Source organism: Streptomyces sp. NPDC052016 (genome assembly GCF_044548445.1).
In the GTDB taxonomy this organism is placed as follows: domain Bacteria; phylum Actinomycetota; class Actinomycetes; order Streptomycetales; family Streptomycetaceae; genus Streptomyces.
This window is the reverse complement of the sequence record NZ_JBIUBX010000020.1, coordinates 129,023-171,013: the sequence shown is the minus strand read 5'-3', so window position 1 is coordinate 171,013 and position 41,991 is coordinate 129,023. Positions and strand designations below refer to the sequence as shown.

The 41,991-nt window shown below is 72.3% G+C and carries 35 protein-coding genes and 1 tRNA gene; 24 read left to right on the top strand and 12 right to left on the bottom strand.

What is annotated here, in order from left to right:
- From ACIHAR_RS25080 to ACIHAR_RS25070, 3 genes are all read left to right on the top strand, one after another.
- Positions 1–1,461, top strand: a 1,461-nt coding sequence (locus ACIHAR_RS25080; RefSeq protein WP_400021959.1) for a PP2C family protein-serine/threonine phosphatase, incomplete at its 5' end; no start/stop codon positions are given.
- Between the two features lie 114 nt (positions 1,462–1,575).
- Entirely contained in the window at positions 1,576–2,922 is a 1,347-nt protein-coding gene (locus ACIHAR_RS25075; RefSeq protein WP_365462329.1) for a VWA domain-containing protein, read from the top strand.
- Positions 2,923–2,976: 54 nt separating this feature from the next.
- Positions 2,977–4,557, top strand: coding sequence for an FHA domain-containing protein (locus tag ACIHAR_RS25070; protein WP_400021956.1), 1,581 nt, complete (start codon positions 2,977–2,979; stop codon positions 4,555–4,557).
- A 39-nt stretch (positions 4,558–4,596) separates the two neighbouring features.
- Here ACIHAR_RS25070 and ACIHAR_RS25065 read toward each other — a convergent pair whose 3' ends face one another.
- The gene (locus ACIHAR_RS25065; protein ID WP_400021954.1) at positions 4,597–5,577 is read right to left on the bottom strand and encodes a methyltransferase domain-containing protein; all 981 of its coding nucleotides are present in this window, start codon (positions 5,575–5,577) and stop codon (positions 4,597–4,599) included.
- 146 nt (positions 5,578–5,723) lie between these two features.
- On the opposite strand from ACIHAR_RS25065, the gene ACIHAR_RS25060 reads away from it, so the two are divergent.
- Positions 5,724–6,137, top strand: a complete 414-nt coding sequence (locus ACIHAR_RS25060) for a globin (protein WP_365462323.1) — start codon at positions 5,724–5,726, stop codon at positions 6,135–6,137.
- A gap of 96 nt (positions 6,138–6,233) precedes the next feature.
- On the opposite strand, the gene ACIHAR_RS25055 is transcribed toward ACIHAR_RS25060, so the two are convergent.
- From ACIHAR_RS25055 to ettA, 3 genes are read right to left on the bottom strand one after another with little or no spacing between them, the layout of a single operon-like run.
- Positions 6,234–6,914 (bottom strand): hypothetical protein, encoded by a 681-nt coding sequence (locus ACIHAR_RS25055; protein ID WP_400021951.1) that lies wholly within the window; start codon positions 6,912–6,914, stop codon positions 6,234–6,236.
- Positions 6,911–7,321 carry a thioesterase family protein gene (locus ACIHAR_RS25050; RefSeq protein ID WP_365462319.1) on the bottom strand — a complete coding sequence of 137 codons (411 nt, stop codon included), beginning with the start codon at positions 7,319–7,321 and terminating at the stop codon, positions 6,911–6,913. The genes ACIHAR_RS25055 and ACIHAR_RS25050 overlap by 4 nt, the downstream gene beginning before the upstream one ends.
- A 2-nt stretch (positions 7,322–7,323) precedes the next feature.
- On the bottom strand, positions 7,324–8,988 hold the full coding sequence (gene ettA / locus ACIHAR_RS25045) for an energy-dependent translational throttle protein EttA (RefSeq protein ID WP_365462317.1): 1,665 nt from the start codon (positions 8,986–8,988) through the stop codon (positions 7,324–7,326).
- A gap of 714 nt (positions 8,989–9,702) precedes the next feature.
- Here ettA and ACIHAR_RS25040 point away from each other — a divergent pair.
- Positions 9,703–10,146, top strand: coding sequence for a DUF3566 domain-containing protein (locus ACIHAR_RS25040; protein ID WP_365462315.1), 444 nt, complete (start codon positions 9,703–9,705; stop codon positions 10,144–10,146).
- Between the two features lie 49 nt (positions 10,147–10,195).
- On the opposite strand, the gene ACIHAR_RS25035 is transcribed toward ACIHAR_RS25040, so the two are convergent.
- The 3 genes from ACIHAR_RS25035 to ACIHAR_RS25025 all read right to left on the bottom strand — a co-directional run bounded on the left by ACIHAR_RS25035 (position 10,196) and on the right by ACIHAR_RS25025 (position 14,319).
- Positions 10,196–11,602 carry a Cys-Gln thioester bond-forming surface protein gene (locus ACIHAR_RS25035; protein ID WP_400021948.1) on the bottom strand — a complete coding sequence of 469 codons (1,407 nt, stop codon included), beginning with the start codon at positions 11,600–11,602 and terminating at the stop codon, positions 10,196–10,198.
- Between the two features lie 260 nt (positions 11,603–11,862).
- Complete coding sequence (locus ACIHAR_RS25030; RefSeq protein WP_400021946.1) at positions 11,863–12,336, bottom strand: single-stranded DNA-binding protein; 474 nt, start codon at positions 12,334–12,336, stop codon at positions 11,863–11,865.
- A 318-nt stretch (positions 12,337–12,654) separates the two neighbouring features.
- Positions 12,655–14,319 carry a GTPase gene (locus ACIHAR_RS25025; RefSeq protein WP_400021943.1) on the bottom strand — a complete coding sequence of 555 codons (1,665 nt, stop codon included), beginning with the start codon at positions 14,317–14,319 and terminating at the stop codon, positions 12,655–12,657.
- A 60-nt stretch (positions 14,320–14,379) separates the two neighbouring features.
- Here ACIHAR_RS25025 and ACIHAR_RS25020 point away from each other — a divergent pair, with 60 nt between their 5' ends.
- Positions 14,380–15,216, top strand: coding sequence for a hypothetical protein (locus tag ACIHAR_RS25020; protein WP_400021941.1), 837 nt, complete (start codon positions 14,380–14,382; stop codon positions 15,214–15,216).
- Positions 15,217–15,756: 540 nt separating this feature from the next.
- On the opposite strand, the gene ACIHAR_RS25015 is transcribed toward ACIHAR_RS25020, so the two are convergent.
- Entirely contained in the window at positions 15,757–17,364 is a 1,608-nt protein-coding gene (locus tag ACIHAR_RS25015) for a dynamin family protein (protein ID WP_400021939.1), read from the bottom strand.
- Between the two features lie 321 nt (positions 17,365–17,685).
- Between ACIHAR_RS25015 and ACIHAR_RS25010 the strand changes: the two genes are divergently transcribed.
- A tRNA-Arg gene (locus ACIHAR_RS25010) sits at positions 17,686–17,758 on the top strand.
- Positions 17,759–17,840: 82 nt separating this feature from the next.
- Here the strand turns inward: ACIHAR_RS25010 and ACIHAR_RS25005 are convergent.
- A complete protein-coding gene (locus ACIHAR_RS25005; RefSeq protein WP_400021937.1) occupies positions 17,841–18,722 on the bottom strand; it encodes a BTAD domain-containing putative transcriptional regulator in 882 nt (293 codons plus the stop codon).
- A gap of 207 nt (positions 18,723–18,929) precedes the next feature.
- Between ACIHAR_RS25005 and ACIHAR_RS25000 the strand changes: the two genes are divergently transcribed.
- From ACIHAR_RS25000 to ACIHAR_RS24925, 16 genes are all read left to right on the top strand, one after another.
- Positions 18,930–19,055 (top strand): hypothetical protein, encoded by a 126-nt coding sequence (locus tag ACIHAR_RS25000; RefSeq protein WP_365462301.1) that lies wholly within the window; start codon positions 18,930–18,932, stop codon positions 19,053–19,055.
- 2 nt (positions 19,056–19,057) lie between these two features.
- Positions 19,058–21,268 (top strand): TOMM precursor leader peptide-binding protein, encoded by a 2,211-nt coding sequence (locus tag ACIHAR_RS24995; RefSeq protein ID WP_400021935.1) that lies wholly within the window; start codon positions 19,058–19,060, stop codon positions 21,266–21,268.
- A gap of 170 nt (positions 21,269–21,438) precedes the next feature.
- On the top strand, positions 21,439–23,466 hold the full coding sequence (locus tag ACIHAR_RS24990; RefSeq protein ID WP_400021933.1) for a histidine kinase: 2,028 nt from the start codon (positions 21,439–21,441) through the stop codon (positions 23,464–23,466).
- Positions 23,467–23,534: 68 nt separating this feature from the next.
- Entirely contained in the window at positions 23,535–24,149 is a 615-nt protein-coding gene (locus tag ACIHAR_RS24985) for a response regulator transcription factor (protein ID WP_365462359.1), read from the top strand.
- 109 nt (positions 24,150–24,258) lie between these two features.
- Positions 24,259–25,035, top strand: coding sequence for an alpha/beta hydrolase (locus ACIHAR_RS24980; RefSeq protein ID WP_365462295.1), 777 nt, complete (start codon positions 24,259–24,261; stop codon positions 25,033–25,035).
- A 220-nt stretch (positions 25,036–25,255) separates the two neighbouring features.
- Entirely contained in the window at positions 25,256–25,855 is a 600-nt protein-coding gene (gene cysC / locus ACIHAR_RS24975) for an adenylyl-sulfate kinase (RefSeq protein ID WP_400021930.1), read from the top strand.
- Positions 25,852–26,790 (top strand): sulfate adenylyltransferase subunit CysD, encoded by a 939-nt coding sequence (gene cysD / locus ACIHAR_RS24970; RefSeq protein WP_400021928.1) that lies wholly within the window; start codon positions 25,852–25,854, stop codon positions 26,788–26,790. The genes cysC and cysD overlap by 4 nt, the downstream gene beginning before the upstream one ends.
- 2 nt (positions 26,791–26,792) lie before the next feature.
- Positions 26,793–28,115 (top strand): GTP-binding protein, encoded by a 1,323-nt coding sequence (locus tag ACIHAR_RS24965; protein WP_365462289.1) that lies wholly within the window; start codon positions 26,793–26,795, stop codon positions 28,113–28,115.
- Positions 28,116–28,225: 110 nt separating this feature from the next.
- Positions 28,226–29,299, top strand: coding sequence for an ABC transporter substrate-binding protein (locus ACIHAR_RS24960; RefSeq protein WP_400021978.1), 1,074 nt, complete (start codon positions 28,226–28,228; stop codon positions 29,297–29,299).
- Positions 29,300–29,344: 45 nt separating this feature from the next.
- Complete coding sequence (locus ACIHAR_RS24955; protein WP_400021926.1) at positions 29,345–30,148, top strand: ABC transporter ATP-binding protein; 804 nt, start codon at positions 29,345–29,347, stop codon at positions 30,146–30,148.
- Entirely contained in the window at positions 30,135–31,031 is an 897-nt protein-coding gene (locus ACIHAR_RS24950) for an ABC transporter permease (protein WP_400021924.1), read from the top strand. Before ACIHAR_RS24955 ends, ACIHAR_RS24950 begins: the two co-directional genes overlap by 14 nt.
- A 432-nt stretch (positions 31,032–31,463) precedes the next feature.
- Entirely contained in the window at positions 31,464–31,790 is a 327-nt protein-coding gene (locus ACIHAR_RS24945; protein WP_400021922.1) for a TcmI family type II polyketide cyclase, read from the top strand.
- Entirely contained in the window at positions 31,787–33,061 is a 1,275-nt protein-coding gene (locus tag ACIHAR_RS24940) for a beta-ketoacyl-[acyl-carrier-protein] synthase family protein (protein ID WP_365462283.1), read from the top strand. The genes ACIHAR_RS24945 and ACIHAR_RS24940 overlap by 4 nt, the downstream gene beginning before the upstream one ends.
- A complete protein-coding gene (locus ACIHAR_RS24935) occupies positions 33,058–34,278 on the top strand; it encodes a ketosynthase chain-length factor (RefSeq protein ID WP_365462281.1) in 1,221 nt (406 codons plus the stop codon). Before ACIHAR_RS24940 ends, ACIHAR_RS24935 begins: the two co-directional genes overlap by 4 nt.
- A 21-nt stretch (positions 34,279–34,299) precedes the next feature.
- Positions 34,300–36,078, top strand: coding sequence for an ABC transporter ATP-binding protein (locus ACIHAR_RS24930; RefSeq protein WP_365462279.1), 1,779 nt, complete (start codon positions 34,300–34,302; stop codon positions 36,076–36,078).
- 75 nt (positions 36,079–36,153) lie between these two features.
- Complete coding sequence (locus ACIHAR_RS24925; protein ID WP_400021919.1) at positions 36,154–38,091, top strand: multicopper oxidase family protein; 1,938 nt, start codon at positions 36,154–36,156, stop codon at positions 38,089–38,091.
- Between the two features lie 54 nt (positions 38,092–38,145).
- On the opposite strand, the gene ACIHAR_RS24920 is transcribed toward ACIHAR_RS24925, so the two are convergent.
- The 3 genes from ACIHAR_RS24920 to ACIHAR_RS24910 all read right to left on the bottom strand — a co-directional run bounded on the left by ACIHAR_RS24920 (position 38,146) and on the right by ACIHAR_RS24910 (position 40,131).
- On the bottom strand, positions 38,146–38,547 hold the full coding sequence (locus tag ACIHAR_RS24920) for a GNAT family N-acetyltransferase (protein WP_400021917.1): 402 nt from the start codon (positions 38,545–38,547) through the stop codon (positions 38,146–38,148).
- Positions 38,531–39,802 carry an adenylosuccinate lyase gene (purB, locus tag ACIHAR_RS24915; RefSeq protein WP_365462273.1) on the bottom strand — a complete coding sequence of 424 codons (1,272 nt, stop codon included), beginning with the start codon at positions 39,800–39,802 and terminating at the stop codon, positions 38,531–38,533. The genes ACIHAR_RS24920 and purB overlap by 17 nt, the downstream gene beginning before the upstream one ends.
- A 65-nt stretch (positions 39,803–39,867) precedes the next feature.
- Entirely contained in the window at positions 39,868–40,131 is a 264-nt protein-coding gene (locus ACIHAR_RS24910) for a hypothetical protein (protein ID WP_365462271.1), read from the bottom strand.
- Positions 40,132–40,377: 246 nt separating this feature from the next.
- Between ACIHAR_RS24910 and ACIHAR_RS24905 the strand changes: the two genes are divergently transcribed.
- Entirely contained in the window at positions 40,378–41,559 is a 1,182-nt protein-coding gene (locus ACIHAR_RS24905; RefSeq protein WP_365462269.1) for a nucleotide disphospho-sugar-binding domain-containing protein, read from the top strand.
- Positions 41,560–41,991: the final 432 nt, after the last annotated feature.

Below are 41,991 nucleotides of genomic sequence, written 5' to 3'. Positions count from 1 at the left end.
CCGGGCACCGACTTCGGTGGAACGCCCGGTCCGCGCACGGACAGGAGCGGCACACCCGCGCCGGGTCCCGACTTCGGCGGGACGTCGTTCCCCGGCCCGGACACGAGCGGCGCACCCGCCCACGCACCGGGCACCGACTTCGGTGGAACGCCCGGTCCGCGCACGGACAGGAGCGGCACACCCGCGCCGGGTCCCGACTTCGGCGGGACGTCGTTCCCCGGCGCGGACACGAGCGGCGTACCCGCGCCGGGCTCCGGCTTCGGTGGGGCGCCGTTCTCCGGTGGTGGGGGGAGTGGTGTGCCCGTCGCGCCGGTCCCGCCGCCCGCGGTGGCGCACGTGCCGCCGGGCGGTCCCGTGCCTTCGGGCGGTGGCCCTGTGCCTCCCGATGGCACCGCCCCCGTGCCTCCCGGGAGTCCTGCCGCTCCCCCGGACCCCGGCGCCCCGGCCTCCGGTGTCCGTTTCGACCGGCCGGCGGAGCCCGAGGAGTACCCCTTGCAGGCGCCCGACCCCCGGGTGGCCGCCGAGGCCGCGGTGGTGGCCGGGAGCGGCAAGGTGTGCGTGGCCTGCCGTGCGGGCCGGGTCGACGACGACGGCTACTGCGAGAACTGCGGGCACGCCCAGCCACGCGAACGCGACCACATGGAACAGGAGTCGGGCCCCGTCGCCGCCGTCAGCGACCGCGGCCTGCGCCACCACCGCAACGAGGACGCCTTCGGCGTCGGCCACACCGCGCTGCCCGACGGGTCACCCGCGCTGGTGGCGATCGTCTGCGACGGCGTGTCCTCCGCGACCCGGCCGGACGACGCCTCGCTCGCCGCGTCCCGGGCGGCGAGCCGGTCGCTGCTGACGGCCCTGCCGCAGGGCACGCACCCGCAGCAGGCGATGCACGAGGCGATCCTCGCCGCCTCGCACGCGGTGAACGCCCTCGCCGAGGAACCCGCGACGGCCCGCGAGCACGCCCCGCACCAGAACGCCCCCGCCTGCACCCTCGTCGGCGCGGTCGTCACCGCCGGCCTTCTGGTCGTCGGCTGGGTCGGCGACAGCCGCGTCTACTGGGTCCCGGCGGACCGGGGTTCGTCCCCGGCCCGGCTCACCGAGGACGACTCCTGGGCAGCCCAGATGGTCGCCGCGGGCCTGATGAACGAGGCGGAGGCCTACGCCGACGACCGCGCCCACGCGATCACCGGCTGGCTCGGCGCCGACGCCTACGAACTGGAGCCGCACACCGCGTCCTTCAAGCCGGACCGCCCCGGTGTGCTGGTCGTGTGCACCGACGGCCTGTGGAACTACGCCGAGGCGGCCGAGGAGATGGCCGAGGCACTCCCCCTCGACGCCGCCGCCCGCCCGCTGCACGCCGCGCGGGTGCTCGTCGGTCACGCCCTGGACGGCGGCGGGCACGACAACGTAACAGTGGCGGTCCTGCCGTTCCCCGCCCCCGCGCAGGGGGCAGGATCGGCCTGAGGCCGCAGCACCAGCACGTCGCACACGGGGAAGCAGCGGCGGACCGGAGGGGACCGGTCCGCCCATCGTCATCGCCCCACGAGCGTGGGGTGTTCTAGGGGGATGTGATCAGGCATGGCCAATTTCTCGAAGTCGAACGTGCCGCAGTTCTCGGTGGACGTCTACCAGAACGAGTACCTGCCGGAAGGCGGCCGCGAGGTCAACGCGATCGTGACGGTCACCGCCACCGGCGGCGGCACGGTCGGCAGCGCCGTCGCGGCACCGCACCTGTACGCCCCGGGCCAGGGCCCGTCCGCCGCCGTGGCGATCATGGTCGACTGCTCGGGCTCGATGGACTACCCGCCCACCAAGATGCGCAACGCCCGCGACGCCACGGCCGCCGCCGTCGACACCCTGCGCGACGGCGTGCACTTCGCGGTGATCGGCGGCACGCACGTGGCCAAGGAGGTCTACCCGGGTGGCGGGCGCCTCGCGGTCGCCGACGCGAGCACCCGCGAGCAGGCCAAGCAGGCCCTGCGCCGGCTCAGCGCGGGCGGCGGCACGGCGATCGGCACGTGGCTGCGGCTGGCGGACCGGCTGCTGTCCACCGCCGACGTCGCCATCCGCCACGGCATCCTGCTCACCGACGGCCGCAACGAGCACGAGTCGCCGCAGGACCTGAAGGCCGCCCTGGACTCCTGCGCCGGCCGTTTCACCTGTGACGCCCGCGGTGTGGGCACCGACTGGGAAGTGAAAGAAGTCACAGGGATCGCCTCGGCCCTGCTCGGCACCGCCGACATCGTCGCCGACCCGGCCGGCCTCGCCGCCGACTTCACGCAGATGATGGAGACGGCGATGGGCAAGGAGGTCGCGGACGTCGCCCTGCGGCTGTGGACCCCGGTGGGCACCGGCATCAAGTTCGTCAAGCAAGTCGCTCCGACGGTCGAGGAGTTGACCGACCGGCGCACCGAGTCCGGCCCGCGTTCGGGGGACTACCCGACCGGCTCCTGGGGTGACGAGTCCCGCGACTACCACGTGTGTGTCGAGGTCCCGGCGGCGAACATCGGCCAGGAGATGCTGGCCGCCCGGGTCTCCCTGGTGGTCCCGCAGCCCGGGGGGACCGCGCAGAACCTGGGCGCTCAGGGCCTCGTACGGGCCGTGTGGACCGACGACATGGCCGCCTCCACCTCGATCAATCCGCAGGTCGCGCACTACACCGGGCAGGCCGAACTCGCCCAGGCGATCCAGCAGGGACTCGACCTTCGCAAAGCGGGCGATATGGATGGAGCAACGGCCAAACTGGGCCGGGCCGTTCAGCTCGCCAGCGCCTCGGGGAACGCCGATACTGCGAAACTGCTTGCGAAGGTGGTGGACGTGGTCGATGCCACGACAGGTACTGTGCGACTGAAGGCGAAGGTCGCCGAGGCCGACGAGATGACTCTCGAGACCCGGTCCACAAAGACTGTTCGTGTAAAGAAGTGACCCAGCAGGACACCGAAGTACTAGTAGGACCGAAGGAAAGGGGGACGCGCCGACATGCCGACCTGCCCGAACGGACACCAGTCGGGTTCCGACGACTGGTGCGAGGTCTGCGGTCACCGCATGGTCGGTGCCGTACCACCGCCCCCTCCCCCGCCGCCCCCGACGGCCGGCGGGGGGTACGGCTTCCCGCCGGCCCCGCCCGGCCCCGGCGGTCGTCCCGACGGCCGTCACTCGTCCGCGGTACCGAACGCCGAGCCGGAGCTGTGCCCGCAGTGCCGTACGCCTCGTGAAGGCGGTGCGCCGTTCTGCGAGGAGTGCCGGTGGAACTTCCTGACCAACACGGCGACCTCGTACACGCCGGCCGCCCCGCGCCCGCCGGCGCCCACGGGTCCCGGCGCGGGCCCGGGTGGTCCGGGTCCGGGCGGTCCGGGGGCGGGTCCGGGCAGCCCGGGTGGACCCGGTGCGCGGTACCAGCCGCCGCCCCCGTCCTTCGGCGGCAGCGACTCCTTCGAGTACCAGAGCTCCCGTCCGTCCCAGGTGAACCGTCCCGCCGAGCCCATCCCGCCCGGCCCGCCGTTCGGCGGCGAGCCGTCGCGGCCCTCGGGTCCCGGCGGTGGCCGGCCGCCGTTCGGGCAGGAGCCGGGCGGTCCGGGCGGCGGGCAGCCGTTCGGGCAGGAGCCGGGCGGTCCGGGCGGCGGGCAGCCGTTCGGGCGTGAGCCCTCGGGTCCGGGCGGCCCCGCCGGAACTCCGCCGGGTGCGCCCGGCGACCCCTTCGGGCGTGGTCCGTCCGCGGACCCCTTCGGACGCGAGCCGTCCCGTCCCGGTGGCCGTCCTCCCGGCCCGCACGGTGCCGGCCCTTCGGGCCCCGGCGGCCCGAGCGGTCCCGGCGGCCCCTCGGGTCCGTCCGGCTTCGGTCCCGACCCCTCCCGGCCGGGTCCGCCGCCGCACGGCGGTCCCGGTGCCACGGCCCCCGGCGCTCCGCAGGCCTTCCAGCCGTCGGGTCCGCAGGCCCCGCCCGGCTTCCCGCAGGAGACCGGTCGGCCGCAGCCGGGCGGTCCCACCGGTGGCGGCTTCGGCGGTGACGACGACTGGGTGATCTCCCCGCCGTCCCACAACGCTCCGGGCGGCCCGGGTGCACCCGGCGGCGCCCGGGCCGGCGGTTACGGCTATCCGCAGCCCGGCGCCACGCAGGCGCCGCCCCCGCCCGGCCCGGCGTTCCCGCAGCAGCCGGCGACGTGGACGGCGACGATAGGGCCGGACCGCGAGTACTTCATGGCGATGATGCAGCGCTCCGGCCCCGAGGCCGCGGGCCTGAACCTGCCCGCGTACTCCCCGGAGCAGCAGCGCACGCTCACCGGCAACCAGATCACCATCGGGCGCCGCCGCCACTCCACCGGCGAGACCCCCGACATCGACCTGTCGGTGCCGCCGGAGGACCCGGGCGTCTCGCACCAGCACGCGGTGCTGGTGCAGCAGCCCGACGGAAGCTGGGCGGTCGTCGACCAGAACTCGACGAACGGCACCACGGTCAACGGCTCGGACGAACCGATCCAGCCCTTCGTGCCGGTACCGCTGCAGGACGGCGACCGGGTCCACGTCGGCGCGTGGACGACGATCACGATCCGGCGAGGCTGACCGGCTCCGTCGCCGGCGACTCGGGCGGGGTGGACGGGGTCACGGGAGGGGCCAGGCGTACGGCCCCTCCGGCTCGTCCAGCCACGCCCAGGCCTGCTCTCCGCCGACGGTGACGCCGTACCGCTCCCGTCCGGGCCTGCCCTCGCGTTCCCAGAGCGCGTAGGCCTCCTGCGGGTCGAGGGTCCTGCGGGTCAGGGCCAGCAGGAACCGGAACAGATCGCTGGTCCTGGCGCGTTGCGGCACTCCGCCGAGGGGCACCGGTTCCGACCCGGGCCGGTCCGCGCCGCGCAGGGGCACGAAGAAGGCCGGGGTCTGCAGGAAGTTCCCCTCCGCGTGCGCGGCGTCCCGTACCGTCAGCACGACCAGGCCGGTGGCCAGCGGGGTCAGGATGCGGGCGCCCGGGCGGCACTGGGCGAGCCAGGCGCGCGGGACGGACGCCAGCTGGCAGGTCGCGATGATCCGGTCGAAGGGCGCCCGCTCGGGCACTCCCCGCGCCCCGTCTCCGGTCACGACGGCGGGGTGGTACCCGGCGGCCGCGAGATGCCGCCGGGCCGCTTCGGTGATCTCCGGATCGAGGTCCACGGTGGTCACCCGCTCGTCCCCGAGCCGGTACGACAGCAGCGCCGCGTTGTATCCCGTCCCGGCGCCGATCTCCAGCACCCGGTCGCCCTCGGACACCCGCAGCGCTGCCAGCATCAGGGCCATCAGCGAGGGCTGGCTGCTGGAGGAGAGCAGCTCGCCGTCGCGCAGCCGGGTCGCCAGCGGGACGTCCTCGTAGGCGCCGGTCACCCAGCTCTCCCGGACGCGCGGGTCGGGGCTCTCCCCCCAGCGCCGCTCGTAGCCGCCGGGACCGGCCACGTAGTAGTACGGCACGAAGAGGTGGCGCGGGACCGCGGCGAAGGCCTCCTTCCACGCCGGATCGTCGGCGAGGGCCCCGCTCTCCTCGATCTCCCGCACCAGCGCGGCCCGCGCCGAGGCGGCGAGTTCCTCGATGTCCTTGTCGAGCGGGTGCGTAGCCATGCCTCCACTGTGCTGCGGGACGCGGCACGAGGCGAGCGCCGCGGCTCACCCGCGTCAGCTCGTAGGCGGCGGCCGCCGACGCGCCGCGGTCGCGGGCCGGCCCCGAGGTCCTAAGCCTGGAGTCCTCGGTCTCCGCGTCTGAGAGCATGGGGAGCGTGAAAGAGATTCGGCGCGGCACGCTTCAGGAGCAGACCTTCTACGAGCAGGTCGGCGGGGAGGAGACCTTCCGCCGGCTGGTCCACCGTTTCTACCAGGGAGTAGCCCAGGACCCGATCCTGCGGCCCATGTACCCCGAGGAGGACCTGGGCCCGGCGGAGGAGCGCATGAGGCTCTTCCTGATCCAGTACTGGGGTGGTCCGACGACGTACAGCGAGAACCGCGGCCACCCCCGGCTGCGGATGCGGCACGCCCCCTTCGTCGTGGACCGGGCGGCGCACGACGCCTGGCTGAGGCACATGCGGGACGCGGTGGACGAGCTCGGCCTCTCGGAGGAGCACGAGCAGACGCTGTGGAGCTACCTGACGTACGCGGCGGCCTCGATGGTGAACACCCCCGACTGACCCCGACGGGCCCCTGGCCGGACTCCGGCCGACCCCTTGCCGCTCCCGGCCCGGCCACGGGCCGGGCCTCGGCGGCGGTCCTGTGACGCGGGGTTCTCAGCGCACGCTGAGGTCCAGCCCCCCGAGCCCGGTCCGCCGCACGGCGATCGACCCGTACGGCGTCCGCAGCCGCAGCCACGCCCCCGAGGAGAACAGCCCGGCGTCCCCGGGCGCGGCGGCGGCCGGGCGCAGGAAGCCCAGGGACTGGGCCGCGTGCACGGCCCGGACGGGCAGCCCGGTGTCCCCGACGGTCCGGGACCAGATCTCCCGCCCGATCCGGTCGAGTTCGGCCCGCGTACGCCGCTCGGGCGCCAGTTCCTCGGTACGGCCGCGGAACTCGGCGACCGCCGCGCCGACCAGCGAGCGCAGCGCGTCCGGCGCGGGCAGTCCCGCCTCCGGGCGCCAGCCGCCGCGCGGCGGAAGCACACCGGCCCACGGCGGCCCGGTCACCGCGGCGGGCACGGCGGCCGTCGCCGCCGCCTCGTCCACGCTCTCCAGCAGCTCACCGGCGGACACGGTCACGTCCAGCGTGACGTCCAGCCCGTTCTCGTACGGCTTGGCCAGCCGGACCGCACGGATCGCCAGCACCTCGAAGGACGGCGGCCGTCCGAAGACGGCCAGCGCGGTGCCGGCCGCCTGCAGCCGGACCGCGGCCCCACGGTCGTAGTGGAGCAGCCGGGAGAGGAAGGCCGCGAGATCCGCGGCCTCCCCCTCGTCGGCGAGGTGGAGCACCGTCATGCGGCGACGGCCTCCTTGTCGTCGTCCCGGTACTCCTCGAGGAACGCGCGCTCCTCGTCCGTGATCCGACGGGGCCGCTGCGCCTGGAAGTCGAACGGCACTATCACCGTCGAGGCGCGGACGTACACCTGGTCGCCGTCCTTCACCTCGTAGGCGAGGGTGAAGGACGCGGCCCGTATCTCGGTGACCCACAGCTCGATGTCCACGGGCCTGTGGCGGTGGACGAGCTGCCGCTTGTAGTCGATCTCGTGGCGCGCCACCACGGACCCCTGCTTGAAGTCCTTCTCCGGGCGGAACAGGAAGTCGATACGGGCCTCCTCCAGGTAGCGGAGGAACACCACGTTGTTGACGTGGCCGTACGCGTCCATGTCCGCCCAGCGCAGCGGGCAGCGGTAGATGTGCCGCAAGATCAGCCCCGGGTCAGCTTCTTGTAGGTGGCGCGGTGCGGACGGGCCGCGTCCGGGCCGAGCCGCTCGATCTTGTTCTTCTCGTACGACTCGAAGTTGCCCTCGAACCAGAACCACTTGGAGTCACCCTCGTAGGCGAGGATGTGCGTGGCGACACGGTCGAGGAACCACCGGTCGTGGGAGACGACCACAGCGCAGCCCGGGAACTCCAGCAGCGCGTTCTCCAGGCTGCTGAGGGTCTCGACGTCGAGGTCGTTGGTCGGCTCGTCGAGGAGCAGCAGGTTGCCGCCCTGCTTGAGGGTGAGCGCGAGGTTCAGGCGGTTGCGCTCGCCGCCGGAGAGGATGCCGGCCGGCTTCTGCTGGTCGGGGCCCTTGAAGCCGAAGGCGGAGACGTACGCCCGCGAGGGCATCTCGACCTGGCCGACGTTGATGTAGTCGAGCTCGTCGGAGACCACGGCCCAGAGGGTCTTCTTGGGGTCGATGTTCTCGCGGCTCTGGTCGACGTACGAGATCTTGACGGTGTCGCCGACCTTGATGTCGCCGGAGTCCGGGGTCTCCAGACCCTGGATCATCTTGAAGAGTGTCGTCTTGCCGGCGCCGTTGGGGCCGATGACGCCGACGATGCCGTTGCGCGGCAGGGTGAAGGACAGGTCGTCGATCAGGACCTTCTCGCCGAAGGCCTTGTTGAGGTTGCTGACCTCGACGACGACGTTGCCCAGGCGCGGGCCCGGCGGGATCTGGATCTCCTCGAAGTCCAGCTTCCGCATCTTCTCCGCCTCGGCGGCCATCTCCTCGTAGCGGGCGAGACGCGCCTTGGACTTGGCCTGACGCCCCTTGGCGTTGGACCGCACCCACTCGAGCTCTTCCTTGAGGCGCTTCTGCCGCTTGGCGTCCTTCTGGCCCTCGACCTTGAGACGGGTGGCCTTGGTCTCCAGGTACGTGGAGTAGTTGCCCTCGTACGGGTAGGCGCGGCCGCGGTCGAGTTCGAGGATCCACTCGGCGACGTTGTCGAGGAAGTACCGGTCGTGGGTGATCGCCACGACGGTGCCCGGGTACTTGGCCAGGTGCTGCTCCAGCCAGTTCACGGACTCGGCGTCGAGGTGGTTGGTGGGCTCGTCGAGGAGGAGCAGGTCGGGCTGCTCCAGCAGGAGCTTGCACAGCGCGACGCGGCGCTTCTCACCACCGGAGAGGTTGGTGACGGGCCAGTCGCCGGGCGGGCAGCCCAGGGCGTCCATGGCCTGCTCCAGCTGCGCGTCGAGGTCCCACGCGTTGGCGTGGTCGAGCTCCTCCTGGAGCTTGCCCATCTCGTCGAGCAGCGCGTCGGAGTAGTCGGTGGCCATCAGCTCGGCGATCTCGTTGAACCGGTCGAGCTTGCCCTTGACCTCGGCGACACCCTCCTGGACGTTCTCCAGGACGGTCTTCTCCTCGTTGAGCGGGGGCTCCTGGAGCAGGATGCCCACGCTGTAACCGGGGGACAGGAACGCGTCACCGTTCGACGGCTGCTCGATCCCGGCCATGATCTTCAGAACGGTCGACTTACCGGCACCGTTCGGGCCGACCACACCGATCTTCGCGCCGGGCAGGAAGTTCAGCGAGACGTCGTCAAGGATCACCTTGTCGCCGTGTGCCTTGCGCGTCTTGCGCATGGTGTAGATGTACTCAGCCAAGAGAAACCGTCCGGCAGCTTGAAATCTGGCAGTGGGCAGATACACCCCATCTTGCCGGACGGCTACCCCTGGGGGGAAACCCGAATGGTCGGGCGGCCCTGACCTGGGGGTTTCGCAGCCGGCGGCTATGGCCGACTGTCACTGCCGGTCGTCGAGCGGCGGCCTCGGGGGCGTCGGCCGGCCCAGGTGCGGCCCTGGAGGACTGCCCCTCGTCCTCACGTTCCGCCCGCCGGGGCGGGGGTGCCAAGCAGGTGGGCGCGGCGGGCCCGAGCCGCGTCGGGTGTGAGCCGCCGGCGCCGGCGAGCCGCAGCGGGGCGCGAGGGCCTTCCGGGGCACCGCTTCGGCCGACCCGGGATGCATGACCAGGGGTGCGCCCCTACCGTCGAATCTGCCGCCGATGACGCATCGGTGTCAGGTGAGGAGATCAGCATGGGCCGCTCCAGAGGCGCTCGTGATGTGAGTTCCCGTAGGCAGCGGAGTGCCTCCGGAGGGTCGGGCCCACAGCCGGGCAAGCCGACGGTCCGCACGGTCGATTCGCCGGAGACGACGGCTTCCGACGCTCCCGGCCCGGTCGATCCGCCGCCCCGGCGGAGCCCGCCGGGGTCCTCCCACCCGGTGTCCCCCGCCGGATCCGCTCACGTCGCGGCCGGGCCCCGCGGTTCCGGCCGGGCATCACCGGCGTCCGATGTGCTGCCGTCGGCGGGCAGGATCCGGTTGCGCCTTGCGCAGGTCGACCTGTGGTCCGTGGCGCTGACCAGCGCGCTGGTGTCCCTCGGGCTGGGCCTGTGCGTGGTGGTGGCCGTGGCCACCATGTGGATCGTGGACGATGTGATGAGCCCGACGCCCGAGGTCAATCCGTCGCTGCTGTGGGGGCTGATCCTCATGGCCGTCACCGTGATGGTGGAAGTGGTGCTGGGGACGGCGCTGGCGACCCTCGCCGCCTTCTTCTACAACCTGGCGGCCCAGCACACCGGCGGTGTCCAGGTGACGCTGGACACCGACCTGGCGACTCCGGGGCGGTCGCGGCTCGCGGCCCTGCTCGAGCACGAGCGCCTGCGCTCCCGGCTCCCCGGGCGGCTCGGCACCAGGCTCGGTGTGACGGCCTCCGACCGCATCCGTGGGCCCGAGGCGGCCGGCCTGCGGAGCGGTACCCGATAGGCGCGCCCGGACCGGTGCGCGGCGGGACGGTCCGGTCTTCCGGGGCCCCTTAGTGCCGCACTCCGTTCTCCTTGCGTCCCACCAGCAGCAGCACCGCGCCGCCGATCACCACCAGGCCGATCGCCGTGCCGGCGATGAGGGGGGTGGCGTGGGAGCTGCCGGTCTGGGCGAGGTTGGTGTCCGTGGGGGTGGTGCCGCCGACCGTGGCGGGGCTGGGCTCGGCGAGGGTCTGGGTGGTCAGGCCGGTCTCGTTGGCCTGGGTGGTGCAGTCGAGGACGCCGGTGAAGCGGGTCGCGGTGCCCTGGGGGTCGTTGATCGTGAAGTCGTAGGCCTGGTCTTCCTGGAGGGGGATCGTCACCGTCCGGGACGTGCCGGCCGGGATGGTGTGCTGGATCCCCATCAGGTCGAAGGTGAAGGCCTCGTCGCCCTGGTTGGCCGCGGTGATGTCCACGCCGTTCCTGGCGCAGTTCTTCGCCGCGGACAGTGCCGGTATGGCGCCCGCCGCCGCCCAGGTCGCGGTCGCCGTCGCGGAGACGGCCGACTCGCTGGAGCCGGCGAGGATCTGCGTCTGGCTACGGCTCTCGGAGGTGAACGCGCGGCCGACGGGGACGGTGGTCGAGGCCTGGACGGTCAGCTGGGCCGATCCGGCGGCGGCGTCGGCGGGCACGTCGAAGTACAGCCGGCTGCCGTCCGTCGCGGAGGTGACGTCCTTGCCGTCCTCGCCGACGATCCGCACGCCGCTGCTGGCGGCGTCCAGCGGGGGTGCGACCGTGACCGCGCTCGCGTCGGTGCGTACCGTCACCGGGCCGAGCAGTTCGCCGGGGCGGCCGGAGACCGCGGAGCCGTCGAGGATCAGTGAGGCCTGGGGCTCCGCCACGGTGCGGGCGGCCTTATGGAGGTAGTCCGCGAGCTGTTCGGCCTGCGGGTCGACGGCGTCGACGTCCGCGCCGTCGGAGTAGCGCCAGATGGCCACCTGGGTGCCGGCCGCGGCGTCCTGCTCGGTGAGGCCGCCGCCGATGCCGGCCTTCTGGGCGAGCGCGGCGAGGTTGTCGACCTGCGGGTAGGAGTTCTGGAGGATCCAGTGGATCCGGCCCGCGTCCTTGTTGACGCCGAGCGAGGTACCGCTCCAGGGCGTCTCGTGGTACTGGGCGTCCTTCTGCGTGGGGTTGTACAGGTCGACGCAGTAGGTCTGCAGGGTGCCGCCGCCCTCGACGGACATCTCGAACAGGCCCGCCGACACCTCCTGGTCCCCGCTGTCCCCGTGGATGACGGCGGCGCCGTACGTCTTGAGGCCGCCCACGGTGGCCGTCGCTCCGCTCCGGTTCTGTGTCGTCCCGTCGGCGACGGCCGTGCCCGCGGTGGCGACGGCAGCGGCGAGTCCGGACACCAGCGCCCCGGCGGCGAGGCGGGCAGCCCCTCGCCCGCGCGTGAACGGCGCGGAGAACCAAGAAATCACGTAATTCCCCTCCGAGCAGGACCCGTTGATGTGGGGGGTACGGTCCCACCAGCAGAATCAGAAGCCCCAAGAGCCACGTCCGGCATCCTAGAGACGCGGCGCACCACGCTTCTCGGTAGTGCCGTCGGACGGACGATCCGAATCGGAATCGTTATCCCCAAGATCGTCCGCGAGCCGGGCTTATCGACAAATCCACCGGGGCGTTCGCCATGGACCGGTGGATAAGCCGTCATTCGTTCAGACCGGAGCGTTCCCTGACATCACGTCACCGTCACCGGCCGACGCAGCACTTGGGTCTCCTGGTCCGCGGCATCCCCGGGCGGTGTCTCCCAGTTGGGCTCGGGCCGTGGGGGCGAGCCGGCCGCCGTCGGCTCGGGGCGGCCCGTGCGACGGAAGGCGGACGTACCCCGCGCGAGGTCGTGGCCGATGGCGACGGCCTCGATGTCGGCCGACGTCCAGTTCTGTCCCTCCCGCACTTCGGTGCGCACCTTCAGCCGGCCCTGCACCATCACCGGGTCGCCCACGTTCAGGGACGCCGCCGTGTTCGTCGCGAGCTGACGGTTGGCCCACACCGTGAAGAAGTTGGTGTGCCCGTCGGTCCAGGTGCTCTTCTCGCGGTCCCAGTAGCGCGAGGTCACCGCCAGCCGGAACCTGGCCGACGCGCCCGCCGGCAGTTCCCGGTACACCGGTTGCGTCGCCACGTTCCCCACCGCGCACACCATCGTCTCGTTCATCGTCGTGAACCCCTCCCTCGCCCGGATCCGCTCGCGGGCGGAACGCGTACGGGCCCGTCCCGTACGGCTGCGTCTGGTTCGGCGGCCGCCGCGTCGCCGCGATCGCCGTGGCGTCAGACTGCCGCCGCCCGTCCAGGCCCGCCGAGCGCTGTGGACCACCCCCAGCCTGTGGACAACTCCGCCGCCCGCACGAGGGACGTGCGTCGCACCGGGCCGGGCTCACCTCTCCCGCGGCGGATCCGCCAATACCCTCGGGCACGCCGCCCCGCCGTCGCACCCCTACGCCGCTCCACCTGCAGGCGCCCCCACCCCGCCGACTCACCTCACGGCAGCCTCCACCCCCGTGACCCGCCCGTACTGCTCCCGTACCTCCCGGTACCGCAGCAGCTCCGCGGCCACCGGATCCAGCACCCTGGCCCGGCCGCACCCGGCGGCCGCCTCCCGCAGGCGCCGCTCCGCGTCCTGGCCGTATCTGCGCGCCGGGCCGCGGGCCGCCATCCGGCAGCCCCACTCGACGAGCGGACCGCCGACGATGCCGGCCATCATCAGCAGCACCGGCACCCCCAGGTTCGGTGCCATGAACCCGACGATCTGACCGACCAGCCACAGGCCGCCGACCACCTGGAGGATCGTCATCGCGGCCTGCGTCAGCACGGCCACCGGCCACCAGCCCGGCCGCGGCGGGCGTCCCGGCGGCAGCCCGGCCCGCGCGGCCAGTTCGTCCAGTGCCTCGGGCAGCCCCTGGGAACCCCGAACGGCCGCTTCCCGCACGGCCTGGGCCCACGGCGCCGGCAGCCCTGCCGAGGCCCGTTCGGACACCGTCCGCACCGCCTGCTCGACGCGCTGGCGTGCGGTGGCCTCCTCGTCGGCCTGCGCCGGGACCATGACCGGGCCGGTGGGAGGGTCGCGCCGGTCCAGGCACCAGCGCCACAGCCGCAGCCACGGCGTCCCGCACGCGCGGTTGGCGTTGCGCAGCCAGGCGCGTTCGGCGGCCTCGCCCGCGGCGGTGGCGCCGACCGCGTCCGCGAGCCGGGCGGCGAACTCGTCGCGCGCCTCCTCGCTCAGCCCGGGACGCCGTCCGGTGGCGTAGACGGGCCGCAGCCGCCAGGCGGCGGCGTCCACGTCGGCCGAGATGCGCCGCGCCGGAGCGCCGCGCTCCGCGACGAACTGGCCGAGCAGCTCGCGCAGTTCGGCGACGCCGTCCCCGGTGAGCGCGGACAGGGCGAGCACGGTCGCGCCCGGTTCGCCGTGCTCGCCGAGGGCGATGCCGTCCTCGTCGAGCAGCCGTCGCAGGTCGTCGAGGACCATCTCGGCGGCCTCGCCGGGCAGTCGGTCGACCTGGTTGAGGACGATGAACATGACCTCCGCGTGGCCCGCCATGGGCCGCAGATAGCGCTCGTGGAGGACGGCGTCGGCGTACTTCTCGGGGTCGACGACCCAGATGACGGCGTCGACCAGGGCCAGGATGCGGTCGACCTGCTCGCGGTGCTGCACCGCCGCCGAGTCGTGGTCGGGCAGGTCGAGCAGGACGAGCCCGCGCAACTGGGCCTCCGCCTCCGGGCTTTGCACCGGGCGCCGGCGCAGACGTCCCGGGATGCCGAGCCGGTCGACGAGGCCGGCCGCGCCGTCGCTCCAACTGCACGCGATGGGCGCGGCGGTCGTCGGTCGGCGTACGCCCGTGTCCGAGATGGTCACCCCGGCAAGCGCGTTGAACAGCTGCGACTTGCCGCTGCCGGTGGCGCCCGCGATGGCGACGACGGTGTGCTGACCGGAGAGCCGGCGCCGTGCCGCGGCCTCGTCCAGGACCCGGCCGGCCTCCGCGAGCGTCTTGCTGTCGACCCGTGTGCGGGACAGCCCCACGAGCTCGCGCAGCGCGTCGAGACGGGAGCGCAGGAAGCCGTCGTAGGCGAGCGGGGTCACGTTCTGGGAGCCGCCGCTGCGGATCTCCACGGCGACGGCCTGCTCGCCGGAGGTCTCGTTCACCCGACGTGCGATGAGACCGTCGTCCCAGGCCTCGGCGGAGTCGCCGGTGTCGGTGGGAGGGTGGCCGCCGCCGTCCCGGCCGCGTGGATGGCGGTCCTCGGCACGCCCGCGGACGTGGCCGTCCGGCTCGGCCGTACGCGCGCGGGGCCTGCCGTCCTGCCCACGCGCAGGGCCCTCGCCACTGCGCTCGCGCGCCGCGACCTCGCCACTCCGCACGCGGGCGCGGTCGTCCCCTTGCTGCGGGCGCGGACGGTCGCTCTGCTGCGGACGCGAACGCTCATCCTGCTGCGGACGCGAACGCTCATCCTGCTGCGGGCGCGGACGGTCGCTCTGCTGCGGACGCGGACGCTCATCCTGCTGCGGGCGCGAACGCTCATCCTGCTGCGGGCGCGGACGGTCGCTCTGCTGCGGACGCGGACGCTCATCCTTCAGCGGGCGCGAACGCTCATCCTGCTGCGGGTGCGGACGGTCGCTCTGCTGCGGGCGCGGACGCTCATCCTGCTGCGGGCGCGGACGGTCACTTTGCTGCGGGCACGGACGGTCACGTTGCTGCGGACGCGAACGCTCATCCTGCTGCGGGCGCGGGCGGTCGTCGCCGTTCCGCAGCCGCGCGAGCCTGTCGCCCTGATGCGCACGGGCGTGTTCCTCGCGCTGCGGCACGCGCGCGGGGCTGTCTTCCTCCCCTACTCGCGCGGGTGCCGCGCCCTGCCGTGCCCCCGCACGACCGCCGGCGTCCGTCTCGGGCGCGGGGCTGTCTTCCTCCCCTACTCGCGCGCGTGCCGCGCCCTGCCGTGCCCCCGCACGACCGCCGGCGTCCGTCTCGGGCGCGGGCCCGCCCTCCCCGCGTTCCGCGCTCTGCTCGCCGACTGCGCCACCCTCGGTCGGCGCACCGTGTGAGGCCTCGCTCTCAGCCCTCGCCTGCTTCCTCTCCAGGCCCTGCCGACTCTCGGGACCGGTCGGTCCCTGGGAGCTCTTGGGTCCCTGGTGTTCTGCCAGGCTCGTAAGTCCCTGCTGCTTCTGAAGGCTTGGCGGTACCTGTTGCTTCTGAAGGCTCGTGGATCCCTGCTGTTCCTGCTGTCCCTGCAGGCTCGCGGGTCCCTGCTGCTTCCGAAGGCTGAGGTGTCTCTGCTGTCCCTGCAGGCTCTTAGGCCCCTCAGGTTTCTGGAGGCTCTTGGGACCCTCCTGCTTCTGAAGGCTGTTCGGCCGGTGAAGACTCTTCTTCCCCTCGGGTCCCTGATGGCTCTCTGAGCCCTCCTGACCCGCCCCCGGGACCTCGGTGCCCATGCCGCTCTCCTCCGGGAGCCGGATCTCAGCGGTGTCGTCCTCGGCGATGCCGTTCCCCTCCTTGCCTGCCTCGGGTGTTGCCTCGTCGGTGGCCGGCGCGTCGATGTGATCGGTGTGTTCCGTGTGTTTCTGGTTCGTGACGGCGGTCACCGGTCACCTCTCCTTCTGCAGTACGGACAGCGCGGCGATGAGCTCGGCCTGGGGCTCTGCATGGACGTCGAGTCCGTCGAGCGGGGCGAGACGGCGCTCGCGTTCGTTGTGCATCACCCGGTCCAGGTGCTCGGCGAGCAGCCGTCCGCCCCGGTCGCGCAGCCGCAGCGCGCCGTGGGCGCCGATCCGTTCGGCCAGTCCCTCGCCCGCCGAACGCCCTCTGCGGCCGCCGAGCATGGTGGTGGCGACGAGGGCGGCGACGAGTTCGGGGTCGGGCGCGGGCCCGCGTTCCAGCTCGCGCACCTCCTCCTCGGCGTACTCCTCCAGTTCGCGCCGCCAGCGTCGTACGGCCATGCCGATGCGGTGTTCGGCGGTCTGCGGGGAGGCGTCGCGGTCCAGGAGGGCCTGGGCGCCCGCGGCCGGTTCGCGGCGCCAGGCCTCGTCGATGCGCTCGTCGGCCGCGGTGACCGCGCACAGCAGGAGGGCGGCCAGGCTCTCCGCGAGGGCGTCGAGGAGTTCGCTCGCGGTGCAGTCCAGCGGAAAGGCCCGCCAGCGCTTCAGGGCGTCCCCGGCGAGCACGGAGCCGCTCTGCAACCGCGCCCGCACGCGCGCGTACTCGCTGTCGTACGCCCCGTCGACGGCGGAGGTGAGCCGCAGGGCGGCCGCGTACTGCGCGGCGGCGGCGCCGGCCAGTTCGGGCATGCGGGACTTGAGGGAGTCGAGGACGCCGTGGGCCGTACGGGCCATCGCCTGGTGGCGGGCGGCGGGGTCCTGGGCGTGGTGGACGAGCCAGTCCCGCAGCGGCGCCACGGCGGTCGCCGGAAGCAGTCCCCCACCCCAGGCGGACTCGGGCAGTTCGGGCACGGTGAAGCGCGGTACGTCCCCCAGCCCGGCCTTGGTGAGCAGGGCGCCGTACTGGCGGGACACCTCGGAGACGACCTGGTGGGGTACGCGGTCGAGGACGGTGACGAGGGTGGCCCGGTACTCCTTGGCGGTGCGCAGCAAGTGCCAGGGGACGGCGTCGGCGTAGCGCGCGGCCGTGGTGACCATCACCCAGATGTCCGCGGCGCAGATGAGTTCGGCGGCGAGGACGCGGTTGTCGGCGACGAGGCAGTCGATGTCGGGGGCGTCGAGGAGGGCGAGGCCGGGCGGGAGGGTCTCGGCGGTCTCGATGCGCAGCACGCGTCTGCCGTCCTCGCCGGGGAGCAACAGCTCGTCCGTCGCCTCCTGATGGAGCGCCCACACGCGGGTGAGGTCGGGCAGCACGCGCATGCCGCTGAACCAGTGATGGTCCTCCGGATGGCAGACCAGCACCGGGGTCCGTGTCGTCGGCCGCAGCACGCCCGCCTCGCTGACGCGCCGCCCCACGAGGGAGTTGACGAGCGTCGACTTGCCGGCACCCGTGGACCCGCCCACGACGGCCAGCAGCGGCGCTTCGGGCTGCCTCAGCCGGGGCACCAAGTAGTCGTCGAGCTGGGCGAGTAGTTCGTCGCGGTTGGCACGCGCGCGTGGAGCCCCCGCCAGGGGCAGCGGGAAGCGTGCGGCGGCGACACGGTCGCGCAGGGCGGAAAGTGCGTCGAGCAGCTGAGGCCGTACGTCCAAGGTCACCACATGCGAAGAATGCCCAATTTCAGGGGATTTATGAAGCATATAGGCATGCCTGCGCGCCGATAGGACACAAGGGACGGAAGGTATGACTGGGACAGAGGCACAGGCCAGGCATAACGAGTGCACAACACCCGGGGCTCGAGACGCCAAAAGCGATGCACGATTCGCACCTGCCTGCGATTATCAGGACCGCTTCACTGAACCTCCACATTGAGCCACGGAGGCGAAGCACTCGGGACAAGGAACCGGGAGCCCTATCCTTGTCCCCGGCAACGTCACGGATCGGCCCGCACCCGGGCACCAGGTACGAGGCCACCACACCCGGCCCCCGTAGCTCAGTGGATAGAGCAGGCGCCTTCTAAGCGCTTGGCCGCAGGTTCGAGTCCTGCCGGGGGCGCTCTTCCCACACGGCGTTCCCACCCTCCCCCTCCGGGAGGGTTTTCTGTCGGACAACGCTGGTGACCGTCCGGATGTCGCCACTAGGCCCGTGCGAGACGGCCCGCGGTGAACTCCTCGGTGGACCACGACACGGACCACACGTCCAGCGCCGGGTCCCCCGACAGGATCGCCGCCTGCAGGCTCTGCAGCCGCGGACAGGGCTCGACGCCCAGCTCCTTGTTGAGCACGGCCCTGAGCTGGTGGAACGCCTCCAGCGAGCGTCCGACGCGGCCGGCCCGGTACAGGGCGATCATCAGATACGCGCAGAGGTTCTCGTTCATCGGGTTGCGCGCCACCACCCGCGTCAGCTCGCCCAGCAGATCGGCGTGGCGCCCCAGGGCCAGGTCCGACTCGATGCGCCGTTCCAGCGCGCCGAGCCGGCTCTCCTCCAGCGACACCGCCTCGATCTCCAGGACGCTGCCCTTGCGGACGTCCACCAGCGCCGGGCCCCGCCACAGCTGCAACGCCTGGCGCAGTTCCTCCGAGGCGCGGCGGTGGTCGCCCCTCTCGGAGGCCGCACGGCCGGCGCGCACCCGGCTCTCGAACATCTCGACGTCGGTCCGGCAGGCCCCGCCTTCGAGGAGGTAACCGCTGTGGCGGGTGCTGAGTATCTGCCGTACGCCCGGGCGGTCGGAGTCGGCGGCCGCCAGCGCGTTGCGCAGCTGCAGGACGTAGGTCTGCAGGGTGGTGGCGTGGCTGCGCGGGGGACGGTCCCCCCACAGCTCCTCGATCAGCGCCGGCACCGTGACGACACGGCCCGCGTTCAGGGCGAGCAGGGCCAGCACCTGCCGCTGCTTGGGCGCGCTGGCCGTCACCGGCGTGTGGTTGAGATGCAGGGACAGCGAGCCGAGCAGCCCGATGCTCAGCGGTCCGGGCTGCTGCCCGTCATTGAGGGCGTCGTACCTTCCAGGGCCTTCGGACATTCCGTTCCTCCAGGCTTCGCACCTATCGATCTCGCGAACCAGCATCCCCAGAGGGCCCGGAGTTGCCCACTGAACCGCACATCGATCCCACATGAAGAATTCACACGGCGAACATGAATCGGCGCATGGCGTCCCGCGGGGCGGCGGTTGAAGACTTCGATCCGCCGCAGCGACGACCCGGCTGCGGAACCAGAGAGAGGTGACTTCATGCAGATCAGCCCGAGCTCCGACGACCTGATCATTGAGAACCTCGACGGCTCGACCCCCGGTGTGGACGACTCCTCCGGGTGGTGCTTCATCCAGATCACGGACGCGGCGTCGAGAGCGGAATAGCAATGCGCGTCGACGAACGGCCGATCGGATTCCGGCGACACCTCCGGGCGGAGATCGTCCCGGGCGAGGCGGTCTACCTCGTCTCGCCCGGGGGCACGACCGCCCTCTCCGGAACCGCCATCCAGAAGGTGGCCCCGCTGCTCGACGGCTCCCTGACCCTCGCCGAGCTGCGGGCCGCCGCGGAGACCCCCGCGGAGCAGCTGGACCGCATGCTCGACCGGCTCGCCGCGGCGGGACTCGTCGGCTTCCACACGGACACGGGGCCGCAGGACCCGGCGGCGGGAGCGTACTGGGATCTGGCCGGGGTCGGCGGCCCGGCGGACGCCGCGCTGAGCGTCGTCGCGCTCGGCGGGGCCGACGCGGCCGCCGCCGAGCGCGCCTGCCGCGCGGCCGGCCTGTCCTGCGGACCCGACGCCCCCTTCACCCTGGTCGTCTGCGACGACTACCTCGATCCGGCGCTGGCCGAGTTCAACGCCGCCCGGCTCGCGGACGGGCGTCCGTGGCTGCCGGCCAAGCCGTACGGGGCGCAGCTCTGGGTCGGCCCGGTCTTCCGGCCGGGCGCCGGGCCCTGCTGGTCCTGCCTGGCCGTACGGCTGCGCTCCCACCGGCGCGGCGAGACCCACGTGCGGCGCGCGCTGGGACTGGCCGGCCCGGTGAGGGCGCCGGAGGCCTCGCTGGCGGCGACCCGCGAGCTCGGACTGCAGACGGCGGCGCTCGAGGCCGCCAAATGGCTCGCCGGCCTGCACGACGACATCCAGAACGCCGTCTGGACGCTCGACACACTGACGCTCGCCGCCTCCCACCATCCCGTGGCCCGCCGGCCGCAGTGCCCGGACTGCGGCGACCCCGGTATGGTCGCCGACCGCGCGCTGCGGCCGGTCCACCCGGTCTCCCGGCCGAAGGGCGTCGCCGGGGGCAACGGGCACCGCGCGCTCTCCGCGGAACAGATGTGGGAGCGTTTCGGCCACCTCGCCGACCCCGTCACCGGGATCGTCGACCGGGTCGTCCGCGACCCGCGCAGCCCGTCGTTCCTGCACTGCTACAAGGCCGGTCCCAACCTGGCGCTGGCCGGCGCCGACCTGCGCACCTTCCGTGCCGGACTGCGCATGCAGAGCGGGGGCAAGGGACGCACCGACCTGGACGCCAGGGTCAGCGCGCTGTGCGAGGCGGTCGAGCGGTACAGCGCCTCGCGCTTCCACGACGAGGAGACGGTGCTCGGCAGTTACCGCGATCTGGCCCCCGAGGCCGTCCATCCGGCCGACTGCATGCTGTTCGACGAGCGCCAGTACCGGGAGCGCGAGCGGTGGAACGCCCCGGGCATCCCCTTCCAGCACGTGCCCGAGCGGTTCGACGAGGACGCCAAGATCGAGTGGACGCCCGTGTGGTCGCTCACCGGGGGCGCGCACCGGCTGCTGCCGACCAGCCTGCTGTACTTCGGCGGCGAGGGGGTCGCCTCGATCGTCGCCGACTCCAACGGCAACGCCGCCGGCGGCACCCTGGAGGACGCCGTCCTCCAGGGCTTCCTCGAACTGGTCGAGCGCGACGCCGTCGCCCTGTGGTGGTACAACCGGACCCGGCAGGCCGAGGTGGACCTGGACTCGTTCGGCGACCCGTGGATCTCCGCCCTGCCGGAACGTTTCCGCGAGCTGGACCGCACGCTCTGGGTGCTCGACCTCACCGCCGACCTCGGCATCCCCGTCATGGCCGCGGTCTCGCGCCGCGTCGGCGGACCGGCCGAGGACATCATGCTCGGCTTCGGCGCGCACCTCGACCCCGCCGTCGCGCTGAGCCGTGCCGTCACCGAGCTGGGCCAGATGCTGCCCGCCGTGACCGGCGGCTACGCGTCCGGGCTCCCCGGGCACCTGCTCGACTGGTTGCGGAAGGCCACGGTCGCCTCGCAGCCCTATCTCGCGCCCGACCCCGAGCGTCCCGCGCGCACCGCGGCCGACTACGGACACGTCCCGAGCGCCGACCTCCGGGACGACCTGGACCACCTCTGTTCGCTGGCCCGCAGCCACGGTCTCGAGGTGCTCGTGCTCGACCAGACCAGGCCCGATCTCGGGCTGCCGGTGGTGAAGGTCGTCGTTCCCGGTCTCCGGCACTTCTGGGCCAGGTTCGCGCCGGGCCGCCTGTTCGACGTGCCGGTGCGGCTGGGCAGGCTGGATGCGCCCACCCCTTATGAGGAACTCAATCCGATTCCGCTGTTCCTCTGAACCCGCACAGCAAGATCACCCACAGTGACGAGTCGGCATACAAAAGTGAATTCATAGTCATGACAAGCTGATGCTCCGCCGGTAATATCACCCGCGGTATTCAGGGGGGATGCCGGGCGCCTTGCCTGTGCTCTCAGTTCACCGCAGGTCGGACCAGGAGGCGCGCGCCGATGCTCGACGCACCCCGCGGGGACGTCCGAGACGAGGAGTCCGCGGTGCGGGCGCCGCGCATGGCGCTCCTGGTCACGCTGGGGGTCCTCGGCGGCCATACCGTCGTCACCGTGCTGAACGTCCTGGCCGAGGACCCCGGTCCCTTACGGACGGCCTTACTGGCCCTCTGTCTGGCCGCCGTTCTCGCCCTGCAGATCGCGCACTCCACCCGGCGGCCGCGTACCTGGCCCGTCCGCGTCCGCGTGCTGACCCTGTCCGCGCAGGCCGTGGTCACCTACCTGCCGCTCGCCTGGCTCGGGGCGCCGTGGGGCGCTATGGCCGGGCTGCTCGCGGGCTCGGTGCTGCTTGCCGTGCCCGGCCGGCTCCGCTGGCCGCTGTACGCCCTGGTCACCGCGGGCATCGTGCCCGCTGTCGTGGCCATCGACGGGCCGGGCGTCGCCCTCTACGGGTTCGGCGCCACGATGCTCGCCAGCCTCATCATCTACGGGGTCAGCTCGCTGTCCGGGCTGGTCGCCGAACTCCGCGCCACCCGGCGCGAGCTGGCCGGGATGGCCGTCGTCCAGGAGCGGCTGCGGGTCGCGGGCGACCTGCACGACCTGCTCGGTTACAGCCTGTCCGCGATCGCCTTGAAGAGCGAGCTCGGCTACCGGCTGCTGCCGACCGCACCCGACCGGGCCCGGTCCGAGGTCGCCGGGGTGCTCGGCATCGCCGGCGAGGCCCTGGCCGACGTGCACCTGGTCGCGACCGGGTACCGCGACATGTCGCTGGCCGCCGAAACCGAGTCCGCGCTCTCGGTCCTGTCCGACGCGGGGATCACGGCGGAGGCCGACCTGGCCTGCGGTCCGCTGCCGCGCGAGGTGGACACCGTACTGGCCATCGTGCTGCGCGAGGCGGTCACCAACGCGTTGCGGCACAGCAAGGCGCAGTACTGCACGGTCACCGCCGGCCGAGAGGGCGGGACGGTGTCGCTGCGGATCCGCAACGACGGTGTCGGGGAGGGGCGGCAGGACACCATCGCGGGGGGCGGCAGCGGGCTCGGCAACCTGACGACCCGGCTGCGCCGCATCGGCGGCGACCTGACCGGCGGACCGGCCGACGACGGCTGGTTCGAGGTCGTCGCCCACGCTCCGGCGGCACCCCGAGCCGACGAGCGTCCCGAGGAGTCCGTACCCGAGGACCGGGAGGGAACCACCCGGCACTGGGCGCCCAGGATGGCGCGCAGCATGCTCCTGGCCGTGGTGGCCGGCTACACGCTCATCACCTTCATCAACGCCGGGAGCCGCGCCGGGTCCGGGGCCGCCCTGCTCGCCTTCCTCGGCTGCTTCGCCGTCGTCGTGGCCCTGCAGGCGCTGCACTCACTGCGCCGCTCGCGCGCCTGGCCCGTGCGCACGCGAGCGCTCACCCTCGGGCTCCAGGCCGCGGCCACCTACGCGCCTCTGCTGTGGCTCGGCGCCCCGTGGGGCTCGATGTGCGGATTCCTCGCCGGATCGCTGCTGATCGCCGTGCCCGGGAGGCTCCGGCTGGTGCTCTACGCGGCCTCGGTCGCGGTCGTCGTACCGGTGGCGGCGGCCGTCGGCGTACCGCCCGCCGGCATCGTCTACCTGGCCGACTCCTCGTTGGTGGCCGGCCTCGTCGTCTACGGCTTCACGGAGCTGTTCCGGCTGGTCACCGAGTTGCACGAGGCCAGGGGCGCACTCGCCCGGCTGGCCGTCGACCGTGAGCGCCTGATCGTGGAGCGTGAGCTGCACGAGGTGCTCGGGTCGAGCCTGTCCCAGGTCACGATGAAGTGCGCGCTCATCCACCGTCTGCTGCCGGATTCGCCGGAGTCCGCGCGGGACGAGCTGACCACCGTGCTCGGCCTGTCGCGCCAGGCGCTCGCCGACGTCCGGCTGGTGGCGCGCGGATACCGTGGGCAGACGGACGCGCGCGAGGCGGCCGGACACGGACGGCCGATTCAGGAATTCGCGTCGTCCCCGATGGACGACGATCCCCCGTTCACCATTCAACAGGAGGACGCCGCGATCTAAACATTTCATGGGATTTTCTGGGGGATTCACATGCCTTTCGGGGAGAGGTAAAGGGGGAACGGGTGGAGATTCAGCGGCTCAGAATTCTCCTGGCCGAGGACATGCACATGGTGCGGGGAGCGCTGGTGGCGCTGCTCGAACTGGAGCCGGACCTGGAAGTCGTCGCCGTGGTGGACCGGGGTGACCTGATCGTCCCCACCGCGCTGGAGTGCCGGCCGGATGTGGCGATCATGGACGTCGATCTGCCGCACATGGACGGCCTCACCGCGGCCGAGATGCTCCACGACCGGCTGCCGGAATGCCGCACGCTGATCATGACGGGGCTCGGACGTCCCGGCACGCTGCGCCGTGCGATGTCCGCGCGGGTCTCGGGCTTCCTGCTCAAGGACTCCCCGGCCGAAGGACTCGCGCAGGCCGTCCGGGAGGTGGCGGCGGGCCGCCGGGTGATCAACCCGCAACTGGCCATGAGCGCCTGGGACATCGGCGAGAACCCCTTGTCCGAGCGCGAGACCGAGGTGCTCGCCATGGCCGCGCAGGGCGACGAGCCCGGGGAGATCGCCGCGAAACTGCACCTGTCGATCGGCACGGTGCGCAACTACCTCACGACGACGGTGGTGAAGCTCAACGCCCGCAACCGGCTCGACGCCGTCCGCATCGCCACCGAGGCCGGCTGGCTCTCCTGAGGGGCACGGGACACCCCGACCGGTCCTCGACCGGCGATCCACCGACGCGCCCGAGGATGCCGACATACGGCGAGGTGAGAGCGCCTCCGTTCGGCATGAGGAGTGAGTGATGCGCAAGGTCGTTTCGCGGGACGGCACGACGATCGCTTATGAAAAGGCCGGCGAGGGTCCGCCGATCGTGCTCCTCAACGGTTCGTTCCGCGATCACACGATCTTCGACGCGCTCGTGCCCGAACTGGCGCCGCACTGCACCACCTACGTCTACGACCGCCGGGGACGCGGTGAGAGCGGCGACTCCCCCGAGTACGCCGTCGAGCGGGAGATCGAGGACCTCGAGGCGGTGATCGACGAGGCCGGGGGCTCGGCGGTGGTGTTCGCCGGGTCCTCGGGCGCCAACCTGGCGATCGAGGCGGCGCTCGCCGGCGCCCCGATCACCAGGCTGGCGCTGCACGAGCCGTTCTTCCGCGTCGACGGGTACCCCAAGCCCCCGTGGAACTTCGCCAAGACGCTCCGGGTCCTCCTGGAGGAGGACCGGCGTGAGGAGGCGGTCGAGTACTTCCTCGGCAGCTTCCTGGGCTTCACCCCCGACACGGTCGCGGAGTGGCGCAAGGGCCCGCTCTGGGCGATGAACGAGGCGAACGCCCACACACTCGCCTACGACACGGCGATCTGCGGCGACTTCAGCGTCCCCGTCGACCGCCTCGCCGGCTACGCCACGCAGACCCTGGTCCTCAACAGCGACCACACCAGCGCCTGGCTGCGCGCGGCGGCGCAGGCGACCGCGGCAGCCCTGCCCAACGGCCGGGGGCTCGAACTGCCCGGTTCCTGGCACCGGATCGACATGGACGTCCTCGGACCGGTCCTCGCCGAGTTCGCCACCGCTTGAGAGGTCCGCCGCCCCGGTGGAGGGCCGTCGGCTCCGCCCGGGGTCCGCGCGGAGGTTCCGTGCGGCCGGCCGCCGTCTGCGCGGTTCCCGCGGCAGGCCGCCGGGTGTCGCGGGTGCCCCGTGACGGCGTCCGAGGCGGTCGCGGCGCCCGCGAGGACGCCGGGCACGGCGTCTGCACCATCGCTGACAGACCGTCAATCCACGTCAGGAGTACACCACCGTGACCACAGCTCACGCTCCGGCCGCCCGGGACACCGCGGAGGCGCCCTCCGCGGCCGCCGCCCGCGAACGCGGCGCCACCGTGTGGCTGACCGGGCTGCCCAGCGCGGGCAAGACCACCCTCGCCCGCGCCCTCGCCGCACGCCTGCGCGCCGAGGGCCACGAGGTCGAGGTGCTCGACGGTGACGAGATCCGGGCGTTCCTGTCCCGGGGGCTGGGGTTCACCAGGGGGGACCGGCACACCCACGTGACCCGGATCGGCTTCGTCGCGCAGAAGCTGGCCTCCCACGGCGTCAAGGTGCTCGCCCCGGTCATCGCCCCGTACGCCGACTCCCGTGCCGCCGTGCGCGAGCTGCACGCGGCGGGCGGCACGGAGTACCTGGAGATCCACGTGGCCACACCCCTCGCGCTCTGCTCCGAGCGCGACGTGAAGGGCCTGTACGCCAGGCAGGCCGCCGGTGAGCTCTCCGGACTCACCGGTGTGGACGACCCGTACGAGGCCCCGGAGGACCCGGAGCTGCGCATCCGGACGCAGGGCCGATCGGTGGCCGAGTCCGCCGCCGAGCTGCACGCCTTCCTGACCGAGAGGGGCCTGGCATGACGACGGCGACCCGGAGTCCGGCCGAGGCGCCGGAGAACCCCTTCGCGCTGTCGCACCTGGACGCCCTCGAGGCGGAGTCGGTGCACATCTTCCGTGAGGTGGCGGGGGAGTTCGAGCGGCCGGTGATCCTGTTCTCCGGCGGCAAGGACTCGATCGTCATGCTGCACCTGGCGCTGAAGGCCTTCCACCCGGCGCCGATCCCGTTCGCGCTGCTGCACGTCGACACCGGGCACAACTTCCCCGAGGTCATCGCGTACCGCGACCGTGTGGCGGCGCGGCACGGCCTGCGCCTGCACATCGCCTCCGTCCAGGACTTCATCGACGACGGGCGGCTGCGCGAACGCCCGGACGGCACCCGCAACCCGCTGCAGACCGTGCCGCTGCTGGACGCCATCGACTCCCACCGCTTCGACGCGGTCTTCGGCGGCGGCCGCCGCGACGAGGAGAAGGCCCGCGCCAAGGAGCGCGTCTTCTCGCTGCGCGACGAGTTCGGCGCCTGGGACCCCCGCCGCCAGCGCCCCGAGCTGTGGTCCCTCTACAACGGCCACCACGCGCCCGGCGAGCACGTGCGGGTGTTCCCGCTGTCCAACTGGACCGAGCTCGACGTCTGGCAGTACATCGAGCGGGAGGACATCGAGCTCCCGGCGATCTACTACGCCCACGAGCGGGAGGTGTTCCGCCGCGACGGCATGTGGCTGACCGCCGGCGCCTGGGGCGGCCCCAACGAGCACGAGACGACCCAGCGGCGGCGGATCCGCTACCGCACCGTCGGCGACATGTCCTGCACCGGAGCCATCGACTCCGACGCCGCCACCAACGCCGACATCATCGCCGAGATCGCCGCCAGCCGCCTCACCGAGCGCGGCGCCACCCGGGCCGACGACAGGCTCTCCGAGGCAGCCATGGAAGACCGCAAGCGCGAGGGGTACTTCTGACCATGACCACCGCCCGGGAAGCCGCCCCCACCTCGCTGCTGCGCCTCGCCACCGCCGGATCCGTCGACGACGGCAAGTCCACCCTGGTCGGCCGCCTGCTGCACGACTCCAAGTCCGTCCTGGCCGACCAGTTGGAGGCCGTCGAGCACGCCTCCCGCAACCGCGGCCGGGACACGCCCGACCTGGCGCTGCTCACCGACGGCCTGCGCGCCGAGCGCGAGCAGGGCATCACCATCGACGTGGCCCACCGCTACTTCGCCACCGGCCGGCGCCGGTTCATCCTCGCCGACACCCCGGGGCATGTGCAGTACACCCGCAACATGGTCACCGGCGCCTCCACCGCCGAGCTCGCCGTCGTCCTGGTCGACGCCCGCAACGGGGTGGTCGAGCAGACCCGCCGCCACGCCGCCGTCGCCGCGCTGCTGCGGCTCCCGCACGTGGTGCTGGCCGTCAACAAAATGGACCTGGTCGGCCACGCGGAGCCCGTCTTCGCGGCCATCGCCGAGGAGTTCACCTCCTACGCGGCCTCTCTCGGGGTCGAGGACGTGGTGGCGGTCCCGATCTCCGCGCTGGCCGGTGACAACGTCGTGGAGCCCTCCGCCCACATGGACTGGTACAGCGGCCCCACCCTGCTGGAGCACCTGGAGACCGTCCCGGTCGGCAGCGACCCGAGCGAGGAGCCCGCACGCTTCCCGGTCCAGTACGTGATCCGCCCACAGCGCGCGGAGTACCACGACTACCGCGGCTACGCGGGCCGGCTGGCCTCCGGGGTGCTGCGGGTGGGGGACGCCGTCACCGTCCTGCCCTCCGGCCGCGCCACCACCGTCGCGGCCATCGACATGCTCGGCAGGCAGACGGACATCGCCTGGGCGCCCCAGTCGGTCACCGTCCGGCTCGCCGACGACATCGACGTCTCCCGGGGCGACCTGATCGCGGCCGGCAGTCCCGCACCGCTGCCCACCAAGGACATCGAGGCCGACGTCTGCCACCTCGACGAGCGCCCGCTGCGCATCGGCGCCAAGGTGCTGCTCAAGCACACCACCCGTACCGTGCGCGCGCTGGTCGTGGACATCTCGTACCGGATCGACATCGGCACGCTCGAACAGCGCTCCGGGGCCGATGGGCTGCGGGTCAACGACATCGGTCACGTGGTGCTGCGCACGGCCGAGCCGCTGGCGCTCGACAGCTACGCCGACAACCGCCGGACGGGCTCGTTCCTGCTGATCGACCCGGCCGACGGCGCCACCCTCACCGCCGGCATGGCGGGCGAGGCCTTCGGGACCGTACGCACGACCGGCGCACGCGGCGCCTTGGACCGGTTCTGATGCCGGGTGGGGCGTCGCCGGGCGGGGACCGGTCGGGCCGCGCCCTCGGCGGGGGTGTCCTCGGCTGCGGCCGGGGCCGGCCCGGACGGGCGGTCGTGACGGCCGTCGCGATGCTGACCGCGGCCGTACTGCCGGCCTGCGGCTACGGCTCCCGGGCCGGCGACAGCGCCCCGGCGGCTCCGGCGGCGCAGGCCGCGGGAGGCTCGGGCACGAAGCTCTCCGCCGACACCGTGAGGATCGGCTACTTCGCGAACCTTACCCACGGCACCGTGCTGGTGGGTCTGGAGAAGGGCCTGTTCCAGAAGGAACTGGGCGCGACCCGGATCAAAACCCAGGTCTTCGACGCCGGCCCGTCCGAGATCGAGGCCCTCAACGCCGGTTCGGTCGACATCGGCTGGATCGGCCCCTCCCCCGCGATCAACGGCTACACCAGGTCCGGCGGCACGTCCCTGAGGATCGTCTCCGGTTCGGCCTCCGGCGGCGTGAAGCTGGTGGTCGACCCGGCCGTGATCGGCTCGCCGGACGACCTCCGGGGCAAGAGGATCGCCACGCCCCAGCTGGGCAACACCCAGGACGTCGCCCTGCTCACCTACCTGGCGGGCCGGGGCTACTCGGTGGATCCGGCCTCCGGCGCGGGTGACGTCGGCGTGGTCCGCGCGGACAACAAGGTGATCCCGGACGCGTACCGGTCGGGGTCCGTCGACGGCGCCTGGGTGCCCGAGCCGACCGCCTCCCAACTGGTCGCGCTCGGGGCGAAGGTGCTGCTGGACGAGAGGTCGCTGTGGCCCGACGGCAAGTTCGTGATCACCAACGTCATCGTCGCGCAGAGGTTCCTCACCGAGCACCCGGACGTGGTCGAGGCCGTGCTGCGCGGCTCGGTGGCGGCCAACGCCTTCATCGAGGCCGACCCGCGGAAGGCGAAGGCCGCCGCCGACGCGCGGATCAGGAGGGACACCGGCAAAGCGCTGGAGCCCGCCGTCCTCGAATCCGCCTGGCACGGCATCGACTTCCTCGACGATCCACTGGCCGGCACCCTGCGGGCCGAGGCCGGCCACGCGGTGACCGCGGGCCTGCTGGAGAAGCCGGACCTCTCCGGCATCTACGACCTGACCCTGCTCAACAAGGTGCTCAGGGCGCGGGGGCGGCCCGCCGTGCCGGACGCCGGGCTCGGCGCCCCGCCATGACCCGCACCCCAAGGCCCCCAACCCTCAAGGCAGGAGGTGCCCGACATGACCACGGCACTGACCACCCCGATGGACGCCCCCGGCGTCGACACCCCGCAGGAGCGCCCGGCCGTCCGGCTCTCCCACGTCTCCCGCACGTTCGGCGGCCCCGGCGCGGCCACCACCGTCCTCGACGACATCAGCCTGGACGTCGCCCCGGGCGAGTTCGTCACCCTGCTCGGCGCCTCCGGCTGTGGCAAGTCCACCCTGCTCAACCTGGTGGCGGGTCTGGACGAGCCCAGCTCCGGGACCATCGAGGTGCCCGGCGCCCGCCCCGCGCTGATGTTCCAGGACCACGCGCTGTTTCCGTGGCTGACCGCGGGCCGGAACATCGAGCTGGCCCTGCGCCTCGCCGGCGTCCCGCGCGAGGAGCGCGGGCCCGAGGCCGAGCGGCTCCTGGAACTGGTCCGCCTCGGCGGCGCGCACCGCAAGCGGGTGCACGAGCTCTCCGGCGGGATGCGTCAGCGCGTGGCCCTGGCCCGCTCGCTCGCCCAGGGCAGCACCGTGCTGCTGATGGACGAGCCCTTCGCCGCGCTCGACGCCATCACCCGTGACGTCCTGCACGACGAGATCACCCGGATCTGGGAGGAGCGCCGGCTCACCGTCCTGTTCGTCACGCACAACGTGCGCGAGGCCGTCCGGCTCGCCCAGCGCGTCGTGCTGCTCTCCTCCCGGCCCGGCCGGATCGCGCGGGAGTGGCGCATCGACCTGCCGCAGCCGCGCCGCGGCGAGTCCGCCGAGGTCGCCGACCTGTCCGTCGACATCACCGAGCACCTGCGGGGGGAGATCAGCCGCCATGGCCGGCACTGACACCCGCACGACGTCGGGCGACCCCGCCGCCGGGTCCGCCGGCGTCGAGGCCGGCCTCGACGCGCTGGCGGCCGTGCCGGCCCGGCGCACTCCGATCGGCCGCGTGCTGCGCGAGAAGGCCCTGCCTCCGGTCCTGGCCATCGCACTGGTGCTCGGCGCCTGGCAGCTCGCCCACAGCCTGCGTCTGACCACCCCCGACAAGCTGCCGAGCCCGGCGGACGTCTGGCGCGCGCTCACCGACCTCTGGTACCAGGGGACCCTGTTCTCGATCATCTGGACCAGCGTCTGGCGCGGCGTCTCGGGTTTCCTGGCGGCCGTGGTGATCGGTACGCCGATCGGTCTGCTCGTCGCCCGGGTCAAGGTGGTCCGGGCCGCCGTCGGCCCGGTGCTGTCCGGTCTCCAGTCGCTGCCGTCGGTCGCCTGGGTGCCGGCCGCCGTCATCTGGCTGGGCATCGACAACTCCGCCATGTACGCGGTGATCCTGCTCGGCGCGGCGCCCTCGATCGCCAACGGCCTGATCGCCGGTGTCGACCAGGTGCCGCCGCTGTACCTGCGGGCCGGCCGTACGCTCGGCGCGACCGGCCTGCGCGGTGCCCGGCACGTGCTGCTGCCCGCCGCCCTGCCCGGGTACCTGGCCGGGCTCAAGCAGGGCTGGGCGTTCTCCTGGCGTTCGCTGATGGCCGCCGAACTCATCGCCTCCTCCCCCGACCTGGGCGTCGGCCTCGGCCGCTATCTGGAAAACCAGCGGGAGTTCTCCGACATGGCGGGGGTGCTGCTCGGCATCCTCCTGATCCTCGCCGTCGGCGTCGCCATCGACCTGCTGGTCTTCAGCCCGCTGGAGCGCCGGGTGCTGCGCGGCCGCGGGCTGCTCGCCACCCGTTGAGCAGAGCCCACCCGGGCCGGTCCCGCCGGCCGTGACAAGCCGAAAGGGCGGTTCCTTCCGGAACCGCCCTTCGCCGATTCCCGGGATGCCGCGGAGCGCGGCTCTCCAGCGGAATGCGACGTGTTCCCGACCCTTTCTTGAGGGATCTCGCGCAAGGTGGCGATGGGTGGTTCCCGGCGAATGGAGATTGACATGGGCGCGAGGCTCAGGTCCGCCATGCGATCCCTGTGGAGGGGCTTCGGTGAGGGCCTGACGTGGATGGGGCTCGCGTGGAGCGGAATGTATTCCCCCTACTGCGACTGGATGGACTTCAGAAGCCCGCCTGCCGACCAGCCCTGCCTGCCGCCGTTGTCGGAAGAGGAGCTCGCCCAATGGGCGGCACTGGTCAAGCATCTGCGGTAGGCGCAGCAAAACCCTCGAGGAGGCGGTCGAATGCACAGCAATCTGATAGTGGCCAGAATGGAACCTCGTTCGAGTGCTGAAGTGGCTCGGCTTTTCAGCGCTTTCGACGCGACCGACATGCCGCATCGCATGGGGACTCGGCGACGTCAGCTTTTCATGTACAACGGTCTGTACTTCCATCTCCAGGACTTCGACGACGACAACGGCTCGGAGCTCATCGAGCAGGCGAAGACCGATCCGCGTTTCGTCCGGATCAGCGAGGATCTCAAGCCGTTCATCGAGGCCTACGACCCGGCGACCTGGCGTTCGCCCGCGGACGCCATGGCGCGGCGGTTCTACACCTGGGAGTCGGCGTGACCGGCCGGCGGGTGGTCATCACCGGGGTCGGGGTGACGGCTCCGGGAGGCATCGGGGTCAAGAACTTCTGGAGCCTGCTCAGCGAGGGGCGGACGGCGACCAGGGGGATCACCTTCTTCGACCCGGCCCCGTTCCGTTCCCGGATCGCGGCCGAGATCGACTTCGACCCGTGGGAGCACGGACTCGGCCCGCAGGAGATCCGGCGCAACGACCGGGCCGCGCAGTTCGCCCTCGTCACGGCGCGTGAGGCGATGGCGGACAGCGGTCTGGACCTGCGCGGCGCCGTGCCCCACCGCGTCGGGGTGGCGGTCGGCAGCGCCGTGGGCGCCACCATGGGCCTCGACCAGGAGTACCGGGTGGTCAGCGACGGCGGCCGGCTCGACCTCGTCGACCACGCGTACGCCGTCCCCCACCTCTACAACCACTTCGTACCGAGCTCCTTCGCCGCCGAGGTCGCCTGGGCCGCCGGCGCCGAGGGGCCCTCGACCGTGGTCTCCACCGGCTGCACCTCGGGCATCGACGCGGTCGGCTACGCGGCCGAACTGATCCGCGACGGCTCGGCCGATGTGATGATCACCGGCGCCACGGACGCGCCGATCTCGCCGATCACCGTGGCGTGCTTCGACGCGATCAAGGCGACCACCCCGCGCAACGACGACCCCGAGCACGCCTCCCGGCCCTTCGACCTCACCCGCAACGGGTTCGTGCTGGGCGAGGGCGCCGCGATGTTCGTCCTGGAGGAGTGGGAGTCCGCGCGCCGGCGCGGCGCCCACGTGTACGCCGAGATCGCCGGGTACGCCAGCCGGTGCAACGCCTTCCACATGACCGGGCTGCGTCCCGACGGCAGGGAGATGGCCGAGGCCATCCGCGCGGCGCTGGACGAGGCGAGGATCGCTCCCGAGGCCGTCGACTACGTCAACGCGCACGGCTCGGGGACCAAGCAGAACGACCGGCACGAGACCAGCGCCTTCAAGCGCAGCCTGGGCGAGCACGCCCGCCGTACCCCCGTCAGCTCGATCAAGTCGATGGTCGGCCACTCGCTCGGCGCGATCGGCTCCATCGAGATCGCCGCATCGGTCCTGGCCATGGAGAACAACGTGGTGCCTCCGACGGCGAACCTGCACAAGCCCGACCCCGAATGCGATCTCGACTACGTGCCGTTGACCGCGCGCGACTGGAACACCGACACGGTGCTGACGGTCGGCAGCGGCTTCGGCGGCTTCCAGAGCGCGATGGTTCTCGCCCGACCCGACAGGAAAACGACGGCATGAGTTCCCAGGTCCTGGTGACCGGCATCGGCATCGTGTCCCCCAACGGCTTCGGCGTGGAGGACTACTGGGACGCCACCCGCGCGTCCAGGAGCGGCATCGGCCGTATCAAGCGTTTCGATCCCGAGCGCTATCCCTCGAAGCTCGCCGGAGAGGTGGACGGGTTCACCGCCCGGGAACACCTGCCGAGCCGGCTGATCCCGCAGACCGACCGCATGACCCAGCTCGCCCTCGTCGGCGCCGATCACGCCCTGGCCGACGCCGGGGTGAGCACGGACGAAGCGGACGAGTTCGGCATGGGCGTGATGACCGCCAGCACCTCCGGCGGTTTCGAGTTCGGCCAGGCCCAGCTGCAGAACCTCTGGAGCAAGGGCAGCCAGTACGTGAGCGCCTACCAGTCCTTCGCCTGGTTCTACGCGGTCAACACGGGCCAGATATCGATCCGGCACGGTCTGCGCGGCCCCAGCGGCGTGGTGGTCAGCGACCAGGCGGGCGGCCTCGACGCCCTCGCGCACGCGCGTCGCCTGGTACGCAAGGGCAGCGACCTGATCCTGTCCGGCGGCGTCGACGCCGCCATCTGCCCGTGGGGGTGGGTGGCCCAGCTCACCACCGGGAGGCTGAGCACCGAGGAGCGGCCCGACCGGGCGTACCTGCCCTTCGACGCCGACGCGGCCGGACACGTGCCCGGTGAGGGCGGCGCCCTGCTGATCCTCGAGGACGCCGAGGCCGCGCGCCGACGCGGTGCGACGCGCGTGTACGGGGAGATCAGCGGTTACGGGTCCACCTTCGACCCGGGTCCGGACAGCGGGCGGGAGCCGACGCTGCGGAAGGCGATCGAGATCGCGCTCGAGGACGCGGGTCTGTCACCGGGCGGGATCGACGTCGTCTTCGCCGACGCGGCCGCCACGGTGGAGCTCGACCGGATCGAGGCCGCGGCGATCACCGACGTCTTCGGACCCCGGGCGGTCCCCGTCACGGCGCCCAAGACCATGACGGGGCGGCTCGGTTCGGGGGCGGCCCCCCTGGACGTCGCCACCGCCCTGCTGGCCATGCGGGACGGGGTGATCCCGCCGACGGCGAACGTCACCCTCTCCCCCGACTACGACCTCGATCTGGTCACCGCGCCGCGGCACACCCCGGTGACCACGGCTCTCGTCCTGGCGCGGGGCCACGGCGGCTTCAACTCCGCCCTCGTCCTGCGTTCCGTCGACTGGAACTGACCGAAAGAGAAGGAGACCAGGGTGAGCACCACCGGGTCGGCCACCGCTCATCTCCCCGTGCAGAAACGACGCGTCCTCGGGCTGTTCCGTCCCTACCGGAGGAGCCTGCTGACGGTCGCCCTCCTGGTCGCGGGCTCGTCCCTGGTCTCCCTCGTCAACCCGTTCCTGATCCGCGAGATCATGGACGTGGCGCTGCCCCAGGGCAGGACGGGGCTGCTGTCGCTGCTGGCCCTCGGCATGATCGTCGTCTCGGTCGTCACCAGCTCGTTCAACGTCTGGCAGACCCATGTCTCCGCCAAGGTCGGCCAGCTCGTCATGCACGATCTGCGCACCGCCGTGTACTCCCACCTGCAGCGCATGTCGCTGGCCTTCTTCACCCGGACCCGTACCGGCGAGGTGCAGTCGCGCATCGCCAACGACATCGGCGGGATGCAGGTGACCGTCACGACCACCGCCACGGCGCTGGTGTCGGACCTGACGATCGTCATCGCCACGACCACCGCCATGGCCCTGCTCGACTGGCGGCTCACGCTCGCGTCCCTGGTCATGCTCCCGGCGTTCGTCTGGGTGAGCCGCCACGTCGGGGACGAACGGCGCGTCATCACCCGGGAGAGGCAGCGCCAGTTCGCCGACCTCTCCTCGATCGTGCAGGAGTCGCTGTCCGTCAGCGGGATCATGCTCGGCCACACCATGGGCCGTTCCCGGTCGCTGACCGACACCTTCGCCGCGCAGTCCCGCAAGCTCACCGACATCGAGGTGCGCGCGAGCACGGCGGGCCTGTGGTACCAGTCCACGATCTGGATCGTCATGGCCTCCATGCCGGCGGTGATCTACTGGGTGGCGGGTCTGGCCGGGAGCGGCGGCCGCATGGCCATCTCCCTCGGCTCCCTGGTCGCCTTCACCACCCTCCAGCAGGCCCTGTTCCGGCCGGCGCAGCGGCTCCTGACCATCGGGATCGACATCCAGAGCTCCCTGGAACTGTTCGGCCGCATCTTCGAGTACCTCGACCTGCCCGTCGACGTCGCCGAGCCGGAGCGGCCCGTCGTGCCGGCGGAGCTGCGGGGCGAGGTGTGCCTGCGGGGGGTCGGCTTCTCCTACGCGGGAGCGGAGCGGCCGACGCTGGACGGCATCGACGTGAGCGTCCCCGCCGGGCACAGCCTGGCGATCGTCGGCGAGACCGGCTCGGGCAAGACCACCCTCAGCTACCTCATCCCCCGGCTGTACGACGCGACGTCCGGCACCGTCACGATCGACGGGGTCGACGTGCGCGACCTGTCCTTCGAGACGCTCGCCGCCGCGGTCGGCGTCGTCTCCCAGGAGACCTACCTGTTCCACGCCTCGGTCGCCGACAACCTGCGGTTCGCCAAGCCCGACGCCACCGACGAGGAACTGGTCGCGGCGGCGCGGATCGCGCACATCCACGACTACCTGATGTCCTTGCCCGACGGCTACGACACGGTGGTCGGTGAGCGCGGCTACCGCTTCTCCGGCGGGGAGAAGCAACGGCTGGCCATCGCCCGCGCCATCCTGCGCGACCCGCCCGTCCTGGTGCTCGACGAGGCCACCAGCGCCCTGGACACGCAGACCGAGCAGGCCGTCCAGGAGGCCGTCGACGCGGCGAGCGCCGGCCGCACCACCATCACGGTCGCCCACCGGCTCTCGACCGTCCGCGACGCCGACGAGATCATCGTGCTGGACCGGGGGAGGATCGCCGAGCGCGGCACGCACGACGAGCTGCTGGGCCTCGGCGGCCACTACGCGGCGCTCGTCCTGAGGGACACCGAGATGGCGGTCGCCTGAGCCCGGCGCCCGTCGGGCCGGGCTCTTAAGCCGGCCTCGAGCCCGACGAGAGCGGGCGGCCCTAGCGTCGGGCGAATGGAACCCACATATGACGACAAATCAGACCTCGCGGGGCTGAACCGTCGTGCGCTGCTCCGCGGCGGCACCGCCGTCGGCCTCGGCGCCCTGGCGGCCGCCGCTCCCCTCTTCACCAGACCGCGGACCGCGGCCGCGGCGGCCCCCGGCGGGCCGGAGCCGTCGGCGGCCGAACTGAAGCTGACCAAGTTCAGGGATCCGCTGCGGATCCCGCCGGTGCTCCGCCCCCGCGACCACGGGGGCCATGACGAACTGACCGTGCGGATGCGCACCGCCGACGTCACCCTGCACTCGGAGCTCCCGCCGGTGACGATGTGGACCTACGAGGGCGTCTGTCCGGGCCCGACGATCGAGACGGTCAGCGGCCGCCCGCTCCGCGTCGTCTGGGAGAACCGGCTGACCGGGAACCTCCCGGTCAGCGCCGTCGACTTCGGCCTGGCCAAGGGCCCCTCCCCCGACCCGCTCTCCAACTACCCCGGCACGGAGGGCTGCGAGGAGGTCCCCGGCGTGGCCGGCCTGCCGCCGTGGGCGGCGGTGCATCTGCACGGCATGCTGACCGGCGGCGGCAACGACGGCTGGATGGAGAACCTCGTCGCGCCCGGGGAGGCGCAGCTGTCGGCGTACCCGAACGACCAGGCCGCGACGACGCTCTGGTACCACGACCACACCCACCACGTGAGCCGCTTCAGCGTGTACGCCGGGCTCGCGGGCCTGTTCGTCTCGCGCAACGCGGAGGAACGGGCGCTGGGCCTGCCCAAGGGCGACCACGAGGTGCCGCTGATCCTCAGCGACCGCAATTTCGGTCTCGACGCGTCGGGAGCCCTCACCGGCCGGCTGGTCCACAAGGTGGAGATGGTCGGCGCGCAGCGGCTGATGCGCCCGCACGCGGGCCCCTACACCCTGGTCAACGGGGTGATATGGCCCTATCTCGAGGTCGACCCGCGCTGGTACCGGTTCCGGATCGTCAACACCGCGAACTCCCGCATCTACCGGCTGATGCTGCTGGCGGACGGCCGGCCCGTCCCGGGGGCCTTGCAGGTGATCGGGACCGACCAGGGCCTGATCGACAGGCCGATCCCGGTCGACGGGGCGCTCAACCTCTCCCCCGGCGAACGCGCCGAGGTGCTGGTCGACTTCGGCGCGTTCCGCGGGCAGGCCCTGAAGCTGGTCAACACGATGCAGGGCATCACGCCCGGCGCCTCCGACCGGCGCAACGACCTGCTGGAACCCGACGTGATGCAGTTCCGCGTCGCCGACCGCCGGCCGGCGGGCCGGTTCACGCTCCCCCCGGTCGTCTCGCCCACCTTCCGGCGGGTCACCCGCGCGGACCTGCCGCACGACCGCGCCGACCGGTGGGTGGTGCTGGTCGGCCCCGGCGCGGCGAACCTGCCCGAGCTCTGGGAGATGGAGGAGATCGACGCCACGGGGATCACCTTCCCGTCGGCCGGAGTCGTTCAGGTCCAGGACGCCGAGGGCACCGTGCGGACGTTGCGCAGGACGGCCATGGCCTACGACGACGGCAAGGCGTTCACCGCGGCGCACGACAGCGTGGAGGTCTGGAAGTACCTCAACCTCGCCGCCGCGCCCCACCCCATGCACATCCACCTGGCCCACTTCCAGGTGCTGTCCCGCGAGAACTACGACATCGGCGGATTCGACCGGGTCACCCGCGGCTCGGCCAGGCCGATCGCGTTCAAGGCGGCGGCGGCCCTGGAACCGCACGAGCGCGGGGAGAAGGACGTCGTCCGGGTGGGGACGGCGGGCCAGATCACGGCCGGGCCGAACGGCACACCGGGCGAGCTGGTCACGGTGGCGGTCCGCTTCCCCGTCGTCGGCAGGGGGGTCCACCACTGCCACATGCTGGAGCACGAACAGCACATGATGCGCCCCCTCGTGGTGACCCCGGCCGCCCACCTGCACATGGGCGGCCACCACTGACGAACCCGGAGTGCCCGCGCCGGCGACCGGCGCGGGCACCCGGGGGCGGACCGCTCAGGGGTTCAGGACCCAGGCGGAGTGGTGCGCGGTGAAGCCGATGTGCGGGTAGTACTCCGTCGCGGCGGGCGCCGACAGCAGGACGATCTTGGCCTGCGGCGCCTCCTTGCGGGTCGCGTCGATGAGTGCCCTGCCGATGCCCGAGCGCTGATGGGCGCGGTCGACGGCGATGTCGGACAGATAGGTCACGTAGGAGAAGTCCGAGACGCTGCGCGCGATGCCCACGAGCTCCCCGTCGACCCGGCAGGTGACGACCAGGTTGGCGTTGCGCACCATCGCCGCCATCCGCTCGGTCTCCTCGACCGGCCGGCGTTCGCCGAGGCCCGACTCCCGGTAGACCCGCAGCACCTCCCCGAGGTCGAGGTCGGGGCCGTTCTCCCGCTCAATGGTCCAGCTCACGAAGGTTCTCCAACCGCTTGTAAATGACGTCATGGTGCACCAGGAAGCGCTCGGGCCGCAGGACACCGGCCTCGACCCCCTCGCTCCTGAGCAGGGTGACGAAGTCCTCGCCGTTCGCGGCGTCCTGGATCATCCGGTAGGTCCGCTCGCGCTCGCTGCCGCCCTCCAGCAGGTCGGCGAGGACCGCCGAGCTGTAGGCCAGCCCCTTGGTCTGGTCGATCGCGGAGCGCATCCGGCCGGGGAACACCTCGAGCCCGCGCACCAGGTCGGTCGCCGCGGTCACCTGGTAGTGGGCGACGGTCAGCGCGTCCGGCAGGACGACCCTCTCGACGGAGGAGTGGGACAGGTCCCGCTCGTGCCAGAGCGCCACGTTCTCCAGCATCATCCCGGCGTACCCGCGCAGCAGTCTGGCCAGACCGGACAGACGCTCGCTGGTCGTCGGATTGCGCTTGTGCGGCATGGCGCTCGACCCCTGGTAGGCGGCCGTCCGGGGCTCCTCCACCTCGCGGACCTCGCTGCGGGACAGCAGCCGGACCTCGACGGCGATCTGCTCGACGCAGGCGCCGAGCGTCGCGATCGCCTGCACGAGCTGGGCGTGCCGGTCACGGGCCACGACCTGGCTCGGCGCCGGCTCCACACCCAGGCCGAGCACCGCGCACACGTGCTCCTCGACGAAGGGGTCGATCAGCGCGTAGGTCCCGACGGAGCCGGAGATCGTGCCCACCGCGACCTGCTCACGGGCGTCCGCCAGCCGCCGGACCGAGCGGTCGATCGCGAAGGCGAACCCGGCGAGCTTGTGACCGAACGTGGTGGGCTCGGCGTGCATGCCGTGGGTACGCCCGATGCACGCCGTGTCCCAGTGCTCGACCGCCTTGTCCACCAGCGCCCCGCGCAGCCCCGCCGCGGCGCCGAGCAGGAGGTCGCAGGCCCGGGCGAGGGTGTACCCGAGGGCGGTGTCCACCAGGTCGTAGCTCGTCATGCCGAGGTGCACCCACCGCGCGGAGTCCTCCGGCATGTCCTCGCAGAAGGCGGCGAGGAAGGAGAGGATCTCGTGGTCCCGCTCCCGCTCGAGCTCGGCGACCCGCTCCGCCGACGGCACCCGGGCCCGCCGGATGTCCTCCAGCGCGCTCTCGGGAACCCGGCCGAGCAGCGCCTGCGCCTCGGAGGCCAGGACCTCCACCTCGGCCCAGGTGACGTAGCGGGCCTGATCGGACCAGAGCCCCGCCATCTCCGGTAGTGAGTAACGGGAAATCACGAGCGTCGTACCTCCTCGGGAATGACCACCGGCCCGCGGCACGCGAAGGCGCGGCGCACCGGATGTCAGGCGGCCTTGCGGACGATCTCCACGGAGCCGGCGTCGAGCAGGGTCCGGACGGCGGACTCGCCGCCGACGACGTCCATGTCCATGTCGTGCAGACGGTCGATGACGGACCGGATGACCTTTTCCGTGTGCGTTTCCTCGGTGCCCTCCCAGACCAGGTCCGGGAAAACGGTCAGATATACCTTGTCGTTGCCCTGAGTGAAGATGTTCACTTCCATGATGTCCCGGAGAGCCATTCGGGCGTTGTAGATCAACGTGTTCATGTGTGCCACCGACTTTCGGTATCCGGTTTACTGGGGCTTTCTCGCCGCAGGTCCTGACCTCATGATGGTCGGCGTCCGGGGCGGCGGCATCTTCCACATTGCCGTTCAGCCTGTTCAACCGCGCGAAATCCGCAATCGAACACGGTGACCCTGTGGGACGTTTGACAGGAAAAGAACGCGCTGTGGAACATCGGTGGTGTTCACGAATGCGTCAGGCCGCGTCTCACGAAAAGCATCCGGAGTGCCATGAAAATCCTGTTCATCACCACGGGCAGCCAGGCCACCTACTATGCCGCCGCCCCGCTGGCGACGGCCGCGCGGAACGCGGGCCACCAGGTCATGCTCGCCGCACACGAACCGTGGGTGGAAACCGCGGAAGCCATCGGAATTCCCACGTTCTGCTACACCGTCGATCCGATCCGGTACTTCATGCGGATCACCAACCCGGGCAGGGGCCTGCGGTTCCCCAGGGAACTGGGGGACGAGGAGATGTTCGGTCAGGGCCGCGGCTTCGCGCGGATGGGCCTGGCCGGTGTGGAGTCCCTGCTGGAGCTGGCCAAGGACTGGACCCCCGACGTGGTCGTCGGCAGCTCGCAGAGCTACGCGGCGATGCTGCTCGCCGCCCACCTCAAGGTCCCGTACGTGCGCCACGTCGAGTACCTGGGGATCCCGCTCACCGGCATCGACCCGGGCGCCGAGGAGGAGCTCCGGCCCGAGCTGGAGCGGCTGGGCCTGGACGGGCTGCTCCAGCCCGACCTGCTCCTCGACTCGACCCCGCCGTCGCTGCGGCCGGCCCACGACCCGGCCGCACAGCCGGTTCGCTGGATCCCGAGCAACCCGCAGCGCCGGCTCGAGCGCTGGATGTACACCCGTCCCGAGGGGCGGCGCCGCGTCGTGATCACCTCGGGTTTCCGCAGCCTCATGTTCCGCGACCCGGGCTGGTCCATGCCGCTGCTGGTGAGCGAGCTGGACAAGCTGGGCGCCGAGGTGCTGATCGCGGCGTCCCCCGGCGCCGCCGAGCGGTTCGGCTCGCAGCTGGGCGACGCGCGCGTCGGCTGGATCCCGATGGACGTCGCCGCCGCCACCTGTGACCTGGCGGTCCACCACGGCGGCGCGACCACCGCCACGACCCTGATGGCCAACGGCGTGCCGCAGCTGATCATCCCCGAGAACCCTCCGGAGTTCCCCCCGAACTACCACCGGGAGGCCATCGCCAAGGCGATCAGCGACTTCGGCGCCGCCAAGACGCTGTGGCCGCAGGCGCAGGAGCCCGACAAGGCGCCCGGCGAGGTGATCGCCGCGGCCTGCCGGGAGCTGCTGGAGAACCCGAGCTACACCGAGCGGACGCAGTTCCTCGCCAAGGAGATCTCGACGCTTCCGACGCCCGCCGAGATCGTGCCCAAGCTGGAGGCCCTGGCCTCCCGCTAGCCCGCCCCCGCACCACGTGTCGCCCTGGGACCACGGATCCTCTCCGCCGGTCCCAGGGCGACACGCGTTTCGGCGGCCGGCCGGGGCGGGGTGCCGGCCGTTTCGGTTTCTGACCGCTCCGGCCTGTCGGCGGACGGGCCTGTCGGCGGATCGGCGTGCCGGCGGATCAGGCCTGACAGCCGAGCACGATGGGACGGCCGATCTGCGGTGACGGCCCCTTCCGGCAACGCAGCCGGTCCGGGGCGACAGCCCTCCCGGCAGCGCAGCCGACCCAGGCTGACAGCCATTCCGGCGTGACGGCCGATCCGCGTGATGGCCGATCCGTCGGCATAGCCGAGCCAGCCTGACGGTAGACCCGACCGCAAGCCGACCCGTGTCCTGACAGCCGATCAGCCGATCAGGCCTGACGGCAGACCGACGGCACAGCCGACC

Excerpts from the sequence above, each read along its gene's own strand:
- ACIHAR_RS25075 (WP_365462329.1), top strand. The coding sequence starts at position 1,576 with ATGGCCAATTTCTCGAAGTCGAACGTGCCGCAGTTCTCGGTGGACGTC.
- ACIHAR_RS25070 (WP_400021956.1), top strand. The coding sequence starts at position 2,977 with ATGCCGACCTGCCCGAACGGACACCAGTCGGGTTCCGACGACTGGTGC.
- ACIHAR_RS25065 (WP_400021954.1), bottom strand. The coding sequence starts at position 5,577 with ATGGCTACGCACCCGCTCGACAAGGACATCGAGGAACTCGCCGCCTCG.
- ACIHAR_RS25060 (WP_365462323.1), top strand. The coding sequence starts at position 5,724 with ATGGGGAGCGTGAAAGAGATTCGGCGCGGCACGCTTCAGGAGCAGACC.
- ACIHAR_RS25055 (WP_400021951.1), bottom strand. The coding sequence starts at position 6,914 with ATGACGGTGCTCCACCTCGCCGACGAGGGGGAGGCCGCGGATCTCGCG.
- ACIHAR_RS25030 (WP_400021946.1), bottom strand. The coding sequence starts at position 12,336 with ATGAACGAGACGATGGTGTGCGCGGTGGGGAACGTGGCGACGCAACCG.
- ACIHAR_RS25005 (WP_400021937.1), bottom strand. The coding sequence starts at position 18,722 with ATGTCCGAAGGCCCTGGAAGGTACGACGCCCTCAATGACGGGCAGCAG.
- ACIHAR_RS25000 (WP_365462301.1), top strand. The coding sequence starts at position 18,930 with ATGCAGATCAGCCCGAGCTCCGACGACCTGATCATTGAGAACCTCGAC.
- ACIHAR_RS24995 (WP_400021935.1), top strand. The coding sequence starts at position 19,058 with ATGCGCGTCGACGAACGGCCGATCGGATTCCGGCGACACCTCCGGGCG.
- ACIHAR_RS24990 (WP_400021933.1), top strand. The coding sequence starts at position 21,439 with ATGCTCGACGCACCCCGCGGGGACGTCCGAGACGAGGAGTCCGCGGTG.
- ACIHAR_RS24980 (WP_365462295.1), top strand. The coding sequence starts at position 24,259 with ATGCGCAAGGTCGTTTCGCGGGACGGCACGACGATCGCTTATGAAAAG.
- cysD (WP_400021928.1), top strand. The coding sequence starts at position 25,852 with ATGACGACGGCGACCCGGAGTCCGGCCGAGGCGCCGGAGAACCCCTTC.
- ACIHAR_RS24965 (WP_365462289.1), top strand. The coding sequence starts at position 26,793 with ATGACCACCGCCCGGGAAGCCGCCCCCACCTCGCTGCTGCGCCTCGCC.
- ACIHAR_RS24960 (WP_400021978.1), top strand. The coding sequence starts at position 28,226 with ATGCTGACCGCGGCCGTACTGCCGGCCTGCGGCTACGGCTCCCGGGCC.
- ACIHAR_RS24955 (WP_400021926.1), top strand. The coding sequence starts at position 29,345 with ATGACCACGGCACTGACCACCCCGATGGACGCCCCCGGCGTCGACACC.
- ACIHAR_RS24950 (WP_400021924.1), top strand. The coding sequence starts at position 30,135 with ATGGCCGGCACTGACACCCGCACGACGTCGGGCGACCCCGCCGCCGGG.
- ACIHAR_RS24945 (WP_400021922.1), top strand. The coding sequence starts at position 31,464 with ATGCACAGCAATCTGATAGTGGCCAGAATGGAACCTCGTTCGAGTGCT.
- ACIHAR_RS24935 (WP_365462281.1), top strand. The coding sequence starts at position 33,058 with ATGAGTTCCCAGGTCCTGGTGACCGGCATCGGCATCGTGTCCCCCAAC.
- ACIHAR_RS24925 (WP_400021919.1), top strand. The coding sequence starts at position 36,154 with ATGGAACCCACATATGACGACAAATCAGACCTCGCGGGGCTGAACCGT.
- ACIHAR_RS24910 (WP_365462271.1), bottom strand. The coding sequence starts at position 40,131 with ATGAACACGTTGATCTACAACGCCCGAATGGCTCTCCGGGACATCATG.
- ACIHAR_RS24905 (WP_365462269.1), top strand. The coding sequence starts at position 40,378 with ATGAAAATCCTGTTCATCACCACGGGCAGCCAGGCCACCTACTATGCC.